Here is a 57,116-nt window from a genome sequence, read left to right on the forward strand (position 1 = left end):
CAGCAACGCCCCCGCCGACGCGGCGATCGCCCGGGTCGACGGGCTGCCCGGCGTGCTGGTCGCGCTCGATCCCGACCGCGACGTCGTGGAGGCGGCCATACATCGCAGCCAGCGCATCGGGCTCGGCATCGGCGTGGCGGGCGCGTTGCTGGCCGCCCTGCTCGGCTGGTTCCTGGCCGGGTTCGCCGCGCGCCCGTTGCGTCGTCTCGCCGACGCCACCCACCGCATCGACACGTTGGAGAAACTGCCGCCGCTGTCCGGCCGCGGCGCGCGGGAGGCCGAGGAACTCTCCGACGCGATCACCCGCATGCTCGCGCGGCTGGAAGCCGCCCACCGCGCGACCCAACGGGCGCTGACCGGCGCACGCGACTTCGCCGCGGTCTGCGCGCACGAGTTGCGCACGCCGCTCACCGCGCTGCGCACCGACCTGCAAGTACTTGCCACCAAAGAGATTCCCGAACAGCAGCGCGGCGTGATCCTGTCCGAGATCCTGTTCGCCGAGCGGCAGATCGAGAACACGCTGACCGATCTGGAACGCCTCGCGGTCGGCGAACTCACCGAACCGGACGTCTTCGAGCCGTTCGACCTCTGCGACACCCTCGACCGCGCGGTGCACGACGCGCGGCGCGGGCACCCCGGGGTGCGGGTCGAACTCGCCGAATGCCCACCGATCACGGTGACCGGTCTACCGGGCGGCGTCATGCTCATCGTCACGAATGCCGTCGCCAACGCCGTGCAACACGGCAAGGCCGGAACCGTCACCGTCAGCGCACGATCCGGCCCGGAGCACATCGTGGAGATCTGCGTGGACGACGACGGTCGCGGCGTCCCCGAGGCGTTGCGCGGCGACGCCTTCGACCGCTTCGTCAAGGGCCCCGGTTCCCCCGGCTCGGGCCTCGGCCTGGCCTTGGTCCGTCAGCAAGCCGAATTGCATTCCGGCACTGCCGAACTCGACGAGAGCCCGATGGGCGGCGCCCGCCTGCGCGTACGGCTGCGCGCGGCGGGCTAGCCGCCTACTTCTTGTCCTTCGGCTTGTCCGAAGCGGCGTCGGAGGACAGCGCGGCCACGAAGGCTTCCTGCGGGACGTCGACGCGGCCGATCGTCTTCATCCGCTTCTTGCCTTCCTTCTGCTTCTCCAGCAGCTTGCGCTTGCGGCTGATGTCACCGCCGTAGCACTTGGCCAGCACGTCCTTGCGGATGGCGCGGATGTTCTCGCGGGCGATGATCTTCGACCCGATCGCGGCCTGGATGGGCACCTCGAACTGCTGGCGGGGGATCAGCTCGCGCAGCTTGGTGGTCATCTTGTGGCCGTAGGCCTGGGCGGCGTCGCGGTGCACGATCGCGCTGAACGCGTCGACCGCCTCGCCCTGCAGCAGGATGTCCACCTTCACCAGCTGCGATTCCTGCTCGCCCGCCTCCTCGTAGTCGAGGCTCGCGTAACCGCGGGTGCGTGACTTCAGCGAGTCGAAGAAGTCGAAGATGATCTCCGCCATCGGCATGGTGTAGCGCAGCTCGACGCGGGTCTCGGACAGGTAGTCCATGCCGCCGAGCTCGCCGCGGCGGGACTGGCACAGCTCCATGATCGAGCCGATGAACTCGCTCGGCGCGATGATGGTGCACTTCACCACCGGCTCGTAGACATTGCGAACCTTGCCTTCGGGCCAGTACGAGGGATTGGTGACGACGTGCTCGGCGCCGTCCTCCATCTCCACCCGGTACACCACGTTCGGGGCCGTCGAGATGAGGTCGAGGTCGAACTCGCGCTGCAGGCGTTCGCGCGTGATCTCCATGTGCAGCAGGCCCAGGAAGCCGCAGCGGAAGCCGAACCCGAGCGCGACCGAGGTCTCCGGCGTGTAGGTCAGGGCGGCGTCGTTGAGCTGCAATTTCTCCAACGCGTCGCGCAGGTCGGGATAGTCGGAGCCGTCCACCGGATACAGGCCGGAGTACACCATCGGCCGCGGCTCGCGATAGCCGGTGAGCGGTTCGGTCGCGCCGCCGCGCGCGCCGGTCACCGTGTCGCCGACTTTGGATTGGCGCACGTCCTTCACGCCGGTGATCAGGTAGCCGACCTCGCCGACGCCGAGCCCCTGGGTCGGTTTCGGCTCGGGCGAGACGATGCCGATCTCCAGCAGCTCGTGGGTGGCGCCGGTGGACATCATCTTGATCTTCTCGCGCGGGGTCAGTTTGCCGTCCACCACACGGACGTAGGTGACCACGCCGCGGTAGGTGTCGTAGACCGAGTCGAAGATCATCGCGCGGGCGGGCGCGTCCGCCTCGCCGACCGGCGGCGGAACTTGGGCGATCACCTGATCGAGCAGATCGGCCACGCCCTCGCCCGTCTTGCCGGAGACGCGCAGCACGTCCGACGGATCGCAGCCGACGATGTGCGCCAGCTCGGCGGCGTAGCGCTCCGGGTCCGCGGCGGGCAGGTCGATCTTGTTCAGCACCGGGATGATTGTCAGATCCTTCTCCAGCGCCAGGTACAGGTTGGCCAGCGTCTGCGCCTCGATGCCCTGCGCGGCGTCGACCAGCAGGATCGCGCCCTCGCACGCCTCCAGGGCGCGCGACACCTCGTAGGTGAAGTCGACGTGGCCGGGTGTGTCGATGAGGTGCAGCACGAAATCGGTGCCCGCGTGCTCCCCCGTCCGGGGCGTCCAGGGCAGCCGCACGTTCTGGGCCTTGATGGTGATGCCGCGCTCGCGCTCGATATCCATCCGGTCCAGATACTGCGCACGCATCTGCCGCTCTTCGACCACACCGGTCAGTTGCAGCATCCGGTCGGCCAGCGTCGACTTGCCGTGGTCGATGTGCGCGATGATGCAGAAGTTCCGGATCCGGGCGGGATCGGTGAACGTCGTGTCGGCGAAGCTGGCGGGCACTCCACTCCTCATGGGTATCGGCAAACTGCCGTCTATCGTCCCATGGTGCTCTGCCAGTTTTTGCAGCGCCTTCGGCGCTGCGTGTTCGCGGCTCCCTCATGGCTCGCGCCCGAGCGGGCGAGACTCGCGACTACGTCGCATGCGCTTCGCCCACTCGGACACGAGCCGGGCCGCGAACGGTGCTCGTAAGACTCGCACCCTGGCGGGTCGAGAGTGTGGTTGAGGCGTACGCCGACTCCATAGCCTCCTCGGAGACGAATGGCCCCCGCGACACAACGGTTCCCACGCGGGTGAGAAGCGGCGGGTGCGCCGTTATTCTCCTGGGATGGCCCGAAGTTGGAACACCCTCGGCAAGCAGATCGGTCTCATCGCTAAGCAACAGGGGCCCAAGATCGTCAAGCAGCAGGGTCCCCGGCTGGTCGACCGGCTGGTGGGGTCGCTGGCCCAGCGGCGTACAGCCGCGGGCGTCACGGTGCGGCCCGCCGCGTCGACGCCGGTCCCGACCGCCGAGCGGGCGCGGCAGATCGTCTACTCGCCGCAACTGGACGGCCGTGCCGATCCCGGGGAGATCGTCTGGACCTGGGTGCCGTTCGAAGAGGATCCGAGCAACGGCAAGGACCGGCCGGTGCTGGTGGTGGGCCGGGACCGTCGCACGCTGCTGGGGCTGATGTTGTCGTCGAACCCGGAACGCGCCTACGACCGCAACTGGGTCGGCATCGGCAGCGGGTCCTGGGACCACGACAACCGCCCCAGCTGGGTGCGGCTCGATCGGGTGCTCGACGTGCCGGAGGCGGGCATCCGCCGCGAGGGCGCGATCCTGCCCCGCAAGACCTTCGATCTGGTCGCCCACCGGCTCTGCGCCGAATACGCCTGGCACTGAGGCGGGCCATGTCACGCGTGCTCGGGCCGACCAAGATCGCCATGCTGATCACCGACGTCGGTTTCCTGCTCTACTGGGCGATCGCGTTCGCCCAGGTGATTCCGCCCGAATGGGCGTACAAGGATTACACCGACCCGATCCTCAGCGACTGGAACTACTCGTTCGTCGTACTCGACCTTGCCGCGAGCGCCACCGGCTTGGCGAGCCTGTGCCGCGCGCCCGGTTGGCGCACCCTGATGACCGTCTCGCTGACCCTGACCAGCGTGGCGGGGCTGCAAGCCATCGCGTTCTGGACACTGCGCGGCGATTTCAGTCCGCTGTGGTGGGTGCCCAACCTCTTCCTGCTGCTTTTCCCGGTCCCGGCGCTGGCCGCCTTGGTGTGCACCGCACCGCAGGAGCGCAGCGCGAGCTGACCGCCCGGCCACAGTGATCGGCCCCCGCCGAGTGACCGGGGCCCAACGCCTTCGTCAGGAGATCATTTCGCGGGAACGGCCGAACAGCAGGCCGTACAGCAGCGCGCCGAGTGCGCCGCCGATCAGCGGGAACACGATGAACGCCCAGACCTGCCCCATCGCGCCGTCCTGGTAGGGCGCCACGGCGAGGCTGCGTGCCGGGTTCACCGAGGCGTAGTCCACCGGAATCGCCACCAGGTTGATCACCGCCAGCGTGGCGCCGATGGACAGACCGGCCAGCGGCACGTCGGAGAGCTGGTCGGTGGAGGACAGCACGACGAAGACCAGCAGCGCCGTGAGCATCACCTCGACGATGATCGTGGCGGCGATGCCGAACCCGTTCTGCACCACCACCTCGCCCAGCGGCCCCCGAATCGCCGAGGGACTGTGCTTGCCCCACCCGTTCGCGGCGAGGCCGTCGACCGACCGGTCGTACGACGGCAGGTTCTTGGCCAGCGCGAACAACACGAGACCGGCGAGGAGCCCGCCGATCAGCTGCGAGATCACATACCCCGCCGCGGACACGCCGCTGATCCGGCCGAGCAGCAGATGCCCCACGGTCACCGCCGGGTTCACGTGGCAGCCCGAAATCGGCCCGATCGAATAGACGAGAAACATCAGCGACAGGCCGAAGGCGAGCGCGATACCCAGCGGACCGACCTTCTCCCCCGCCAGCACCGCGGTGCCGACACCGCCGATCACCAGGACGAAGGTGCCGAGCGCCTCCGCGCCCCATTTCTTGCTCTCGGGAACCGGTTTGTTCTCGAGAGCCTCTTCGACTACTTCCTGGGCCGTTGGAGACATCTGTCCACCTTCCGCGTTCCAGACATGTACTCGGACGAGTCGTGGTACCGCTTCGGCAACGCCAGCCGCTCGAAAGCAACGGTTGCTAGGAGGACGCTACGCGAGTCGTGTGATCTCTACAACGACTTCGGGGCCGGTCGAGCCGCCGCCCGAGAAGAGGCTCTTCAGCGGCGGCATATCGCGTAGCGACGGCCCAGCCGCCGGACACGTGCTGGTCGGTGCCTGCGGTGTGCCGACCGGGCCGTGAGCCCGACCACGCGCCGGTCCACGCCTCGACGCGGGCGTACTCTCGCCCGGAGACCGTCGTGCCGATCCCCGCAGCCGGATCGCGGCGGAACTCGCCGGTCGCCAGGGAAGCCCAGCGCGGTCCGTGTCCGGCATCGACCGGGCCGGGTCCGGTGTCGGATTTCGCGTGCCGAACGGTGACTGGTAACCTCGATCTTCGGCGCTGCGTTACCCGTTCCATTCGGGTATGTCGCGCGCTCGACGAACTTTCCCAGGACAGACCTACCAGACAGGAACACGAGGAACCGGCGTGGCCAACATCAAGTCCCAGCTGAAGCGGATCCGCACCAACGAGGAAGCGCGCAAGCGCAACCAGTCGGTCAAGTCCGCGCTGCGCACCGCCATCCGCAGCTTCCGCGAGGCCGCTGCCGCCGGTGACAAGGAAGCCGCCGCCGCGCGCCTGCAGTTCGCCAGCCGGAAGCTGGACAAGGCTGCCTCGAAGGGCGTCATCCACGCCAACCAGGCCGCCAACAAGAAGTCGGCCCTGTCGCTGGCTTACAACAAGCTCTGATTCACCCGGTACCGCGTGCCGGTACCGCACTCGTGGTGTGACGCAGCCGTCGTGGCCTCGATGACCACGGCGGCTTTTGTCGTGCCCGGACAGCAACCTGGTTCCCACGCCGTTTCAGCTGCTGTTTCGAGATTCGGCCCGCGCCGTGTCGGAGGTTCCAGCTACCATTCCGCGCATGGTAACCGTGTATGCCAATCAGACGGTCGTTCGCGCCGAGGATCTGCCGGACGTGATCCGCGCGGCCGAGGTGCTCGGATTCGGACTGAGGATCGAGAATGTGCTGGTTCCCGACGACGACGGCGGTTACTCGTTGGAGTGGATCGTCACGCGGGACGAGGACGTGCCCGCCTACGAGGAGTGGGAAGGCCGCTACGAAGACGCGGACGACGACGGCGAGCTGGTTCTGACCTCCACGGAATAGTTCCCGTCACCGCGTATCCAGGTCGGCGGTGAGCCGGTCGAGCGCCGTCTGGGAGTCCGCGTCGGCGGCGCGGTAGATGACGATCCGCTGGTCGGGATCCTGCACGGGCATGAGCACCTCGTAGCTGACGACCAGCGGACCCACCACCGGATGCCGCAGCGGCTTGTTCCCCCGTCCCTGCACGCGGACGTCGTGGCGGGCCCATGCCTGCTCGAATTCCGCGCTGTAGGCGGTGAACTCGGCGATCAGGTCGGCCAGCGCCCGGTCCTCCGGATGCGCGGCCCATGCCGCGCGCAGATCCGCGATGCCCTCCCGGATGATGCGTTCCCGCTCGACATAGAAATCTCGCATGCCCGGGTCGAGCAGGCACAACCACATGGAGTTGCGCTGCCGCTCCGGCAGCGCGCCGAAGTCCGTGATCAACGCCGCCATCTCCCGATTCCAGGCCAGGATGTCGTAGCGGTGGTTGACCAGCATCGCGGGCAGCGGGGACAGATCGCGCACCAGCATGGCCAGTGCGGGCGCGGGCACCGTGCTCGGCTTGCCGCTGTCCGGCTGCCGCTGTCGCGCGAGATCGAACAGGTAGGCGCGCTCGTCGTCGTTCAAGCACAAGGCCCGCGCCAGCGCGTTCAGCACGTCCACCGACGGCCGCAGGCCCCGCCCCTGCTCCAGCCGCACGATGTAGTCGGTGCTCACGCCGGCCAGTTCGGCCACCTCTTCCCGGCGCAGCCCCGGCGTCCGGCGCGCCTGCTTGCGCAGCGGCAAGCCGAGATCCGCCGGGGTCAGCCGCTCCCGGCGAGCCCGCAAGAAGGCGGCCATCTCCTGCACTCGATCCGCGCCGCTGCCGGACCCCGCGTGCGTGCGCGGACTCCCACCGCTGGACCCGAGGTCGCGGCGCTGGGTCGAATCAGCACCGCTCCCGGGTCCGCCGTGGTTGCGCGGGCCGCCGCTGCCAGGCCTCGGATCGCGGCGCTGGGCCGACTCCGCGCCGCTCCCGGGTCCGGCGTGGTCACGCGGGCTGCCGCCACCGGAGGTGAGGTCGCGGCGCTGTGTGGGGTGCACGGTGCTCATCACCGTCGATCCTACGGCTGCCTAGGACTGGCTTTCCCAGGATGAAGCTTCCCTTACTGGTCCTCGCGCGGCGCTGAAGACTGGCTTCCGGCAACGAGACATCGCGAAAACACAAGGAGCTGGACATGTCCGGAGCTCGCACCCTCGACACCTACCGGCTGCTCGGCCGCTCGGGCCTTCGGGTGTCACCCCTGTCCCTGGGAACCATGACCTTCGGCGCCGATTGGGGCTGGGGCGCGGACCGGGACGAGGCCCGCAAGATCTTCGACACCTATGTCGAGCGCGGCGGCAACTTCATCGATACGGCCAACCAGTACACCAACGGCACCTCCGAGCAACTGCTCGGCGAATTCACCGCGGACAACCGCGAAAGCTTGGTGCTGGCCACCAAATACACCATGCTGCGCCGTCCGGGTGACCCGAATTCCGGTGGCAACCACCGCAAGAGCATGGTCGGCTCGGTGGAGGCCAGCCTGCGCAGGCTGAACACCGACTACATCGACCTGCTCTACCTGCACGCCTGGGATTTCCTGACCCCCGTCGAGGAGATCCTGCGCGGTATGGACGATCTGGTGCGCTCGGGCAAAGTGCTCTACGTCGGCATCTCCGACGCGCCTGCCTGGCAGATCGCACGGATGCAGACCATCGCGGACCTGCGCGGCTGGTCGCCGCTGATCGCGCTGCAGATCGAATACAGCCTGATCGAGCGGACCGTCGAGCGCGACCTCATCCCGATGGCGCGCGAACTGGGCCTCGGTGTGATTCCGTGGTCACCGCTGGCCAGCGGTGTGCTCACCGGCAAGTACAGCCGCGCCGACCTCGACCACCAGGCGGACGGTTCGCCCGAAGGCAGCCGCAAGAACGTGGCCGCCGCCAACGGCTCGCTCACCGAACGCGGCCTCGCCATCGCCGACGTCGTGAAGCAGGTCGCCGAGGAGATCGGCAGGACGCCCTCGCAGGTCGCGCTGGCCTGGACGCTGCGCGAGCCCGGAGTCACCTCGCCGATCATCGGCGCGCGCACGGCGGCGCAACTGGAGGACAACCTCGGCGCCCTCGACGTGGAGTTCGACGCCACCCAGCTCGCCAGGCTGGAACAGGCCAGTGCGGTGGATCTCGGGTTCCCGCACGAATTCCTCAACCGCTCGATGACCCAGAGCGTCACCTTCGGTGACCTGAAGATAGAAGGGCGCGTCTGAGCATCGATCCGATGCGGCGGTGCGAAGCGAGACCCGCACCGCCGCATCGGATCGCACGTGATCGGCGGCGCGGCCGGTCTCCGGCGAGCTGGCGTCCGCCGCGCACGGGGTACTTGCCGGGTTGGGTGGGGACCAGCCCCGCATGGCGTTGACCCAGCGGGAACCAGGGCCGAGGCTGAACGCGTCTGACCATCGAAGGATCTCAGCACTCGGGACCGACCCGGCAGGCAGAAGTGTGTGCCCCCAGCGAACGGATTGGAACGGGTCGAGCGGGCCCGGATCAGCTCGCGCCGTGCAGATCGAGGATTCGGGTAAGGGCAAGTTCCAGCGCGTAGCCCGCGTCGGCCGCGCCGCCTTTCACGTCGGCGTTGAGGGTCGCGACCACCTGGAGGGCGGAGCCGATGGTCGCGGGGGTCCAGTTGCGGGCCTGGGCTTGGGCTTTCTTCACCTTCCACGGCGGCATGCCGAGCTGCTGGGCCAGCTTGAACGGGTCGCCGCGCCCGGCCGAACCGACGCGCGCGATGGTGTGTACCGAGTCGGCGAGCGCGTCGGCGAGCAGGACATGCGGAACGCCGCGGTCGTTCGCCCAGCGCAGCGCCTCCATCGCACCGGGTCGATCCCCGGCCACCGCGAGCTCGGCCACGTCGAACCCGGAGACCTCGGCCTTGCCCGAGTAGTAGCGGCGCACGGCCGCGACATCGATCTTCCCTCCGGTGTCCGCGGCCAGCTGCCCGCACGCCGCGGCCAGCTCACGCAGGTCCGAGCCCACCGCTTCCAGCACCACTTGGACGACCTCGCCGGACACCCGCACTCCGGCGTCGCGGAACTCACCGCGCACGAACTCGACGCGCTCGGCGGCCTTGGTCAATTTGGCGCAGTCGTGGGTGACGGCACCGGCCTTCTGCAGCGCGGGCGCGAGCGCTTTGGCCCGCCCGCCACCGGAGTGCACAACGACCAGCAACACACCCTCGGGCGGGCTCTGCGATGCCTCGGTGATCACCGCGACCGCGTCCTTACCCGCCTCGGCCGCCGCCTCGAGGATGATCACCCGGTCCTCGGCGAACAACGAGGGGCTCAGCAGTTCGGCCAGCTCCGCGGTACTCGCGTCCCCCGCGCGCAGACGATCGACCGGCACCGCGGCGGGGTCCGGAGCCAACGCCCTCACCTGCGCGGTGAGCGCGCCCAGCGCCCGCTCGATCAGCAGTTCCTCTTCCCCGAGCACCAAATGCACGGGCGCAGGCCGCTCGCTCACGACGGCGCCTCCTCGTCGCCGGAGGGCGTCGTGCTCGATGGCTCTGCCGCCTTACTCCATTCGCCGCGCTCGTCCACAGCCCGATCCTACGGTCCATGACCGACACCTCACCCCGGCCAGGGGTAGTCGCGCCACGCGTGATCCCCAGTCATCGCGAACTCGTCATACGCAAGTGCCCGCCTCCGGCCGAGATCACGATGTCGCCTTCCTGATCCGTGCGTACCACCGTCGCGCCGAGGGCCGACAAATCCGCGAGGACCGCGGGAGCGGGATGCCCGAAGGTGTTGTCCGCGCCGACGCTCACCAGCACCAGACGCGGACGCACCGCGTCGAGGAATTCCTTTGTGGTGGTACGTGATCCGTGATGCGGAAGTTTGAGGATCTCCGCCTGGATGGGAATCCCGGCGTGCATCAGAGCCCGCTGCGCGGTGGCCTCGATGTCCCCGGTGAGCAGGATCCTGCCCGCGGGCGTGCGAGCGGTGACGACCACCGAACGGTCGTTGGCGCCGTCGGTTTCCGCGCCCCGGGCCGGTCGCGCACCATTCCTGGCCGGCGCGAGCACCTCCAGTTCGATCGACCCGAAACTCAGAACATGTCCGGCCGACAATTCCAGCAGCGGCACTCCCGCGCTCTTGGCGATGACCGCGACCTGCGTGAGCCCGGAGGCAGGGGCATGCGCGTCACCCGACGGACGCGCCTGGCTCCGCATCCCGTATCCGACCGGCCGACAATCGATTTGCGCGTGTCCCAGCACGGGAGCGGCGCGATCGTGGCTGCCCGGCAACCGGCTTCGCGCACCTCGTCGGCCGAACGAAACGATTCGGTCTTTCCGGGCATGACCTTTCGCGAACCCGCTGAGCCGGTGCACCTCCGTGTCCGGTGCGGTGGCGGTCACGGAAGCGCACCCGAGCCCCGCTTCGGGCGTCGACCGATCTTGTGCGGGTGGCGCGAGCACATCGAGCTCGTGGACGCCGACGGCGATCGCGTCGACCGTGCGGCCGTGCAGCGCGCCGGCGAGCCCGTCGATGTGATCCGCGTGCGGATGGGTGAGGATCAGCAGCGGGATGCGCGAGACGCGCAAACGATCCAGGCAGGTCCGGATCGGGCGCGGATCCGGCCCGACATCGATGACCACGGCGGCGCCGGGACCGACCGACAACGCGAGGCCATCACCTTGGCCGACGTCGCACGCCGCGAGTACCCAGCCGGGCGGCGGCCAGCCGGGGTGCCAGAGCCGCACCGGGACCAGGACCACCGCGACGCCGACCACGACCGCGGCGGCGATCCGCCGCACAGGGCGAACACGCAATGCCGCGATCAGGCCCACCACGACGGCACTCGCGATCAGGCCTCCCGCCGGGCCACCCGGGACCGCGACGGACGCGCCGGGCAGCGCGGCCGCGTGGCGGGCCACCCACAACAGCCACCACAGCGGCGGTGTCGCGCAGCGCAGCGCCAAGTCGGCCAGAGGCGACCACAGGCTCGACAGCGCGGCACCGGCTGCCCCCGCGACGGTGATCGGCGCGACGACCGGGGCGACCAGCACGTTCGCGAGGACGGCGACCAGGCTGAGCTGTCCGGTGAGCGCGATCATGATCGGCGTCGTGACCACGAACGCCCCGGCGGACACGGCCACTGTCTCGGCGGGCACCCGCCACCATCCCCTGGCGCGCAACCAGTCGGCCCAGCTCGGCGCCAACAGGATCAGGCCACCCGTCGCGACGACCGACAACGCGAACCCCGCGTCGACGGCGAGCCCTGGCCAAAGGGCTAGCAACGCGATGATCGCGGCGCACAACGCGGGCAGCGCCTGTTTACGACGGCCGGTGAGCACGGCGAGCAGGGTGATCGCGCCCATCGCACCGGCGCGCAGCACGCTCGGGTCCGGCCGAGCGACGACGATGAACATCAGCAGCGCCACGGCGGCGACGGCCGTAGCACCGCGCGGACCGAGCGTCAGCAGGCGTACGACGAGCAACACCACCGAGAGCAAGATGGTGAAATTCGCGCCGCTGACCACTGTCAGGTGTTGCAGCCCAGCGATCTTGAAATCCTCGCGCACCTGTTCGGGCAACGCCGCGGTATCGCCGACGACCAACGCCGGCAGCAGCCCTGCGGCGTCGGCAGGCAGGGCTCGCGTCGCTGCCGCCGCGAAGTCGGCGCGCACCGTATCGGCGGCGCGCTGCCACCACGGCAGGGGTCCGGCGGCAGTGGGCGCGCCCTGCGCGTGCAGCGTGACGACGGTGAGGTCGGATCGGCGCGGCATTTCCACCCTGGCCCGGAACTCGACCGGCGCGCCCGGCGACAAGTCACCCCACTCCGGACCGGAAGCCAGGACGACCACCGCGCCACCGGCGCGTACCGTCACCCCGCCGCGTCGGTACTCGCGCAGATCCGCCCGGACCACCCATTGACGATCCGCGCCGGAGACCTTGGCACGCAGCGGTTTCGGATCGTCTGTCGGAATGACCACCACACGCACCGACTGCCCGGTCGAAGCCCGCAGCGGATGGGTCGCCACGCGATGTTCCCGCCATGCCGCCGCGGCCGCGAATCCCGCGCCGAGCACCACAGCGGCTAGGGCAACCACTGCCACCGCTCGTCGGCGTTCGCCGCGGTGCGCGGTCACCCACAACACCAATACCCACAACCCGATGGCCGAGACCGTCAACGCGATCGCCAGCGCGAGCCCGGCCCGCCACCCTGCCGCCACCGCCACGATGGTCGCAACCCAGCAGCACAAAGCGGCGGGCAGCAGGCGAGCGTCGAGTGCCTGAACGACGCCGGGCTCCTCCGACGCGTCGCCCTCCCCCGAACCTCGAACGGCTCCGGCGCGCGTGCGGGCCATGGACGATTCCGGTTCGGCACCCAGCTTCCGGCGAACCAGTTCGAGCAACCCGGCGGCGTTCATACCCGCACCAGATCACGCAGCCGCGCCAAGCGGGCGGGGCCGATGCCGTCGACTTCACCGAGCTGCTCGACCGTGCTGAAGCGACCGTTGGTGGTACGCCAGCTGACGATCGCGCGTGCAGTGATTGGCCCGACACCGGGGAGAGCATCCAGTTCGGCTTCGGAGGCCGTGTTGAGGTCGATCCGGCCCGCCGGGCTCGACGGACGGCTCGGCGCGGCGGCGGACCCGGTGGATGGGCGTCCGCCTGCGCCGATCGTGCCGCTGCCCTGCTGCGCCGGGCCCGAGCTCGGCGCGGCCGGACCGACCTGCACTTGATCGCCATCCGACAGCCGCTGCGCCAGATTCAGGCCGGTGGTGTCCGCGCCTTCACTCGGGCCGCCCGCCGCGGCGAGCGCGTCGGCGACACGCGAACCTTCGGGGAGACGAACCAAACCGCTGCGGTGGACCAGGCCGACCACGCTGACGACCAATTCCGTCGTCGGCGGGCCGGGTTCGACTGCCCGCGGTGGCGCTCCGGCCGCGCTCGTGGTGGGAGCACTGGTTGTCGCCAAGGCGACGCTCTGTCCGATCGGCAATGGCGGCACCGTGTGAGCGATCGGGCGCTCGCGGAACACGACCACCCCGGCGAAGACCATCGCGGCAAGGCCGACAAGCGCGAGCGTACGGACCCCGTGACGCCCCGGATCGAGCCGCAGACCCCGGAACCGTTCGGGCACGAGGCGGTGCAGCCGATTCGCGCCGGGCGCCGGATCCTCCAGCCAGCCGGGCGACCGAACTCGGCCGACATCGTCTTCGGACTCCCGGTCGGGCGCGGGGTGGCCGGGCAGCCGCACGAGATCCCATTTCCCCGCGGCATCAGGGCGGCTCGCGGGCCGGGTCCCACCGGCTTGCGCGGCATCATCGGAGTGGTTTCTCACGGGTGCCGACCGGCGGTCGCTTTCGTCATCCTCGGATTCGGCGGGGCGGGCATCCACCACCTTCCCGACATCGGGTATGGGCTGCGTCTCCCCAGCTGTGGGACCGAGGCGGACGACAGGCGGCGTCCGGCCCGTCTGCCACCCGAGACCCACTGGGCGCGAGGCATTTTCGTCCGAAGTCGATGGGCGTGCGACCGTGCTCGATCGACCCCGGTATGGGGCGGCCGCCGCGGCCCTGGCGGTGCGGCTCGGACGATCCGGCTGCGCCGTTTCCCCCACGGGCACGCTGCGCGCAGACCGCGCCGTCTCCCATCCGGACGGTCCGTGCTCCGCATCGGGCCCGGCCTTCCCGGTGCCGACGCCGGCCGTCATGCTCGCGCCGACCCTGGCGGTCAGCTCGCCCAATCGCCGCCGTACCCGCTCGCGTTCGTCCTGTCGTGACATGGCCGCGACGGTAATGCGGGCAGGCGCCGGAAAGACCTGTCCGACCAGCGGATTCGACGAACCTGTTGACAACCGCGGCCCTGTGCACAACTCGCCGTGGAACAGGGGCGGCTATGCCGGAACGCGCTCGTGGCTCTGTGCCGCCTCAGCCCAGATCCTTGGCGAAGCAGTTCGACAGGGGCAGCACTTCGTACGGCGAGAAGATCGGAATTCGGTGGTAACCGCTGCGTTCGTAGAAGCGGACGGCCTCCGGTTGCAGGTGACCGGTTTGCAGGATCAGCCGGGGGCGTCCGGCCGCTCGGGCGGCATCCTCGGCGGCGGTGAGCAAGAGCGCCGCCGCGCCAGAGCCGCGATGCGCGGGGCGGACGAACATCCGCTTGACCTCGAGTTCCTCCCCGTTCCACCGCAGCGCGGCGTGACCGACCGGACCATCGGAGTACGCCACGAAAGTGCTGTGCACAGTGGCGGAATCCACGGCGTTCGGGTTCGTGGGCAGTCGCCTGGCCAAATGCGCGTAGCGCGGCCCGACCTCGGCCGCCATCTCCGCGCGCAACATCACCGCGTCCGGATGGTCCCAGTCGACGGCGGTCACGATGAGTGGAGGACGGACCGGCGGCTTCGCGGAACTCATGCTCCGACGCTAGCCGTACGCCGGGGGACGCGCTCGCATTCGGATCACCGAGATCGTTGTCCGCCCGAAGACCCGCACACGCTCAGCGACACCCGCCGGGGACGACGAGCACGCCGAGCGCCCCCAACCCGAGATGCACCGCCAGCGCGGGCCCGAACTCGGCGACGATGAGTTCTTCGAGGCCGGGAACGAGTTCCCGCAACTGGCCCGCGATGGTCTGTGCGGCGTCCTCGGCGCCCAGATGCTGCACGGCCATCGCGGCGCCGTCCTCGCCCGCCGCGTCGACTGCCGCGGCGACGAGTTTCGCGTACGCCTTGGAGCGCGTCCTGACCTTCTCCCGCAGCTCCAGCCGTCCCTCGACGATCTGCAGCAGCGGCTTGGTGACCAGCTCGCTGCCGAAGAACGTCGCCGCCGCCGACAGCCTGCCGCCGCGCCGCAATTGCTCGGTGCGATTGACCAGGATGAACGTGCGGGCGCGCGCGGCGGCCGCCACCGCCGCGTCGTACACCACGTCCAGCGGCGCCCCCGACTCGGCACGCCGGGCGGCGGCCAGCACGGGCAGACCGGTGGCCAACCCGGCTCCGAGCGAGTCGACCAGCCGGACGCGGTCGGCGGCGTCCATGTCGCGCACGGCCTGCCGACCGGCCTCCCATGTGCCCGACAGCCGCCGGGAAAGGTGCACCGCGACAACGCCGTCACCGCCGCTGCGCTCCAAGGCCCGCTCGTACACCTCCCGCAGCTCGCCGGGCGAGGCGGCCGAAGTGGTCACGGTGTCGGAGGCATAGTCGATCTCGACCGGGTCGACGCCTTCCCGCATCGCCCGGTCACCGACCAGGACGTGCAGCGGGACGACGGCGATATCCAGCTCGTCGAGATGTTCGGCAGGGAGGCTGGCGGACGAATCGGTGACGACCACGACTGCCACGGACTACCGAACCTCCTGCAGGGTCTTGACCATCGCGTTGGCCACCGCCGTGTGACCGTTCCAGCCCCAGTGGATACCGTCCGGATTCGCCTCGCCGGAGAAAATGTTGTCGCGCACGGCTTCCCCTAGGTCGACCAGCGGCACCGAAGTCCGGTTCGACCACGAGCGCAGCGCCTCGACCGCCCGTGGCCGACCGGAGTGCACGCGGCCGTAGGCCGCGCAGTTGTGCACCGAGGGCAGCACCGCGACGACCGGCAGGTCAGGGCGCAACTGCGCCAGCGCCGTGCGGCACTGTTCCAGATAGTCGACACTCACCTTCGGCGGAAGCGCCACGGGCCTGCCGAGTTTCGACAGCTTGGGCTGCAGCCAGTTGTAAGTGGCGCGGACGACCCGGCGCAGCGCGGGCGGGCGCACATAGCGGATCAGTTCGCGCAGCGCGGTGGGCAGCGGCGAGGGCAGCGTGTCCATGCCGCCGACGGCGAAGACCACCGCACCGGCGCGCGGCACCGCCGCCCACACCCGAGGATCGCCGATCAGGGCCCAATAGGCGTCGCGGCAGGTCCAGCCGATCCGGGCGACCAATTCGACGTCCCAATCCAGTTCGGCGGCAACGAGGTTCGGCCAGATACGCGGATGGTCGGCAGGCAGTCCGCCCTTGGGCCCGAAGTAGGACAGGGAGTCGGCGATCACCAGCAGCACCGGGCGCCCGGCTTCGCGCGTTTCGGCGGGTTCGTCGGCGCCCGCGGACTCCGGAGCGACAGCGGCGAACTCGGCCGCAGCGAGTTCGGCTTCCCCTGTCACAGCGGATCCGGTCGTCGCGGAGTCGATCACGGCGTCTGTCGGCGCGGGCGATGCGGAGATCGCGTCGGCCGCGGACCGGTCCGTCACCGCGACCGGTTCACTGAGTGCTCCGGCGAAACCATCCGCCCACGCGGCAACCGATTCCCCGACCGCGTCCGCCGCCGGGACAACCGGCTCCCCGAACGCTTCCGCGGACCCGTCCGCCGCCGGGACAACCGGCTCCCCGAACGCTTCCGCCGACTCGGCCATCCGTTCGGAAGCGTCGTCCGCGGTACCGACGGGCGACGCTTCGCCGCCGACGCGCACCTGCGGCTCGGCGCTGGTGACGATGTCACCGGATCCGTCGTCCTCCGAGTCGGATTCCTCTCCGGACTCGGGCCCGCCGCCGGAATCGCCTGTCGCGCCGGAAGCTCCGTCGGATGTAGCCGCGGGTTCGCGGGAAGCCGGGGGCGGACCGCCGAACAACGCGTCGGGCAACTGCCGTTCGGCCTTCGCCGAGATCTTACGGAACAGTTCGTCCGGGACCGATCTGATCGGCTCTTCAGAGGACATCCGGTGCTACCTTCGCCGCTGCGTTCCACACATCCAGACGCCAACCGGGCTGTTCGATGCTCGGGCCGTGACTGCTGAGCTGCACCCAGCTGGTATTGGCCAGTCCTCCGAGGATCGGCCAGTTCTGCGGCGGCAGGTCGAGCAGCGCAGCCGTGAGGGCGGCGATCAGCCCGCCGTGCGCCACCAGGATAATAGTCCGGCCCGGCCAGTCCTGTCGCTCGACCAGCAACTCCTGCACCACCGGCAGCGACCGCGCCCCGACCTCGAGTTTGCTCTCGCCGTTGGGCGGGGTGTAGCGCGCGTCCAACCGCCACGCCATGCGCGCGCCCGGATAGTCGGCGTCGACCTCCAGGTGGGTCAATCCCTCCCAGTCGCCGAGATTGGTCTCCCGCAACCTGACGTCGGGCACGACGGTGAGCCCGGTGTGTTCGGCCAGAGCCGTCGCGGTGTCGAAGGCACGGCGCAGATCCGAAGCGTGGATCGCGATGGCGTTGCGCGAAACCAATTCGCGTGCCGCCTCTTTGGCCTGTCTGCGACCGAGTTCGGTGAGATCGGTGTCGATCTGGCCTTGCATGCGGTCGGTGGCGTTCCATTCGGTCTGCCCGTGGCGCAACAGGATGAGGGTGCGCACGCCGGCATGTCTGCTCACGATCGCGCCTCGTCCTCCGTCGCCGCGGCGCGCGAATCCGGCGCGGCCCCGGTGAGACCGGCGACCGGCACCACGGGGCAGTCCTTCCACAGGCGTTCCAGCGCATAGAAGTTGCGCTCGTCGTTGTGCTGGATGTGCACGACGACGTCGACGTAGTCCAGCAGCGCCCAGCGGCCTTCGCGGGTGCCCTCGCGCCGGACCGGCTTGTGCCCGGCCGCGCGCAGCTTTTCCTCCACGTTGTCGACGATGGCGTTCACCTGACGCTCGTTGGGCGCGGACGCGATCACGAAGCAGTCGGTGATCACCAGCTGCTCCGACACATCGAGCACCACCACGTCGGACGCCAGCTTCTCGTCGGCGGCCAGCGCGGCGACCTGCGCGATCTCCACCGACTCGGTCGACGCGGTCATGCCTGCACCCCCCAGGCGCTCGGCGGGACGGCACTCGCGGCCGTGGGGATCGTTCGCTCGCTCATGCCCGCACCTTCGCTGCGCTCGCTCACGCTCAGCTACCTTCCGCTGCTCCGGGCACATACAGGTGCCGCTTCGATATGTACTGCACCACGCCGTCGGGGACGAGGTACCACACCGGCCGATTCTCGGCGGCGCGGCGACGGCATTCGCTCGACGAGATGGCCAGCGCGGGGACCTCGACCATGGTCACCGCATCCGGCGGGAGATCCCGCAGATGCTCCTCGAGATGATCGATGTTCAGCTCGTACCCCGGACGGCTCACCCCGACGAACTTCGCCAGTTCGAACAGTTCTGCCCAATCCTGCCATGTGAGGATGCTGGCCAGCGCGTCCGCACCGGTGATGAAGTACAGCTCGGCGCCGGGATGGGCCGATCGCATCTCCCGCAGGGTGTCGACGGTATAGGTGACCTTGCCGCGCTCGATGTCCGCACGGCTCACCGAGAACCGTGGGTTGGACGCGGTCGCGATGACGGTCATCAGGTACCGATCCTCGGCCGGGCTGACCTGCTTGTGCGATTTCTGCCAGGGCTGCCCGGTCGGGACGAAGATCACTTCGTCCAGGTCGAACCGGTGCGCGACCTCGCTGGCGGCGACCAGATGCCCGTGGTGGATGGGGTCGAACGTGCCGCCCATCACCCCGAGCTTGCGGCCGCGCCGACCTGTCTCGTGCATGACTGCCGAGCTTAACGGGTCGCTCGCGGCCCGCACGGGGCCGGTAAGCGGGAGCGGGCACCGAACTGGGGACACCCGCCCGCAGTTTGCCCCGCCGCACGGGCCCGGCGATGCCTCAGGCGGTGGCGCCGCCGATCTCGCGCATCCGGGCCAGCTGCTCGCGGGTGCGCGCGAGTTCATCCGCCGCCTCGGCCGACCGGTCCGCCAGCGTGGCCAGCTCGGCGATCAGCGTCCGCATCGAGGTGAGCCCGGATTCGGGATCGGCTTCGCCGCACACGCGCAGCCAAGCCGCCGCCCGCAGGCAACGCGCCCGCTCCGCCACCGCGCCCAGCCCGGCCCACAGCCGCGCGGCGCGCTGGTAGGCGGCCACCGCCTCGTCGTCCTGCCCGCAGTACTCGAGCGCGGTGGCGGCCGACCACGCCAGCTCAGCGTGCAGCTTGGTCCGCTCCGGGTCGCGTTCAACGAGCCGTGCCGCCTCGAGGAACTGCCGCGCCGCCTCGCGGTGGCGGTCCAGTGCGTTCAGCGATCGGCCGAACTGCGCGCGCACCACCGCCAGTTCGCCGGACGGATACGGAATCGTGCCGCTGAGCAGCGCCTGTTCGAACAGGGCGACGGCCTCGCCGTGGCGCTCCGCGCGATGGAACGCGCGTGCGGCGACCACGGTGTGATGCAGTACATCCGGTTCGGACAGTCCTTCCCAGCGGGCCGCGGCACGCACCGCGGCGTCGGCCAGATCGAGTTCGCGGTCCGGCTGGCTCGCGATGGCGATGACCAGCTGCGCGCCCAGCCGGGCGGCCTCCTCCCCGGCCAGCACCGGCGTACCGAGCGCCAGCGCTTCCCGCAGGTGCGCTTCCGCCTCCTCGGGCGTATCGGCGAGCCGGGCGGCGCCGAGTTCGGCCAGCCTGCGGACCTCCGTGGCCCGGTCGCCGGAGAAGTCGTCGGCCACCCGGACGGTGTCCGGCGCGCTCGCGGCGCGCGGCAGTGTGCTGCGCAAACCGAGCGGCAACCGGTCCAGGAACGGTTCGGCGGCGAGCCGGGCGGCCGTGCGCAGGCTGACCGCACTGTTGCCGTTGCGGGCGTCGTAGCGGGCACACAACGCGCCGATCTCGACTTCCAGCCGGGCGCGCACCGATTCCACCGTCCCCTCCGCCAGCGGAAGATCACCCAGCCGCAGCGCCACCAGCCTGCGCAGCAGCACGCACACGCCGGTGACGAAGGCCAGGCGCGCGCCCGCGTCGGCGCCGGAATCGGCCAGCCAGTTCGCGTGCTCGGTGAGAATTTCCAGTCCGCGTGCCTCGTTGCCGGTCAGGGCGCAGAATTCCATGTGCGAGGCCACCGAAGGACGCAGGTCCTCGGTGTGCCGGACCAGCGGATACCCGGTCAGGTGCGCGCCGCGTGCCGCCGCGACGCGGCCGGTGCGCACCAGCGGAAGCAGCGCCTGCGCCAGAACGCGGTGCGGCTCCTCGGTGCAGGTCCGTTCGCCGTCGAGCACGGGTTTCCAGTGCGCGAGTCCGCCCTCGTCGTCACCGAGAGAAACGCTCGTCAGGCCCCATTCGCCGCGCTCGCAGGCATCGCAGTCGGACATGCTGTCGCGCGGGGCGGCCATCGCCTGTTCCAGCCACACGGCGGCGGCCGCGGTGTCACCGATCTCGCGGGCGAGTTCGGAGCGCAGGGCCAGCACCGGGCGCGGACTGTAGCCGCGCTGCCGGTAGCGGCTGTCCAGTTCGTCGAACCAGCGATCGATCGTGGACAGCGGCAGCGCGGGGTTTCCGACCATCCCCCAGGTCACCCATTTCAGGTACCAGTGCACCGAGTGCGTCATCGAGCCCAGTTCGGCGGGGTGGTCGTCGTAGATCCGCAGCAACCTGCCGTAGGCGACGGGCACCAGATCGCGTTCGCCCGCGTAGGTGTACGACTGCGCGAGTTCCAGCAGCACCCTGCCTTCCAGCGCGCGATCCGATCCGGTTCGCGCGGCCGCGGCCAGGGTCTCCAGTCGCTCGGTGCGCGTCCGGCCGTGCGGCAGCGCGTAGACCTGCGCCAGTGCCGCGCCGATCTCGGCGGCGTCCATGTTCACTCCGTCTCTTCACCGCGGTCGGCGGCACGTTGGGTGGCCCAGCCGAGGAATTCGCCGAAGGCGCGATTGAGCAGCGCCGTGTCGGCCGCGCTCAGCGGACGGTGGGTCATCAACAGGGCCTGCCCGTAGAGCGATTCCACCGCCGTCTTCCGGAAGCCGGGATCGTCGATGCGCGACAGCCTGCGCACGATCGGGCTGTGGTGGTTGAGCACGAGCCGAGCGCGCGGTGTCGCGACCGCCAGTGCGCCCAGGATCTCGGTCCACAGGTCGTCGGCGTCCTCGGCCGTCTGTGCTCTGGCGCGTTCGTTGCGGACGGCGCGGCCGTCGAGATAGAGCGCGGGCACCGTGACCGGATGGAAGGCACGCACGATGACGTCGCACGACAGCGGGTCGAGCACGGTTCGCGCCAGCGCGAGTACCGGGGCCAGCGCCAGCTCGTCGCCGGCGTCGACCGGGTCGAGCGCCGCGGTGATCGCGTCGACGTCCAGGTCGACCACTTCGACGCCGGGCAGCAGCCGCGGCAGCCGCGCGATCAACTCCCGGTCGTAGGCGTAGCCGCCGTTGACGACGCCGATGCCCTGCGCGGCGGCGGTGGCCGCCACCTGACGGAACTCCTCGACCGTCGCCGTCACCCGGACGGTGCGGTGGTCGCGGGCGAACTCGGTGAGCGGCACGCGCCCGTCGGTGGTCTCGAAGTGCAGATGGGGCAGCATGATTCGCAGCAGTTCGACGGAATGGCTCGCCATCGCCTTCACGCCGAGTGCGTGCACGGACAGGAACGCGGCCAGCCGCTGCGGCTGTTCGGCGGCGATCTCGGTGAGCCAGTCCCGGATCCGGTCCCCGAGCACCTCGCGCACGACGGCGAGCCGCTCGTCCTCGTAGAGGCCCTCCCGCGACGCGGTGGGGCGCAGCGTGTCGGTGTCGAGCACGCAGCGCACGAAGAACGCCCAATCCGGCAGCACGCCGCGCACCGCGTCGCCCAGGAGCATGCCCTTCAGGTACACCCGATGCGCACTGCTGTCGGACGGGTTGCCCGGCTGGGACAGCACATAGGCCACGCCGCTGACGCCTGCCGCACCGGCATCGAGCTCGATGGCGTCGAGCGGAACGAAGCCCAGCGTCCGGTGACCGTAGTCGAGCAGGGCGGCCCTGCGCCGCTCCGCCGACGGATACGCGCGGCGCCAGACCGGAACGCCTTCGGTGACCGTCGTCACAGCACCGTCCGACTCCACCGTCACCTCGTAGGGCAGCAGCGACCCGAATTCGCGTGCCAGGTCGGTCACCCGCTGCGGCCGGAACCACTCCGCGGCTCCGCCGCGCGGGGTGAGCCACACCGTCGTGCCCGGTTCCGCGTACTCGCCTCGATCGAGTGCGCGCACCGAGTAGGTGCCGTCGGCGCGGGCCAGCCACTCGACCGGCGAGGCGGTCGGGTCGGCGGCCGATCGGGTGACCACCCGGATCGTCTCGGCGACCGTAAAACAGGCCAGCAGCCCGATCCCGAACTGTCCGAGGAACTCGCGTCGTGCGCCTTCGATGTCGTCGCGTTTAGACGAGCGGCCGATGGTGGCGAGAAACCGGTGCACGTCGGCCTCGGTCAGGCCGACACCGGGATCGCTGATCCGCACCCCGGATTCGTCCACGGAGAGCCGAATTGCGCTGGGAGCCAGCGGATCCAGCCGGGCACGTGCGGTGACCGCGTCGACGGCGTTCTGCAACAGCTCGCGCAGATAGACCCGCGGACTCGAATAGAGGTGATGAGAGAGCAGATCGACTATCCCGCGCAGATCGACCTGAAACGAATAGTTGTTGTGCACCGCCGCCGGATCATCCGGCGTTCTGTTCCCCATGGCCGCCGATCTTGTCGGCGCACGCCAAAGATCCCCTTAACGAACCCTTTCAGACGGTCGGGCGCTTGCTCTTCGGCAGCTTGCTCACGACGGCCTCGTAGGAGAGATCGACCAGCTCGTAGAGTTCGTTATCCGAGACCGCGCCGCCGAACTGGATGACGTTCCAGCCGTACCGCCCGATGTAGGCCGACGCCGCCACGTCCCCCGGGTACACCCGGACCAGTTCGTCGGCCTCCTCGCGGGTCCGCCCGCATTTGAGGCCGACCGATGTCGCGCCGAGAAAGGCGAAGATCTTGTCGCCGACCTTGGCGACGACGTCGCCCTCCCACGGTTCGTCCTGCCAGGCGCCCGGCTTGGCCAGGCAATAGCTCAGCAGCGCGGCGTCGTTCATGCCGTCTCCCTACACGGGTAGCAGCCGCGAAACCACCGCGGTGAGCTGTTTGGCCGAACGACATTCGTGCATCTCGATCACGTCGCGGTACTTGTCCGCCGCGGAATCGCCGGAACCCCATTGGTTGCGCGGTTCGGGATTGAGCCAGTGCGCGTGCTTGGCCACCTCGACCAGTGACCGCAGGGTGTCCAGCTCCGGGTCACGGTAGTTCGTGCGGGCGTCGCCGAGGATCAGCAGCGAGCTGCGGCTGGTGACGGCGTCCGGGAAGTCCCTGGCGAACCCGGCCAGCGCGTTGCCGTAGTCGGAGTGCCCGTCCAGGCCGACGACGTTCGCCTCACCGAAGATCCGGGTCATCGCCCGATCCAGCTGGGTGTGCGGATCGAAGAACCGGGTCACCTCATCGATCTGGTCGACGAACGCGAAGATGCGCACCCGGGAGAACTGTTCGCGCAGCGCGCTCACCAGCAGCAGCGTGAAGTTGCTGAAGCCGGCCACCGAGCCCGAGACATCGCACAGCAGAACCAGTTCGGGGCGGCCCGGTCGCGGCTTGCGGTGCACCAGGTCGATGGGCACGCCGCCCGTGGACATGGACGCGCGCAGGGTGCGGCGAAGGTCGATGGCTCCGCGGTGGGCGTGCCTGCGCCGCGCGGCCAGACGCGAAGCCAGGATCCGGGCCAACCGCTGGGTACCGCGCTTGAGTTCGGAGAGTTCGGCCTCGGAGGCGCGCAGGAAGTCGACCTCCTCGGCTTGCCGGGCGACGCCGTAGCTCGCTACGCGTTCGCGTCCGATCCGTTCGGCGACCCGCCGCCTGGTCTCGGCCTCGACGGTCGCGCGGAAGCCCGCGATGCGCTGCCGGGCGGCGCGGCGGGCGATCTCGGAGTCGAACTCGCTCGTGTCCGGCCCGAGGGCCATGCCCGCGAGGATCTTCGCCAGCAACGTCTGTGGCTGCACCTGTTTCAGCGCCTGGTACGACGAGAAGGACGGACCGCGGGCGGACTGGTACTGGCCGAGTTGCTCGACCAGCTGCGCGGCCAGCGCCTCCAGTTGCGGGGTCGCCGACTCCTGCGCCAGCAACTCCGCGAGCAGTTCGCGCAGCGCCGGGATGTCCACGTCTCCCGAGGGCGTGTGCGGGATCTCCAGCTGGTCCTGGCTCGCGGCGCGTTGCCCGACGGCGACGGGGAACCACAGGTCGAACAGCCCGTCGAAGGTCGCGCGGTGGGTGGTGCGCCGCAACAACGCGCACGCCAGCCCCTCCCGCAGGACCTCACGGTCCATCAGATCGAGCACGGTCACCACGCGGCCCGCGTCCACCGTCTCCGACGGTCCGACCGGTATCCCGCGCGCCCGTAGCGCCTCCACGAAGCCGACCAGATGTCCCGGAATACCGTGTGGCGCGCTCAGTGCGGCGACATCGGCGGGGACCGGCCCGGTCGCCATGGCTCAGGCCAGCTTCAGTTCGGCCAGCGCGCGCTGGTGGTCGCTCTGGTGCTTGAGCACCACACCGAGCGTGGCGCGGACGGTCGTGTCGTCCAGATCCCGCAAGCCGAGCGCCAGCAGCGTGCGGCCCCAGTCGATCGACTCGGCGACCGAGGGCAGCTTCTTCAACTGCATGCCGCGCAGCACGTGCACGATCCGCACCAACTGCGCGGCGACCGCCGCCGACAGCTCGGGTACCCGGCTGGCCAGGATGCGCCGCTCCAGCTCCTCGTCCGGGAAATCCAGATGCAGGTACAGGCAGCGACGCTTGAGCGCCTCGGACAGCTCGCGGGTGGCGTTCGAGGTGAGCACCACGAACGGTTTGCGGCTGGCGGTGATCGTGCCCAGCTCCGGCACCGTCACCGCGAAGTCGCTGAGCACCTCGAGCAGCAGGCCCTCGATCTCGACGTCGGCCTTGTCGGTCTCGTCGATCAGCAGCACCGTGGGATCGGTGCGCCGGATCGCGGTCAGCAGCGGGCGCGAGAGCAGGAACTCCTCGGTGAAGACGTCGGCCTTCGTCTCTTCCCAGTCGTTCTCGCTGGACGCCTGGATGCGCAGGATCTGCTTGGCGTGGTTCCACTCGTACAGCGCGCGGGCCTCGTCGACGCCCTCGTAGCACTGCAATCGCACCAGCTCGGCGCCCGAGGTCTGCGCGACCGCCCGCGCCAGCTCCGTCTTGCCGACACCAGCCGGTCCTTCGATCAGCAACGGCTTGCCCAACCGATCGGCGAGAAACACCGAGGTGGCGGTGGCCTTGTCCGCCAGGTAGCCCGTGCTGGCCAACCGTTCGATCACGTCGTCCACCGACGTGAAGATCGGCTCCTGTACTGCGCTCTCCGACACCACCCGGCACCTTCCTTCCGAACCATTCCCCACGCTACGGCAGCGCGGCGCCGGCGCCGACTCGGCATCGGCCGCCGCGCACGCCGGTCAGACGGGCCGGATCTGTCCTTCGCCCCAGACGATCCACTTCGTCGAGGTCAGCTCCGGCAGGGCCATCGGGCCGCGGGCGTGCAGCTTCTGGGTGGAGATGCCGATCTCGGCGCCGAAGCCGAACTGCTCGCCGTCGGTGAACGCGGTGGAGGCGTTCACCATCACGGCGGCGGCGTCGACCCTGCTGGTGAACTCGCGGGCCGCGGCGAGGTCGCCGGTGACGATGGCCTCGGTGTGGCCGGTGCCCCAAGTGTTGATGTGCTCCACCGCCGCGTCCAGGCCGTCGACCACTTTGAGCGCGATGTCCAGGGTGAGGTACTCCTCGCCCCAGTCGGCCTCGGTGGCCGGAACCTGTCCGGGCAGGTCGCCGTGGATGGTGACGCCGGAACGCTCCAGCGCTTCGGTGAGCCGGGGCAGCGCCGTGTCCGCGATGCCCGCGTCGATCAGCACGGTCTCGGCCGCGTTGCACACGCTGGGACGGCGGGTCTTGGCGTTGATCAGGATCCGCTCGGCCATCTCCAGGTCGGCGGCGGCGTGCACGTAGACGTGGCAGTTGCCGGTGCCGGTCTCGATGGTGGGCACCTGCGCGTCACGCACGACGGCGTTGATCAACCCGGCGCCGCCACGCGGAATGACCACGTCGACCAGGCCGCGGGCCTGGATCAGATGCGTGACGCTGGAACGGTCCTCGCTGGGCAGCAACTGCACGGCGTCGGCCGGAATGTCTTGCGCGGCAAGCGATTCGCGCAGCACCGCGACGAGCGCGGCATTGGAGCGGGCCGCCGAGGAGGAGCCGCGCAGCAGGGCGGCGTTACCGGACTTCAGCGCGAGCCCGAACGCGTCGACGGTGACGTTCGGCCTGGCCTCGTACACCATGCCGACCACGCCGAGCGGCACTCGCACCTGCCGGATCTCCAAGCCGTTCGGCAGGGTCGAGCCGCGCACCACCACACCCACCGGATCGGGCAGTCCCGCCACCTGACGCAACCCGGAGGCGATGCCGTCGATGCGGGGCTTGGTCAGCCGCAGCCGGTCCAGCAGTGACTCCTCGGTGCCCGCGGCCCGCGCCGCGGCGATGTCCTCGGCATTGGCGGCCAGCACGCGATCGGCGGCGGCGAGCAGCGCGTCGGCGGCGGCATGCAGGGCGTCGTTCTTCCGCGCCGTCGTCAGCTGGGCGAGGGCTCGCGACGCGACCCTGGCCTTGCGCGCGGCCTCGTGCACCACCTCGCGAACATCAGGCTGGGTGGTCGTTCCTACCGTCATGGGTACAGCCTACGCACCGGGTACACCGCCGATTCCACCCGCTGCGACGCGCGCGCGGTCACGTGCGCGACCCGGGCCGGGCGACTACCGTCCGGCGCTATGACGGTCGAATCGGACGCTCCCGCCATCGTGGTGCTCGGCAGCGTCAACATGGACCTGATCACTACGACCGCACGCAGACCGGCCCCCGGTGAGACGGTCCTCGGCAGCGGATTCGCCATGGTGCCCGGCGGGAAAGGCGCGAATCAGGCGATCGCGGCGCGGCGGGCGGGCGGCGAGGTCCGCTTCCTCGGGGCGGTCGGCGACGACGTCTTCGCCGGTGAACTGCGCGCCGCCCTCATGGACGCCGCGGTGTTCACCGACCGGCTGCGCACGGTCGCCGGGCCGAGCGGCATCGCCACGATCGTGGTGGACGACGACGGCGAGAACAGCATCATCGTCGTCGGAGGCGCCAACACGCGGATGACCGAGCTGACCGAGGACGACCTGGCGGCGATCGCGGCCGCCGATATCTTGCTGTGCCAGCTGGAGATTCCGGTCGAAACGGTCGCCGCCGCGGCCCGCCACGCCGGCGCGCACGGCACCACCGTGCTGCTGAACCCCTCGCCGGCCCGTCCGCTGCCCGCCGATCTTTGGACGAATATCGATGTCGCCGTAGTGAATTCCGGCGAAGCCGAGCAGCTGGGCGCGGACCTGGACACCGTCGCGCACGTGGTCGTCACCCGCGGGGCGGCGGGCGCGGACTATCGCGGACCGGACGGCGCTCGCCTGTCCCGGCCCAGCCCGCGGGTCGATGTCGTCGACACCACCGGCGCGGGCGACGCCTTCACCGGTGCGCTGGCCGCAGCCTGGCATCGGGGGCCGGAATGGGCGCTGACCTGGGCTTGCGCGGCCGGGGCTCTGGCGACGGCCCGGTTGGGCGCGAGCAGTTCGATCCCGGCCCGTGAGGAGATCACCGCCGCCCTCGCCGCGGAGTGACGACACGCGCCGCGACGGCTCCCGCTGCGCCCGAGCCGATATCGTGATGGGCATGGCCACCACGCCGGATCGCATCCCCGCCGAGGGCGACACCGCGCCGATCGAGCGGCTGGACGCGGCCATGGTCGCGCTGAGCTTCGTGGACAACGCGGGCATCACGCGCGTGAAAACCGTCCCCAGCCAGCGGCTGGATCGGGCATCCCGGTACGGCGTCGGGGTGTCGCCGTGCTTCGAGACCTTCGCCTTCGACGACCTGATGGCGATCGGGCGCTATCTCGGCGGGCCCGACGGCGATCTGCGACTCGTCCCCGATCTGAGCATGCTCACCGAACTGGCCTGCCAGCCCGGCTGGGCGTGGGCGCCCACGGACAAATACACCCAGGACGGCACCCGCTTCGCCCCTTGCCAGCGCCACTTCGCGGCACGCCAGACGGCTGCGGCGCAGGCCGCCGGACTGCGGTTGTCCATGGCGTTCGAGACCGAATGGGCGGTGGGCCGCGCCGATGACACCGACGACTTCACACCCGCGATCCACGGCCCCGCCTACGGACTGGTGCGGCTCGGGCAGGTGGCCGACTACGCCGCCGACCTGGTCGCCGCACTCGAGCGCCAAGGCGTCACCGTCGCCCAGTTCCATCCCGAATACGCGCTCGCGCAACTGGAGTTGTCGGTCGAACCGTCCGAGCCGGTCACCGCCGCCGACGAGGCCGTGCTGGTCCGGCACACGATCCGGCAGGTGAGCGCGCGGCATGGCTGGCGGGCGCTGCTCGCCCCGTGCATCGAACCGGGCGGCGCCGGTTCCGGAGCGCACCTGCACCTCTCGGTGACCGACGAGGACGGACCGCTGTTCGCGGGCGGCGACGGCCCGCACGGAATGCGGCGGACCGGCGAGGCGTTCCTGGCGGGAGTGCTGCGCGAACTGCCCGCGCTGGTCGCGGTCGGCGCGGGCAATCCGGCCAGCTTCCTGCGGTCGGAGCCGTCGCGCTGGGCGGGGGTCTGGCAGTGCTGGGGCCATGAGACCAGAGAGGCCGCGCTGCGGTTCGTCACCGGGGTGCGCGGCACCGAGGCGTGGGCGGCCAACGCCGAGATCAAATGTTTCGACGCGACCGGCAACCCGTACCTGATCGTCGGGTCGGTGATCGCCGCCGGGCTCGCCGGTGTCGCCGAACAGCTACGTCTTCCGGTCGAAATCACCGGTGATCCGGCGACTTTCGACGCCGAGGCACGCATGGTATCGAATGTGCGCCGCCTGCCGACCACCCCGTCCGAAGCCGCCGACCACCTCGCCGCGTCCACGGTGCTCGCCGACGCCATGGGCGTCGAACTACACGACGCCCTGCTCACCGTGCGCCGCGCGGAGGCCGAGCGGTACGCCGCCGCGAGCGCCGAAGAGCTGGTCGCCCTGACCCGCTGGCGGTTCTGACATGCTCACCGACGGTGTCCGGCTCACCGACCACCACTGCCACGGGGTGCACACCGAGAACCTGGATCGGCCCGGCTTCGAGCGCTTGCTCGGGGAAGGCGCGCACGGCAGTTTCGATTCCGCGATCGGGCTCGCCGTGCGCCGCTGGTGTGCCCCGGCGCTCGATCTGCCCGCCCACGTCGGCCCGGACGTCTACCTCCGTCATCGCGCCCGGCTCGGCGCGCGCGAGGTGTCCGCCCGGCTGCTGCGCGCCACCGGGGTGAGCCGATGGTTTCTGGACACCGGAATCGGTGGTGGAGCAGCGGATTTCATCGAGCTGGCTGGCGGGGAGGTGCGCGAGGTGGTGCGGCTGGAGCAAGTGGCCGAGCAAGTCGTCGCGCAGGTCGGCGCGGTGTCCGGGGTGTACGAGCGGATCGAGGAGGAGCTGCGCGCCCGGGCGGTCGGCGCCGTCGGGTTGAAGACGATCGTGGCCTACCGGTGCGGTCTGGACTTCCCGCCGCGGGATCACCCGCCGACCAGTTTCGCGCCCGAGCACCGGCTCACCGATCCGGACGTCCTCGGCTGGCTGGTCGGCCTCGGCGCGCGCATCGGCGCCGAACTAGGTCTTCCGCTGCAATTCCACACCGGATTCGGTGACCCGGACCTGCACCTGCGGCACGGCGACCCGCTGCTGCTCACCGACTTCCTGCGCCGGACCGCGGGCACCGGGCTGTCGGTGATGTTGCTGCACTGCTGGCCCTTCCACCGCCATGCCGCCTACCTCGCGCACGTCTTCGAGCACGTCCATCTGGATCTGGGCCTGACCATCCCCTATGTGGGACAGCGGGCCGGGGCCGTGCTGGCCGAGACGCTGGAGCTCGCCCCATTTCGGGCGCTGTGTTACTCCTCCGACGGCTACGGGCTCCCAGAACTGCACTACCTGGGCGCCCTGCTCTGGCGGCGCGGTCTCGGCAAACTCGTCGACGAGTGGCTCGCCGACGACGCGATCACCACCGCCGACGCCGAAGCCCTGGTCAGCGCCATCGCCCACGGGAACGCCGAGCGCGTCTATCGCGCACGGTTCGAGCAGGCGGCCGGCTGACCGCTACCATTCCGGGCGGTCGGATATTCGGGTGCGCCGGGTGTCCTCGGTACCTACCGTTGATGGCATAACCAACGGAAGGATCGACACCATGTTTCCCGTCGAGCTGCGCGGCACCAAGGCGCAGACGCTGATGTGGGCCAACGAGCACGAGGTCGAGCAGGCCGCGCTCCAGCAGCTGCGCAACATCGCCGCGCTGAAATGGGTCCACGGCGTCCGCGTGATGCCGGACGTGCACCTCGGCAAGGGGGCCACGGTCGGCTCGGTGATCGCGATGAAGGACGCGGTGGCCCCCGCTGCGGTCGGCGTGGACATCGGGTGCGGCATGGAGAGCGTGCGCACCGATCTCACCGCGGCGGATCTGCCCGACAACCTGCGTTCGCTGCGGTCGCGCATCGAGGCGGCGGTGCCGGTCGGCTTCCAGGCGCATCACGACGCCGTCGACGTCACCCGGCTCGGCGGCCAGGTCGCGGGGCTCGGCGCGAGCACGGCGACGCTGCGCGCGGGCTGGGACCGGTTCTGGGGTTCGTTCGGCGCGCTGGACAGCCGGGTTCAGGCGCGAGAGTCGAAGGCGCACAAGCAGATGGGCACGCTCGGCGGTGGCAACCACTTCATCGAGGTCTGTCTGGACCAGGACGACCGGGTATGGATCCTGTTGCACTCCGGCAGCCGCAACATCGGCAAGGAACTCGCCGAGCGGCACATCTCGATCGCGCGCACGCTGCCGCACAACGTCGATCTGCCCGACCGCGACCTGGCGGTCTTCGTCTCCGGCACGCCGGAGATGCGGGCGTACCGGCGCGACCTCACCTGGGCGCAGGAGTACGCGGCGCGCAACCGCGCGGTGATGCTCGCCCTGGTCTGCCGTGCGGTCGCCGCCGAATTCGCCGAGCGCGGAGTGCGTTTCGAGCAGCCCATAAGTTGTCATCACAATTATGTGGCGGAGGAGATCGTCGACGGTGTGCCGATGCTGGTGACCCGGAAGGGCGCCGTGCGCGCGGGCGACGGCGATCTCGCGCTGATTCCGGGCTCGATGGGGACGCGCTCGTATGTGGTGCGCGGCAAGGGGAATCCGGCGTCGTTCCAGTCCGCCTCGCACGGCGCGGGACGGCGGATGAGCCGCAACGCGGCCAAGAGGCAGTTCACCGTGGCCGATCTCATTGCCCAGACCGAGGGTGTCGAGTCGCGCAAGGACGCGGGCGTGGTGGACGAGATCCCGGCCGCGTACAAGGACATCGACGAGGTCATCGATGCACAGCGGGACCTGGTCGACGTGGTCGCGACGCTGCACCAGGTGCTCTGCGTCAAGGGCTGAACGTCGGCTGCGCGCCGGGCGGACCGACTCGCCCGGTGCGCAGCCGCGGTCAGCGCCGCAGGGTGGCAGCGAACCCGGCTCCGATGAGCAACATGCCGAGTACCAGCCCCCATCCGTTGAGCACCCAGTTGTAGAGGGCCAGACTCCATTCCTCCGACAGCCCTGGCGCCTGCTCGATCAGACGCCAGAGGTCATGAGGGAAGAACAACTGCACCGCGCCCGGCAGCAGACCCCACACCAGGCCCGCGATCACAGTGCCCGCAGGCGAGTACGCGGCCAGCAGCGCCACCAGGAACAACAGCAACGCACCACCGATCATCTGGGCGTTCGAGCTCCAGCGGTCCCCCTCGTCCCCGAGGATCACCCACTGCCGGGTGCCGAGGCCGCCATGAGCGGCCGAGCCGATCCCGATCGGCGTCACCATCAAGCAGACGAGCGTGCCCGTCATAGTGCGCGAGACGTTGTTGCCGGTCCGGAACTCGGCGCCCGGCGGAGCCCACCCCGCGGGCGGCTGAATGTGGCTCGACACCGCTGCCTCCTCCCCGGTCCCCGCGCCGGGGATTCAGGCCTTCATTGTCCATCGCCGGGAGCTGTTTCGCTCTGGATGTCTCGGCGGCGTACTGGATACCATCGGATATGCCCTGGCGGCCTTCGTTCTTCTCACCCTTTCCCGGGTCCGACCCGGCGGCCGGTCCGCCGGAGATCCCCGGCGTGCGACGTTCCTATGCCACCGCTCGCGGGGTGCGTTTCCACGTCACCGAGGCGGGGCCGACGGATGGCCGCCCCGTGTTGGCCTTGCACGGCTGGCCCGAGCATCATTACGCCTATCGTCACCTGCTCGCCGACCCACCGGACGGACTGCGGATCATCGCGCCCGACCTACCCGGCTACGGCTGGTCCGGTCCCGCGCCGCACCGCTGGGCCAAGGACGACGTCGCCTCCGACCTGCTGGCATTGCTGGACGCGCTCGGCCTGAAGCGCGTGCTGCTGGTCGGCCACGACTGGGGCGGTTACATCGCCCACCTGCTCGTGCTGCGCGAGCCGGAGCGATTCGACGCGCTGCTGGCGCTCAACATCGCCCACCCGTGGCAGACGCCGCGCACTTTCCTCCCGCACGCGTGGCGGTTCCTGCTGTATCAACCCGCCGTCGCGGCGTTCGGCACCTACCTGCACCAGCACACCCGCTTCCTGGACCTCGTCTTCGCCGGCGCCGTACGCGATCGCGAGAAGTTCGGACCCGAGGCGATTCGCGTCTACGCGGACCGTTTCCGCGACCCCGTCTGCGCCCGCACCGCGACCGACACCTACCGCACTTTCCTGCTGCGCGAAGTTCCGCGCTCGGCCGGACACGGCGAACGACGTCGAGCGAAGATTCCGATCCGCACCCTGTTCGGAGTCGAGGACGCGGCGGTCCATCCTTCGCTCGCCGCCGAGGAGACCGCGCGGGCCGACGACTACCGCCTGGAACCGGTGCGGGGCTGCGGCCACTTCATTCTCGAGGAACGTCCGGATCTGGTCCGTGCCCGGCTGGCCGAGTTGGCGGCCGCTACCGCGCGATCCGCCTGATCACGGCCTCACGTCGAGGATGCGCACCCGCCCCCGCGAGTGCCGTGCCGGTGGAGATCGTGTGGCCGGAAGGCGCCGCGCGCGGCTGACCGATCGCCGCACCGGCGCCCCGGCGCCGCCTGTCGGTGGCGTCGGGCACGATGGACCGCATGACCACGGCCACCGACGCGTCTCCGATCGACCTCACGGCCCCCGACCTGCGCGAGCACGCCGAACAGCTGCTGCGCGAGCTGGCCGGGGCTGGAGCCGCGCTGCGGGAGGATCAGTGGACCGCGATCGAAGCGCTCGTCGTACGGCGGCGCAGGGCGCTGGTCGTGCAGCGCACCGGCTGGGGCAAGTCGGCGGTGTATTTCATCGCCGCCAAGCTGCTGCGCAGGGCCGGGCGCGGGCCAACGGTGATCGTGTCGCCGCTGCTCGCGCTGATGCGCAACCAGGTCGCGGCGGCGCAGCGCGCGGGAGTGGTAGCCGCGACCATCAACTCGGGCAATGTCACCGAGTGGGACGAGATCCACGCACAGGTCGCCGCCGGTGCGGTCGACGTGCTGCTGGTCAGCCCGGAGCGATTGAACAACCCGGATTTCCGGGATCAGGTGTTGCCCCGGCTCGCGGCCGACGCCGGGCTGGTGGTGATCGATGAAGCGCACTGCGTGTCGGACTGGGGCCACGACTTCCGGCCGGACTACCGGCGCATCCGGACGCTGATCGCCGACCTGGGCTCGGACGTCCCGGTGCTCGCCACCACCGCGACGGCCAACGACCGGGTGGTCACCGATGTCGCCACCCAGATCGGCACCGACACCCTGGTGCTGCGCGGCACGCTGGATCGCGAGTCGCTGCACCTGTCGGTGGTCCGCTTCGACGATGCCGTGGAGCGCACCGCCTGGCTCGGCGGGCACCTCGACCGGCTGCCCGGCTCCGGCATCGTCTACACGCTCACCGTCGCCGCCGCGCACGATCTGGCCGACGTGCTGAACTCACACGGCCACACCGTCGCCGCCTATACGGGCCAGACCGACCCGGCCGAACGCGAGGCGCTCGAAGCGGCACTGTTGAACAACGAGGTGAAGGCGCTCATCGCCACCTCCGCGCTCGGCATGGGCTTCGACAAACCCGATCTGGGATTCGTGGTGCACATCGGTGCGCCGTCCTCGCCCATCGCCTACTACCAGCAAGTGGGACGCGCGGGGCGCGGCACCGACCGGGCCGAGGTGATCCTGCTTCCCGGCCCCGAGGACGCGCGGATCTGGAGCTACTTTGCCTCCGTCGCCTTTCCCCGGGAGCACATTGTGCGTGCCGTCCTCGACGCGCTGGACTCCGACCGGGCGTTGTCCACCGCGGCGTTGGAACCGCTGGTGGAGTTGAACCGCTCCCGGCTGGAGATGGTGTTGAAGGTGCTCGACGTGGACGGCGCGGTGCGCCGCGTGCGCGGCGGCTGGATCGCCACCGGCCGGCCGTGGACCTATGACACCGAACGGTACGAGCGCCTGTCCATCGCCCGCGAGGCCGAGCAGCAGGCCATGATCGACTATCAATCGACCGCCGGTTGCCGCATGGAATTCCTGCGTCGCCAGCTCGACGACCCGGGTTTGTCCACGGATTCGCCCGGCTGCGGCCGCTGCGACAACTGCACCGGCCACCGCCCCGACCGCACTGTCGCCGCCGACGCGGTGGCCGCGACCAAGGCCCGGCTCGATCGTCCCGGCCTCGACCTCGCGCCGCGCAAGCAGTGGCCCACCGGTATGGCCAAGCTGGGAATCCCGTTGTCCGGCAAGATCTCCGGCGGAGCCGAGACCGGTCGTGTTCTCGGCAGGCTGACCGACCTCGGCTGGGGGCAGCGACTGCGCGCGCTGCTCGACGGCCCGGACGACCCGGTTCCCGACGCGGTCTTCGACGCCTGCGTCGCCGTTCTGCGCGAGTGGGATTGGGCCGCCCGCCCGACCTCGGTGCTCGCCCTGGAATCGCCACGCCACCCCGTGCTCACCGCCACCCTCGCCGCCCGCCTCGCCGACGTCGGCCGCCTGCACGACCTCGGCACGCTGCGCACCCGCCCGGACCGACCGCCCGTCTCGGCGGCGAACTCCGCGCATCGCGTCGCCGGACTCTTCGATTCCTGGGAGATCCCCGACCTGACCCGGGTACCGGGCCCGATCTTGCTGGTGGACGCCATCACCGACACCGGCTGGACCTTCACCGTCGCCGCCCACGCCCTCCGAGCGGCCGGCGCCGCCGCCATCCTCCCCTTCGCCTTGGCCACACCGACATAACGGCGACACCCAGCGAACGCGTGCTGCTAGTTGTTGCCGGGCAGATCGATCAGAAAATCTGTGATGCGGTTCCAGATCTCTTCGTGCGGCGCACCGTGTTCGGTCAAATCCCCCAGGTCACGGATCTCGTCGATGACGATTCGTATGCGAGTGACCGCGACCGGGTCCCGCCTCCAATGTTCCTGGCCGACTCGGAGCGCCGCGACCAGCAGGTCACCAGGAAAAAGGTCGCCTCCGGCCAGCGGATTCCACTGCAACTGGTGTAACACACGCGGCAGTAGGACATCGACGCCTTCGTTCTGTTGCAGAAGACAACGAACGTCCTCGTCGGTCAGACGCCCGATCGGCTTGCGCCGCAACTCGTACAGAGTCCACGTCAGACCGCTCGCATCCGCAGGCATCGTGGGCCACACGTCGTCCTCGAGCTGCTCCAACGACAGGTCCTCGTCAGCGTCCGCGCACACCGTCCATCTCCCGGTTTCGTACCGGAAAAAGAGAGTAGCGACGTTCTCCGGTGAATGGATGATTCGCGCGAAGGCGACATCTCCGAAGAGGCGGATGCCCGAAACCTCGAAAGTAGGCTCACCGATCGGCTCACCAGTAGGGTCGTCATAGTCGGGATCGGGCACATTGTCCAAGAACTGCTCGGCTTCCTCGGCGCACATCAACGCAGCCATCTCACGAGGGATCCCTCGCTCCACCGCCACCCAGAACTCGTTGATCAGCCCCAAGATCAGCGACTCGTCGTCACCCGAAGACCTCATCCCGGCATCCTGCCCGCACCGACGTCTCCGTGCCCACGAAAACGTCGCGACGAAGTCGCGGCCGAAGTCACAGACTCAACGTCGCCCGCAAGCGCGCGTCCAGGGATTCCGTTTCCTCCACGGAGAGCACGCCGAGGTGTTCGGTGAGCCAGGGCCGGTAGGCGCGGTGCAGTTTCAGGGTGTCGGCCCAGCCGTGCTCGGTGTGGGTGGCCAGCACGTGGCCGGGGTCGGCGTCGCGCAGTGGAACGACTTGCAACCAGCGATAGCGCGAAGTGATCACCGCAGAATCGGACACCAGCACCACTGTCATGCGCCGCGGGAAGGGGGTGCCGTCGCTGAGGGTCGGGGCGTAGCGCCAGACCTCACCGCGTCTCATGCGGCGCCGTCGGCGTCGTCGTCTGCGGCGGCCTGGGTGATCGCCACGTCGTCGTAGGCGGCGGCCAGTTCGGCTTCCTCGTCGATGGTCAGCGCGGTCAGGCTGTCGTGCACGAGCGTGGTGCGCAGCGCGGCGTTGATCACCGCCGACAGGCTGCGGTTCTGGCGATCGGCGGCCGCTCTGGCCCACTCGGCCACCTGTGGATCCAGCGTGACGGTCACGCGCGTCGCCTTGCTCATACTTGTATGCATACCAGAGCGGTGCGGCGCCGCGGACCGGTATGGGACATCCGTCGCGGCGGCGCGCGTTCGTGCGCGGATTTCCTTCGGCTCGGCCACTACAGTCGACCCGTGGCCAGCAAATCCACCGGGTCGGCGATCGAGCTAGAGGTCGGCGATCACACGCTCAAAGTCTCCAACCCCGACCGCGTCTACTTCCCGGAGTCCGGCGCGACCAAGCTCGACTTGGTGCGGTACTACCTGAGCGTCGGGGACGGCATCGTCAACGCGTTGCGCGGCAGGCCCTGCATGCTGCACCGGTTCCCCAAAGGACTCGCGGGCGAAAAGGTGCATCAGAAGCGGCTTCCCGCGGGCGCGCCGGACTGGATTCCGACTGTGCGGGTGTACTTCCCGCGCTACGGACGGCACGCCGACGAGTTGTGCGTCGAGAAGCTCGCCGACGTCATCTGGGCGGTGCAGATGTCGACCGTCGAGTTCCATCCGTGGAATTCCCGCGCCGCCGATACCGAGCGTCCGGACGAGTGGCGCATCGACCTCGACCCGATGCCGGACTGCCCGTGGTCGCGGGTGCGGCGGGTGGCGGCGGTGGTGCGAGAGATCCTCGACGAGATCGGCGCCGTCGGATGGCCGAAGACCTCCGGCGGCAAAGGCCTGCACGTGTACGTCCGGATCGCGCCGCACTGGGGTTTCCAGGAGGTGCGCCGGGCGGCGCTGGCGTTCGCCCGCGAGGTCGAGCGCCGCGCACCCGATGACGTGACCACCACGTGGTGGCGGCGCGATCGCGACCCGAAGCTGCTGTTCGTCGACTACAACCAGAACGCGCGCGATCACACCATCGCCGCCGCCTACTCGGTGCGCGGCGTCCCCGCCGCGACGGTCTCCACCCCGGTACGCTGGGACGAGATTCCCGACATCGATCCGCGCGACTTCACCATGTTCTCCGTCCCCGCTCGCTTCGCCGAACTCGGCGATCTGCACGCGGGCATGGATGACGCGGTGTTCCACCTGGATCCTCTCCTGGAGTGGGCCGAGCGGGACAAGGTGGACGTGGAGCTCGACGACGAGCAGAGCGGGGCCTAGCGCCGCGCCCGGCGGTGCTACGGTCGCAACGTCCACCCGCTCGCGACCACGTCCTACTGCTCCGAAGGAGGTCCAACCATGAACCGGCCTGCAGTGACGATCGCGATCGCCCCCGCCGATCCTCCCCCCACGCTGGTGGAGAAGGCTGTGGTGGAGGCGGGCGCCGCAGTCTCCGATCTCGACGAGGCGCAAGGGTTGATCTGGGTCGGCGGCCCGGGCGAGTTCCCGGAGCGACTGCCCGCAGGCGTGGAATGGGTGCAGCTCCCGGCCGCCGGTATCGAGGAATGGTTCGCCGCGGGCGTCATCGCCAGGCATCCCGGTGTGCGATTCACCTCAGCCGCAGGCGCTTTCGCGGCCAGCGTGGCCGAGCACGCTCTCATGCTGCTGCTCGCGGGGGTCCGCTACCTGCCCGAGCACCTGCGCGCGGCGGACTGGCGGCAGCAGGACTTCTTTCCCCACGTCGGCACGCTGCGCGGCAAGACCGTCACGATCGTCGGCGCGGGCGGCATCGGCCGCGCGCTGATCCCGATGCTGGTGCCGCTCGGCGCGCACATCATCGCCGTGAACCGCAGCGGACGGCCGGTCACCGGCCCCGGCATCCCCCCGTCGGTCGAGACGATCTCCGCCGAGCATCTCGGCCGGGTCTGGCCGCACACCGATCACGTGGTGGTCGCCGCGCCCGCCACGCCCGCCACCAGGCATCTCATCGGCGCGGACGAACTCGCGCGGCTCAAGCCGTCCTCCTGGATCGTCAACGTCGCGCGCGGCAGCCTCGTCGACACCGACGCACTGGTCGACGCGCTGCGCTCCGGCGCGATCGGCGGTGCCGGACTCGACGTCACCGACCCCGAGCCGCTCCCGACGGGCCATCCGCTCTGGTCGCTGCCGAATGCCATTATCACCCCGCATGATTCGAATCCGCCCCAACTCCGCTTGGCGGCCTTCGCCGACCACGTCCAGGCGAACGTCGAGCGCTTCATCGAACGCCGGCCGCTCCTCGCACCGATCGATCCCGCGCTCGGGTACTGACGAAGGTACTTCGCGCGCAACAACATTAGAGTGCGTCAGCCGAACAACACTCGACCGAGGATTTCCTCGATGACTCCGCTCTCGGCATTGGCTAGTGCAGCACGAACTTTCATTCACGCTGCGCCAGTTCCCGCTTGGTCCGCGCGTAATACGCACGATCGTCCTCGGGCGTGCAACCAGTCGCGGAAGGCCAGAATCCGCTCGAACTCCGGCCCTCCGCGAGAGCGCATGCAGATTCACGTTCCACCGCGCGCCGCTCTCCACCCGACGAACGAAACAGCGATGCCGGTACCAGTCCGGTTGCCGGATACGCAGCCCATACCCGGCAGCCTCGAGGGCTGATAGATAGGCGACTTCGGCGGCGGCATCCGGAACAAGCAGCAGGATGTCGATGACCGCCTCAGCCGCGGGCACAAATCAGCCTTCTATAAATGTGCCATTGACAACTGGCACATTCATCACTGATTCTTAGCGCATGACAAGGTCGACGAGGACCTCGGTTCCCGGTGTTCCCACCGCGCCCTCGGCACGCGCCACTGTGGCCGCGGCAGCTACCAGGCTCACCCTGCGTCCACTGAACTGCGCGGTTCCGATGAATCCGCCGGGTGTCTGGTTCGCACGTAAGCTCATCGCCACCCTGATGGCCGTCGGCGGTCCAGTTCCGGCGGGCACTTCCGTCACTCAGGTCCGGTCGGGCGCGGTGCGCGGTGAATGGGTTCGGGCGGCGGGAGTGCCGTTCGGGACGCGGGCCGTCTACTACATCCACGGCAGCGGCTACGTGATCTGCTCGGCTCGCACCCATCGCGGGCTCGCGGCCCGGCTGTCGGCCGAGACGGGACTCCCGGTCTTCCTCTCCGACTATCGTCTGGCGCCCGAACACCGGTTCCCGGCCGCGGCCGACGACGTCGAGGCGGGCTACCGCTGGCTGCTCGGCCGTGGCATCGCCCCGGAAGACCTGGTGATCGCCTGCGACTCCGCGGGTGGGCATCTCGCACTGGACCTGCTGGTCGAGAACGGGCGGCACCGACGGCCGCAGCCCGCGGCCGTGGCGATGTTCTCCCCGCTGCTCGACCTCACCCTGAGCCTGGCGGCCGAGCGGGAACGCGTCCGGACCGATCCGCTGATCTCGGCCGCCGCCGCGAGCAAGCTGCCCGCGGCCTACACCAGCGGCCACGCCGCCGACGCGGCGCGCCTACGGCTTGCCATCCCGCACGGTCTCGCGTTGCCGCCGATCCTGGTGCAGGTCGGCGGCACCGAGATGCTCGGCGCCGACGCACAGGCGCTGTGCGAAATGGTCCGGCGCGCGGGTGGCAGCTGCGAACTCGAGATCTGGCCTGGACAGCTGCATGTCTTCCAGGCCCTTCCCATGGTGGTGCCCGAGGCCGACCAGGCTCTCGCCCGCGCCGCCGACTTCCTGCGCGCGGCGCTGGTCGCTACCTCCGGCACGGAAAAGGTGAGCTGAGATGTTCGGATTGGACAAGTTGGTGGCCCTGGGCCGCACCCGGCGCACGCACGGCGCGCGAGCCGTGGTCACCGGCGCGGGCAGCGGCATCGGCCGGGCGTTCGCGCTGGAGATCGCGGCCCGCGGCGGACGGGTGATCTGCGCCGACATCGATGAGGCGCGCGCCGACGAGACGGTCGCCCTGATCGAACGCGATCACCCGGGCGCCGCGCATGCCTTCCGCTGCGACGTGGCGCAACGGGAAGACGTGGAGTTGCTGGCCCGCTTCGCCGAAACAATTTTCGACCGCCCGGTCAGCCTGGTGATCAACAACGCCGGCGTCGGCATCGGCGGAAAAGCCGTGGGAAACATCGGTTTCGATGACTGGCAGTGGGCCCTGGGCATCAACCTCTGGGGCGTCGTGCACGGCTGTGAGGTGTTCGCTCCACGTCTGCGCACGGCCGGGCGCGGCGGCATCATCAACGTCGCCTCGGCCGCCGGATTCGCCGCCGCTCCCTCGATGGCCGCCTACAACGTGTCCAAGGCGGGCGTGCTGTCGCTGTCGGAGACCATGGCCGCCGAGCTGAGCGGCTCCGGAGTCGCGGTCACCGTCCTGTGCCCGACGTTCGTCCGCACGAACGTCGCGCGCGACGGCCGGATCACCAAGGAATCGGCGCAGCTGGCCGACTTCCTCATGCGCTGGACGGGATTCTCCCCCGAGCGCGTCGCGCGCACCGCCCTCGACGCGCACGACCGCGGGCAGCTCTACGTACTCCCCCAACTGGACGCGCACGTCGTCTGGCTGCTCAAGCGGTACTTCCCCGCGCAATACACCTTTGCCCTCGGGCTCCTGGAGCGGCTGCTGCCACAGGAGGACTCGACCACCACCGACCGCACGTCGGTCACCGACAAGACAGGAGTCTGACATGGCCGCCATCGCGATGGACTTCGACGATATGCTCCGCAAGATCAAGGACCGCCAGTGGGCACTGGCCGACATCGATTGGGACGCTCCGGGCGCCGAGACGATCACGCCGGAACTGCACGCCAAGCTCAAGCCGTTCATGGCCGATCTGATGTGGATCGAGAACGTCGGCGCGCGCGGCTTCGCGGCGATGGCCAAGAAGGCGCCGAGCGAGACGCTGCGCGAGATCTACCGCTATTTCCACGCCGAGGAGCAGAAGCACGCCAACGCCGAGCTGGCGCTGATGCGTCGGTGGGGCATGCTCGACGGCGACGAGATCCCGCAGCCGAACGTCAACGTCAAGCTGGTGATCGATTTCCTGGACAAGTACTCCGACGACATGTCGCTGTCGTTCCTCGGCACCGTCATCCCGATGCTCGAGGTCGCGCTCGACGGCGCACTGATCAAGTTCATCATGGACGAGATCGAGGACCCGGTCTGCCAGGAGGCGTTCAAGAAGATCAACTCCGACGAATCCCGCCATCTGGCGGTCGATTTCGCCGTGATGGACCTGCTGGGACACGCGGAGACGCGCAAGCTGCTCATCGACCTGGTCGGCGGCTGGGCCAAGCCCTCGCTGATCATCGGCGTGCTGAGCTACGTGCCGCTGCTGAACAAGATGCGCGACAACATCGTCGCGATGGGCGTGGACGAGGAGAAGCTCTACGGCGCGCTCAAGCGGTACGCGAACGTGGGCGAACGCAGTGACTTCGCCCGCAGGCTGCCGATGTACCAGATCGTGAAGACGCACGGCAGCTGGGTGATCGACCGCGGACACCCGTACCACCTCGTGGCCGACGCGCTGGTGAAGATCACCGGGTTGGTGCCGAAGGCGCTGCTGCGCAACAACCCGACCTGGTCGAAGGAACTGACCTACGAGCCCGCGGCATGACAGGGAATCCGATGAGTACGCATACCCTCGACGTCGCCGTCATCGGCGGCGGATTCGCCGGAATCGGCACGGCCATCCGGCTGAAGCAACGCGGAATCCGTGATTTCGCGATCCTCGAGCGCGGCACCGCGATCGGCGGAACCTGGCGCGACAACACCTATCCCGGCGCGGCGTGCGATATTCCGTCGCGGCTGTACTCCTACAGTTTCGCGCCGAACCCGAACTGGTCGCGCACCTACTCCGGGAGCAACGAGATCCTCGGCTACATCGAGGCGATGGCAGCGGAGTTCCAGCTCGGTCCGCACATCCGGTTCGGCCACAACGTTTCCGGCATGGTGTTCGACGAGCAGGCCGGAGTGTGGGAGATCTCGATCGACGGCCACGCGGACCCGGTCCTCGCCCGCACCGTCGTGCTGGCCTCCGGCCCGCTGGCCAATGCCAGTCTTCCGGACATCCGCGGCATCGAGACCTACCGAGGACACAAGATCCACAGCGCCCGTTGGGATCACGACTACGACTTCACCGGTAAACGGGTCGCGGTCGTCGGCACGGGCGCCAGCGCGGTCCAGATCATCCCGGAACTGGTCGACAAGGCCGCCTCGGTGAAGGTGTTCCAGCGCACGCCCGGCTGGGTGCTGCCGCGGATCAATCGGCAGACCAACGGCTTGACCAAGGAGCTCTACCGTCGGCTGCCCGCCGCCGAGCAACTGGCGCGGCGCGCCTGGTTCTACGGCCACGAGTCGGTAGCGCTGGGCGTGGTCTGGAACACGCCGCTGACCAGGGTGGTCGAGCTGGTCGGGAAGGCGCAGCTGCGCAGGCAGGTCAAGGATCCATGGCTGCGCCGCCAGCTCACCCCGGACTTCCGGGCCGGCTGCAAACGCCTGCTGATGACCGACGACTACTACCCCGCCCTGCAGCGGGACAACTGCAAGTTGATCACCTGGCCGATCGCCCGGATCGCCGAGCACGGCATCCGCACCGCGGAAGGCATCGAGCACCAGGCGGATTGCATCGTCTTCGCGACGGGATTCGACGTCTCCAAAACCGGGACGCCCGTTCCGGTGGTCGGACGCGGTGGCCGGGTTCTCGCGGACGAGTGGTCGCGCGGGGCCTACGCCTACAAGAGCGTCGCGGTTTCCGGATATCCCAACCTGTATCTCACGTTCGGGCCCAATTCCGGCCCGGGACACAACTCGGCGCTGGTCTACATGGAAGCTCAGATCGACTACCTCGTCGGCGCGATCGGCGTCATCCTGGATCGGGACCTGCGCATGCTGGACGTGCGGCGCGACCGGCAGGACCGCTACAACGCCGCCATTCAGCGGAGACTGTCGGCCACCACCTGGAACTCGGGATGCCACAGCTGGTATCTCACCGAGGACGGCTTCAACGCGACCATGTATCCGGGCTTCGCCACCCAGTACGTCCATCAATTGCGCAAGGTCGATCTCGACGACTACCTCGTGGTCGAATCGACCGCCGACCAGCGGCGACAACGAGTGGCACGGGTTTCCTGAGTGCCGGGGGCGCCGGCGGCGCGGACGATAGACTCGGTCCGCAGGGAGTTCTACAGCGCGCCGCCGGTCCTTCGGCGCCGTGGGCAGCGAGGGAGGTGAGGTCGACGCCGGAGTACCGGATCGATGACCTCGCGCGCGCCGCGGGCACCACCACCCGCAACGTGCGCGCCTACCAGGAACGCGGGCTGCTGCCGCCGCCGGTCGGCAAGGACGGCCGGGCCAGCATCTACGACGACGCGCACCTCGAGCGGCTGCGCTTGATCGACGCGCTGCTACAGCGCGGCTTCACCACCGCGCACATCGCCGACTTCATCACCAGCTGGGAGACCGGCAAGGACCTGACCGAGGTACTCGGTCTGCAACACGCCGTGACGGCGTCCTGGGCCAAGGACGAGACCTTCGAGGTGCCCCGCGAGCTGATCGGCACCATCCTCGGCGCCGACGCCGACGAGCTGGTCGACCGGCTGCGCGAGATGCGGCTGGTCCGGCTGGAGGGCGACACGGTGGTGTTCACCGAGACCCAGTTGCTCACCTCGTTCGCCGAACTGCACGAGTACGGCCTGGAACTGCGCACGCTCATCGAGATCTACGCCAAGGTGGCCGACCGGATCGATGACATCACGCACATCATGATCACCGCCGCCAAACAGCACATCATCGACGAGCACGGTCCCGGCTGGATGCCCGACACCAGCGGCGAAATCGCCGAGACCACAACGATGCTCAACAAGATGCGGGAGCTGGCGGTCGCCTCGGTGCACGCCACGCTCGCCCGCTCGCTGGACGTCACGCTGCGCCGCGAACTCGGCGACTATCTCGCCACCGCCGCCGAGCGAGAGAAACAGCGCAGCGAATCCGGGCGCGACGTACCCTCCTAGACAAGCGCAGAGTGCCGACCTTCGACGGATGGAGTCGCCGTGGCGTCCGACCGACCGAGAATTCCGCCGCTGCCGCTGGTACGGGCCGTCGAATCGGTGCGCGCCGCCCTGGCCTTCGCGTTCCGCAAGCTGGTGCCCGGGCACCTCGCGCTGATGGAACTGATCGCCGCCGGATGGATCACGCAGGCCATCCATGCCGCCGCGGCGCTCGGCGTGGCCGACGCACTCGCGGCGGGGCCGCGGTCGGGCGCGGACCTGGCAGCGGCGGTCGGCGCCGACGAGGACGCGCTGCGGCGGTTGCTGCGCCTGCTGATCAGCCACGGCATCTTCACCCAACGGCGCGACGGACGGTACGCGCTGACGCCGATGGCGCGAGCCCTGTGCCGCGACTCGGACGTGTCGTTGCGCGACGCGGTGTTGTTCTTCGGTTCGCCCGGGCACCGCAACCACTGGTCGCACTTGGTCGACGCCGTGCGCACCGGCGAACCGGTCGGCGTGAAGCTCGACGGGATGCCGTTCTTCGAATACGTCCAGCACGACCGGGAACTCGGCGTGCTGTTCGACCGCGCGATGACCAGCATCGGCACCCTGTCGATGGAGCCGCTGTTCGCCGCCTACGATTTCGGCCGCTACGCGACCGTGGTCGATGTCGGCGGCGGCGAAGGGACGATGCTCACCGAGATCCTGCGCCGCGCACCACGATCGCGTGGCATTCTGTTCGACGTGCCCGAAGTGGTGGCCGCGGCCCCCGCTCGGCTCGCTGCGCTCGGTCTCGCCGATCGCTGCGCGGTGGAGAGCGGATCCTTCTTCGACAGCGTCCCCAGGGGCGGCGACGCCTACATTCTCAAGCACATCCTGCACGACTGGGCCGAACCGGACGCCGGTCGCATCCTCCGCACGGTACGCGCGGCCATGGAACCCGACGCCCGGTTGCTGATCGTCGAACTGGTCGTCCCCGAACACACCGCACCGCACCCGAGCAAGTACATCGACTTGGAGATGCTGGTCAACGCGGGCGGACGGGAACGCACCGAGGCCGAGTACCGCGACTTCCTCGCCCGGAACGGATTCACGCTGATCCGGCGCGTACCGACGGCTTCCCCGGACAACGTGCTCGAGGCCAGGCCGAGCTGATGAAAAAAACCTCCTCGCCGAACGCGTTGCCGATCGGCGGCGCTACGACGTCGCCGGGACGACGAACGCCAGCGTGGCGATCCCCACGGCGCCGTCGGACACACAGGTGGCCCGCATCGGCTTGCCGACCGGCGTCTGCCGCGACTCGAAGCCGCTGTAGTAGCCGAACACCGGCCCGGACCGCTCCGACGGCAGGAAGAAACCGAGGCATTCGGCTTCCAGCACCGACGCTCCCTCACCGCTGTGGCACAAGGCAGCCGCGTCCGTGACGCCACGGTCGACATAGCAGCCCGCGGGCTCCGCTGCGGCGGAGCCGGCTCCGACCCAGGCGAGGCCACCCGCGAGGAACAACAGAACGGTTCCCGCGCCCACTCGCCGCATCATGGCGTGCACCGCAATACCTCCTCGGCAGATCTCAGCCCTACCCGGTCGTTGCCGTGCCTTTCCACTATTTCAGCAGAATCGAACGGAACGGTCGAGCACGACACCGCCGCACGACCACTGTTTTTCCAGGGTGGATATCGATCCCATCAGGCGAGGCCGTGGCGTCCCCGCGCGGGAGTTCCCCGGTCCGGCGTCGAGACCGCTAGGCTACGAACAGCATTGGCTGGTTCGGTGAGGATGTGATTCGGCCGTGGAATGGACCTTCACTCCGGACGAGTTCGCCCATATCTGGCGCGAGACCGACCTGGATCGCCACCCCTACCCGCTGCGCATCCTGGAGACGCCCAGAACCGAGGACGACGCCGAGAAGTTGCGCATCGCCCTCACCGAGCGGCTGCCGCTGGGCTCCGACCCCGACCTGTCGGCCTGTCTGCGCATTCTGGCCAGGCCGCATACCAGGATCGTTGCGATCGGCGGTACCCACCAGCCGGGCGGCGAACTGCGGTTGCTGGCCGCCGCCATCTACGATCGCGCCGTGCTCGCGGTGCAGGAACCCGGCGCGATTCCGGATTTCGGTGGCCGCGTGCGCATTTCGATCGGCCACAGCGCCAAACTGGGCCGGCGGATCGCGGCGCTGCTGCCGAAGACCCCCGCGGGCCGCGAACCCGCTCGCGTCGCGTCCGGGGCCGCCGTGCGCGACCGAGAGACCGTGACCGCGCGGCAGCAAGCAGCGCCGCGGATTCGCAAGTTGCTGCTGGAGCCGCATACCGCCGAGGGCCACATCAGGATCGAATCGCGGCTCGATCGACCGGCCCAGCCCCCGCCGATCCATTACACCTGGATCGATGTGCGCGACGACGGAAGATACCTGATCAAAGCGGGCGACGAGGTGCGCATCGCGCCCGCCTCCGCCGATCAGATCGCGACCCAATTGCAAAAGCGCATACCGATATAGCCCACTTTCGTGACGGCTGCCGCCGACTATTGCTGACCCGGCGCTGGGCTTCCGGTTAGTCTGGGGCGGACCGACCGATCTCAGGGGTGAGCGATGACGATCGATACCAGCCGAGCCGATATCGCCCGATTCAAGGAGGCCGCGCAGGCCGGGACCGTCCAGTTCGATCCGGCGGCGGCTCGGCAGTGCGCCGAAATGTACGAACGGCAGGCCGATCGGCTGATCCACCTACAGCAGAGTCTCGAATCCGCCGCGGATCTAGGCGGTTTCGGTGGATTCGTCTCCGCCCAGCAGTTGCAGGCGGGATTCAGCCACAAAGCGCGTGACGCGGCGGCGCTGCTCGACCACTACATCGAAGCGGCCTACCGCATGAAGGAAGCGTTCTTGATCAGCGGAGGACTGTTCGAAGAGGCCGACGCCGCGAGCGCCGCCGCCCTGCGCGCGGTCCGGACGAGGTTGCCCCGATGACCGGTTCCGATCCCACCTACATCAACTCGATGGAGCATTTCGAGTCGATGCGGCACGACGAGATCTACGCGAAGACACAGCAGATCGATCCCGCGCAGGTGCTGCACGCGTCGACCATCTGGCTCGACGCCGCGGGCGCGCTCACCACATCGTTCCCACTCACCCACAGCGGCGTGGATCGCGTGATGGACGCGGCGGACTGGAAAGGCGCCGCCGCCGACGCCGCTCAGGCTTGCGCACGCAGCATCGCGGCGTCGGCCGACGAGCTGGCCGCGGTGCTCGGTCAAGTGGGCGCCCGCCTCGGCGGGGTCGCCGCGGCCGCCGAGGCGGTGAAACTCGCGGTGGCGCCGCCCGGCGCTGCGGGACCGGTCGGCGCGATCGCGCAGTTGCTGGAGGCGGCGCACGTCATCGACGCGCAAATGGCACAGGAGGCGCTGCGCCAAGAGGCCGTACTCGCGATGAACATGGTCTACAAACCCGCCTATTCCACGGCGGGATCCGCGGTGCCCGCGCTGCCCGCACCACCCGCCGCCACGGCGCCGTCCGCGCCGCAGGCGGTCTCCCCCGGCACGCCGCGACACTCGGCGCCCGAGCAGACATCGCCGAACAACCAATGGTCGCCGGGGACAACGCAACCCGCGCCCGCCACACCGGAATCGCCAGCGCCGTCGCATAATTCGACACCGCCCACGCCGAAGCCGGATCCGCAGCAGACGCCTTCGGCGCCGCCCACCCAGCAGGCTCCGCCGCCGCAGCAAGCGCCGTCCACGCAGACGCCGCAGCCCACGCCGACACCCGAGCCGACACAGCAGGCGCCGTCCACGACCGCGCCGCCGAGTCCCGCTCCGTCGCCACAGACTCCGACGCCCACGCAACCGCCCAGTTCGTCGGCCCCTCCCCCGCCGACTACCGAACCGACGCAACCGCCGAGTTCGTCCGCGCCACCTCTGCCACCGAGCCCACCGAGCCCGCCACCCCCACCTCCGGCCCCGGAACCGACGCAGCCGCCGAGTTCGTCCGCGCCGCCGCCCGCAACCCCGGCCCCAGCCCCTGCGCAGCCGCCGAGCCCGCCGCAGGCACCGCCACCGGCACCGGCTCCCGTTCCAGCCGTACCGATGCCCGATCCGAACGGCCAGCCAGGCGTCACCGGGCCGGTGGACGGCAGCCAGCAGCAGATTCCGACGACCAACCAACCTGGCGTCGTCCCGTCCTGAGGGCCCGTCACCGGACTCTCCGCAACACGAGCCACTCCCCGGCACATCGGCAACCGTCGACAGCGCTCCTTGTGGCGGTCAGGTACCTCGACCGCCACAAGGCACCACGGTCACTCGTCCGGATCTGCCCGAGCCGCAGAGCGGCACCCGACTCGGCTCACAGCGGCTCCCACGACGAGATCACGGTCCCAGCCGACGCCGGATATCGTTCGCCCGGACCATCAGAGGTGCGCGCGGCGGATGCCCGGTGCATCGCTAGGTCACGCGCATCGGTTCGAGCACCGCGAACCGAGACCAAGTCGCGCCCAGGGATCGGGTGCCGTTCTGATCGGCACCGCTGCCCGCGACCGTCGGCCCTCGACATGGCACGGCTCGTGGGGCCGCTCCTGGCCTCTCGGTCGTACCGGTGGCCTATCGAACGACCCTTGATCAGACCTTCACGAGGTCGTCGGCGTGGATGACGGGGCGCTGCATCGTGTCGGGGAGTTCGGCGGTGGAGCGGCCGAGCATGCCCGCCAGTTCGGTGCTGTCGTATTCGACGACGCCCCGGGCGACAACGCGAGTGTCCGGAGCCACCAGATCGACCACGTCGCCGCCGTAGAAGCGGCCACGGACGCCCACGATCCCGGCCGCAAGCAGCGACCTGCGGCGGTGCGCCACCGCTTGGACCGCGCCGTCATCGATGAGCAGCGTGCCGCGGCTGTCCGCGGCGTGCCGGACCCAGAACTTGCGGGCGGACAACCGCACCGGCCGCGCGGCGAACGCGGTGCCGACGGTGCCGGTGGACAACGCGGTGGCCGCCGATGAAGCGGCGGCGAGCAGAACCGGCACGCCCGCGTCCGCGGCCAGTCGCGCCGCCGACAACTTGGACGCCATGCCGCCGGTGCCGAGCGCGCCGCCGCTGCCCGCGATGACGCCGTCCAGGTCGGCACTGCTGCGCACCTCGGGAATCAGCGTGGCCGCACCCTTGCGCGGGTCACCGTCGTAGAGGCCCGCCACGTCCGACAGCAGCACGAGGGCGTCGGCGCCGACGAGGTGGGCGACCAGCGCGGCGAGCCGGTCGTTGTCGCCGAAACGGATCTCCTCCGTCGCGACCGTGTCGTTCTCGTTCACCACCGCCACCGCGCCCAGCGAGCGCAGGCGATCGAGGGTGCGCTGCGCGTTGCGGTGGTGCTCACGCCGGGAAAAGTCGTCGGCGCTCAGCAGCACCTGCCCGACCGTGCGGTCGTAGCGGGCGAACGACGTGCCCCAGGCGTGCGCCAGGGCCAGCTGCCCGACGCTCGCCGCGGCCTGCTTGGTCGCCAGGTCACGCGGACGGCTGGTCAAGCCCAGCGGCGCGATGCCGGCGCCGATGGCGCCCGAGGATACGACCACCACATCGGATCCGGCGCGCATCCGCGCCTCCACCGCGTCGGCCAGCCGATCCAGCCGCGCGGTATCCAGGCCGCCCTTCAAGCTGGTCAGCGCGGACGAACCGATCTTCACCACGACCCGGCGCGCCGCCGCGATCGCCAACCGCGCCTCGCTCAGGCCCGATGAATCCGCCTCGGCGCTGATAGACCTCACCTGCATCGCCACCGAACTCCCTGCACCACAATCGAATCCACGATAGTCGGGACCCAGCCGCGAACGATCGAGTCCGCCGGACACGGCGCCAACCGGGGGCGCACGGCGACTCGACCGTGGTCCACGTCCTACTCCTCGTCTTCCTGTACCAGACCGCGTCGCACCCGAGACGCGTGCTTGCGCTCGGCCGCGCTGACTCGGTCGGTTTGCTCCAGCCGGATGTCGGTGCCGCGCCCGGTGGGCACCATGTCGATGCCCGCCGAGATCTGCGGCTCCCAGTCGAACGTCACGTCGCCGATGGTCACCGGCGCTCCCGGCTCCGCGCCCAGCCGCACCAGCTCGTCTTCCACGCCCAGGCGCGCCAGACGGTCGGCCAGATAGCCGACGGCCTCGTCGTTGTCGAATTGGGTCTGCCGCACCCAGCGCTCCGGCCGGGTACCGCGCACGATGAAGCCGCCCGGCTCCTCGGGGTCGGCGAGCACGCTGAATCCGGTCTCGTCGACCGCGATCGGGCGGATGACCGGGCGCTTCGGCGCTGCCTGCGGATGCTCCTCGCGGTAGCGGCGCACCAGATCCGCGAGGGCGAAGGTCAACGGACGCAGGCCCACGTGGCTCACGGCGGAGATCTCGAACACCGGCCAGCCGCGTTCGGTGAACTCCGCGGTCACCATCTCGGCCAGTTCGGCCGCGTCGGGTACATCGATCTTGTTCAAGATCACCACGCGTGGGCGGTCGGCCAGATCGCCTAGCCCGGCGTCCGCGCTCAGCGCCGGCTGGTAGGCGGCGAGTTCGGCTTCGAGCGCGTCGACATCGGACACGGGGTCGCGGCCCGGCTCCAGCGTGGCACAGTCCACCACATGGGCGAGCACCGCGCAGCGCTCCAGGTGCCGCAGGAAGTCCAGCCCGAGTCCGCGGCCCTCGCTCGCGCCCGGGATCAGTCCGGGCACATCGGCGATCGTGAAGGTGGTCTCACCGCTGGCGACGACGCCGAGATTGGGTACCAGCGTGGTGAACGGATAGTCGGCGATCTTCGGCTTGGCCGCCGAGAGCACCGAGACCAGCGAGGACTTGCCCGCCGAAGGGAAGCCGACGAGCCCGACGTCGGCGACCGACTTCAGTTCGAGCACCAAGTCGAGTTCTTCGCCGTCCTCGCCGAGCAGCGCGAAACCCGGCGCTTTGCGGGCCTTCGACGCCAGCGAGGCGTTGCCGAGTCCGCCGCGGCCGCCGCGGGCGACGATGAAGCGGTTGCCGGTGCCGACCAGGTCGACGAGCACTTTGCCGTCGTCGTCGAGCACCACGGTGCCGTCGGGCACCTTCAGCACCAGGTCGACGCCCTGCTTGCCGTCGCGGTTGCCGCCTTCGCCCGGCTTGCCGTTGCCCGCCTTCGCGTGCGGGTGGAAGTGGAAGTCCAGCAGGGTGTGCACGTTGGAGTCGACCTCGAGGATGACGTCTCCGCCGTTGCCGCCGTTACCGCCGTCCGGCCCGCCGAGCGGCTTGAACTTCTCGCGGTGCACCGAGGCGCATCCGTGGCCGCCTTTACCCGCACGCACATGCAGTACGACACGGTCGATGAACTTGGACATACGCCGAATCATCCTCCTTCGGGACTGGTCGTACTGAGGGCTGCTCGTTCGCGAACACGAAAAACGGGCCAGGGTTCCGAGACCCTGACCCGCTCGCTGTATATCCGGAAGTGGTTCGGCGGTCAGGCCTGAACCGGCTCCGGGGTCACGATGTTGACGGTCTTGCGTCCACGCTTGGTGCCGAACTCCACCGCGCCCGCCGCCAGGGCGAACAGGGTGTCGTCACCGCCACGGCCGACGTTCACGCCGGGGTGGAAGTGGGTGCCGCGCTGACGCACCAGGATCTCGCCCGCCTTGACCGACTGGCCGCCGAAGCGCTTGACGCCGAGTCGCTGGGCGTTGGAATCGCGTCCGTTCCGGGAGCTGGACGCACCCTTCTTGTGTGCCATAGCTGGTTCTCCTCGGGATGTCTTACTTGATGCCGGTGACCTTCAGGACCGTCAGCGGCTGACGGTGTCCCTGGCGCTTGTGGTAGCCGGTCTTGTTCTTGAACTTGTGGATGCGGATCTTCGGGCCCTTGGTCTGCTCGACCACCTCGGCGGCCACGGACACCTTGGCCAGCTTGTCGGCGTCGGTGGTCAGCTCGGCGCCATCGACGACGAGAACCGGATCCAGCGCCACGGCGGTACCCGGCGCACCCTCGATCTTCTCGACCTTCACCAGGTCACCGACCGCGACCTTGTACTGCTTTCCGCCGGTCTTGACGATCGCGTACGTTGCCATCGGTCGGCTGCCCTTCTTCCTATAGTGCTCGGCACTCGTTCACGCGGCGACACCTCCGGTCTGAATCCACCGGAAACCGCCACACGACTGGTCTGGTAATCGCCACCGCCTCGGCACCTGGTGGCTCTCGGTATCGAACTGTCGAGAACCGGGCCACGAAGACAAAACATGTTGTCACCGGGCAGCGACTGTCCAAGATTACAGGACGGCTACCGCGACGACCAAACCGGCGTTCACCCGCGCACCGCGGCCCTGCCGCGCGTTCGCTGCCGGAACGCCCGTGGCCCCCGACCGGAAGGACCGGCGGGGGCCACGTGGCGTAGGCGAGAACTCAGTTCGCGGCGTCCGGCGCGCCCGCCGGGCGGCCGACCGACCGCCTGCGCGGCCGGTTGCGCTGCGGCACCTCGACCGGCTCCGGCTGGGAGTAGTCGACCGCGGGCGCGGGCGCCTGGTCTCCGGTGGGCAGCACGAACACCGCACCGGAGCTGTCCGCGGCGGGCGCGGCGGCCGAACGGGCAACCCTCCGGCGACGAGCCGGACGGCTCGGGCCCGGCTCGGCCACCCCGTTGGCGGCGGCACCGTTCTCGGTCGTCGCGACGGGCTCGGCGGCCGCGACGGTATCGGCGACCGGCTCCGGCTCGGCGACCGGAGCAGACGCCTCGACCGGCTCCGGCGCGGCATCCGAGACGGACGCACCGACGGGCTCGGAGGCGGGCTCTTTCGCCGGTACCGACTCGGCCTCTTCGACCTGCTCGACGACCTCGACCACTTCGGCGGGCTCGGTCTCCGGCTCCTCGGCGGGCACCGCCACCGCGGCCTCGACGGTCCCCGTGACGACGCGCTCTTCGGCGGCCTCGGCCGTGTCCGCGACCTGCGGCTCGGCGAACGTGTCCGCGGTCGCTTCCGGCGCATCCTCGGACTGGTGCGCGGCCATCGCAAGCGCCACCGGATGCGCCCGTTTGACGGCCGCGTCGTCCTCGGTGTGCTCGGCCGCGGGACCGGACCCGTTGGCAGGCTGAGGAGCCGCCGCGGCACCCTTGTCCCGGCCACGACGCCTGCGCGAACCGCTCTCGCGGGTGCGCGCGGCGGGCTCTTCACCGGAGCCGGGCTCCACCGGGTAGCTGTGCACGAGGATGCCGCGTCCGTGGCAGTGCTCGCAGGTGGTGGAGAACGCCTCGACCAGGCCGGTGCCCAGCTTCTTGCGGGTCATCTGGACCAGGCCCAGCGAGGTGACCTCGGAGACCTGGTGGCGGGTGCGGTCCCGGCCCAGCGCCTCGGTCAGGCGGCGCAGCACCAGATCGCGGTTGGACTCCAGCACCATGTCGATGAAGTCGACGACGATCATGCCGCCGATGTCGCGCAGCCGCATCTGGCGCACGATCTCCTCGGCCGCCTCCAGGTTGTTCCTGGTGACCGTCTCCTCCAGGTTGCTGCCGCCCGCGCCGGTGAACTTGCCGGTGTTCACGTCGATCACCGTCATGGCCTCGGTGCGGTCGATCACCAGGGTGCCGCCCGACGGCAGCCACACCTTGCGATCGAGCGCCTTGGCCAGCTGTTCGTCGATCCGGTAGGTCTCGAACACGTCGACGCCGTTGTTCTCGTGCCGGGAGACCCTGGCGAGCAGGTCCGGCGCGACGGTGCCGATGTACTTCTCCACCGTGCTCCAGGCCCGGTCGCCCTCGATGACCAGCCTCGAGAAGTCCTCGTTGAACAGGTCGCGGATGACCTTGACCAACAGGTCGGGCTCTTCGTAGAGCGTCTTGGGCGCGTTGCCGTCCTTGCCGGTCTGCTGCTGGATGGTCCGCCAGGTCGCCTGGAGCCGCTCCACGTCGCGGGCCAGTTCGGTCTCACTGACGCCTTCGGAGGCAGTGCGGATGATGACACCGGCGTCGGCGGGCACGATGTCGCGCAGGATCTCCTTGAGGCGCTTGCGCTCGGTGTCCGGCAGCTTGCGGCTGATCCCGGTGGAGGTGCCGCCGGGCACGTACACCAGGAAGCGCCCGGCCAGGCTGATCTGCGTGGTCAGCCGGGCGCCCTTGTGGCCGACGGGGTCCTTGCTCACCTGGACCAGCACCTGGTCGCCCGGCTTGAGCGCCTGCTCGATCTTGCGCTCCTTGCCGCCGAGCCCGGCGGCCTCCCAGTTGACCTCACCGGCGTACAGCACGCCGTTGCGGCCGCGGCCGATGTCGACGAACGCGGCCTCCATGCTGGGCAGCACGTTCTGCACCCTGCCCAGGTAGACGTTGCCCACCATGGACGCGGAACCTGTGCTCGTCACGAAGTGCTCGACCAGGACGTTGTCCTCGAGCACGGCCACCTGCGTCGCGGTGGGGTGATCCGGGAACGACTTCTCGCGCACGACCATCACGCGGTCCACCGCTTCGCGCCGGGCCAGGAACTCCGACTCGGTCAGGATCGGCGGGCGGCGACGGCCCGCCTCGCGCCCGTCGCGACGGCGCTGCCGCTTGGCTTCCAGCCGGGTGGAGCCGGTGATGCCCTGAACCTCGTCGACCGTTACGCGGCCGCGGCTCTTGTTGCGCGGCTCGCGCTCGTGCACGACCGTGTTCGGCGGATCGTCGTCGGCGGGCTCGTTCTCGCCCGAGTCACCGGCCACCTTGCGCCGACGGCGGCGACGGCGACGGCGGCTCGAGCCTTCCGGCACGCCGTCCTCGTCCTCACCCTCGCCCTCGGCGGTCTCGGCGGACTCCGCCGCCTCGGTGGCTTCGGCGGACTCGGCGGCTGCGGGAGCCGACTCGTCGTCGGTCTCGGTGTCCTCGCCCTCGCCGTCGCCATCGGACTGCTGCTCGCCCCGGCCGCGACCGCGCCCCCGGCGGCCACGGCGACGGCGTCGCGGCTGGCCTTCGGCGTCGACGTGCTGATCGGACGACTCGCGCTCGTCCTCGGTGTCCTCGGTCTCGTCCTCGACGGGCTCGGGAGCCTGCTCGTCGGTGCGGCGGGCCGCACGCTCGGCGCGGCGCTGCTTGCGCGCCTCCTCGGCGGAGGCGGCGTCCGGCGACAGGAACAGCGGCGCCTGCACGACGGCGGCGGACTCGAACACCGCAGGAGCCACCGGCTCCGGTTCCGGCCGCACCGAGTGCGTGAACAGCTGCGTGTGGTTGGCTGGGGCGGTGAGCGGCGGCTGCGCGGTGGACACCGTGTCCGGCGCGGAGAAGATGACGCCCGCACCGGAGAACGGAACGTCACCGGCGGGTGCCGGCGGTTGCGTGGCAGGCGCGGGTCGTTCGGCCGCGGGCCTCGGCTGTTCCGGAGCCGGTTGCCCGGCCACGGACGGCCGAGTGGGCGCGCGTTCCTCCGGCTGCGCCGGTACGGGGGCTTCTCCCTGCCCGGCGGCGGGCTGCTCGGCCGCGGCGTCCGCCTCGACCGTCCCCAAGGCGTCGCGCACGGACTCCGCGACGGCTCGGTCGACGTTCGACTGGGCGCTGCGCGCGTCCGCCCCCATCTCGGTGAGCTTGGCCAGGATGCGCTTGCTCGTTACCCCCAGCAGCTTGGCGAGTGCGTGAACTCGGATTCGCTCCGGCAATTGTTCGGCATCCTGTGATGTTGTTTCCAGCGGCTCTTGATCGGCCACGAAGTCTCCTCGGGCCCCCGGGCGCGTCCCTCCCGGCGGGAGTGACGCGGCCGACGCGGGGGCGCTGTCCGTTCGACTCGCACCCGGTGGGCGCGAGATCAAGTGGTCTCGCCCCGCGTGCCCGGTTATCTCCTCGGTTGTGCGTCGGTCGGGCTAACTGGTCACGCGGCGCCTGGCTGTATGGCTGAACTCCGCGGCGCGAGCGCTCATCCAGCGTGCCTACACGAACAGCGGGCCTGGTGACCAGGCCGTTTGTCCATGGCAGCGATGATCGGCATCGAACCGTGGTGTCATCCGGCTGCCCTCGTCACGTTTCGTTCGAGCACCTGCACGAACAGTCGGCGTCGAAAGCAGCCGATGCCAGTATCCCATACCGCGCGCCGGGCGTTCGCCATCGGCGCTCGACTCGGTCCCGCCCGCGGCGCGAACGCGGGTCTCGCGGCGGCGCGGGCACGACGATCGAGACTCGGTCAGGCGGGCAGTTCGGGGAACCAGAGGGCGATCTCCCGCTTGGCCGATTCGGGTGAATCGGAGCCGTGGACCAGGTTCTCCTGGGTCTCCAGAGCGAAGTCCCCGCGAATGCTGCCGGGCACGGCCTTCTCGACCGGGTCGGTGCCGCCCGCGATCTGGCGGAACGCGGCGATGGCGCGCGGGCCCTCCAAGATGGCCGCGACGACCGGGCCCGAGGTGATGAACTCGATCAGGGACCCGAAGAACGGCTTCTCGGCGTGCTCGGCGTAGTGGCCCTTGGCCAGTTCCTCGGACACGTGCTTCAGCTCGAGGGCGGCGATCTTCAGGCCCTTGCGCTCGATCCGTGCCAGCACCTCGCCGACAAGGCCACGGGCCACACCGTCCGGCTTGATGAGTACCAACGTCTGCTCAGTCACGGCGCACAGCCTATCCGGCACACTTCCGGGCACCGCACCAGCGGTCGGGCTGATCGGCTTCCCGGGCGCTCGGCAGGGAGACTTCCGCCGGAAAA

At 69.9% G+C, this 57,116-nt stretch carries 52 protein-coding genes and 1 pseudogene; 23 read left to right on the top strand and 30 right to left on the bottom strand.

From position 1 onward, the window contains the following. Positions 1-1,009, top strand: a 1,009-nt coding sequence (locus ACWEH3_RS15220) for a sensor histidine kinase (protein WP_452358335.1), incomplete at its 5' end; no start/stop codon positions are given. A 4-nt stretch (positions 1,010-1,013) separates the two neighbouring features. On the opposite strand, the gene lepA is transcribed toward ACWEH3_RS15220, so the two are convergent. Then, positions 1,014-2,891 (bottom strand): translation elongation factor 4, encoded by a 1,878-nt coding sequence (gene lepA / locus ACWEH3_RS15225; protein WP_397073234.1) that lies wholly within the window; start codon positions 2,889-2,891, stop codon positions 1,014-1,016. A 313-nt stretch (positions 2,892-3,204) separates the two neighbouring features. Between lepA and ACWEH3_RS15230 the strand changes: the two genes are divergently transcribed. Then, the gene (locus ACWEH3_RS15230) at positions 3,205-3,759 is read left to right on the top strand and encodes a type II toxin-antitoxin system PemK/MazF family toxin (protein WP_450018675.1); all 555 of its coding nucleotides are present in this window, start codon (positions 3,205-3,207) and stop codon (positions 3,757-3,759) included. An 8-nt stretch (positions 3,760-3,767) separates the two neighbouring features. Then, on the top strand, positions 3,768-4,172 hold the full coding sequence (locus ACWEH3_RS15235) for a DUF5360 family protein (protein WP_450018677.1): 405 nt from the start codon (positions 3,768-3,770) through the stop codon (positions 4,170-4,172). A 54-nt stretch (positions 4,173-4,226) separates the two neighbouring features. Here ACWEH3_RS15235 and ACWEH3_RS15240 read toward each other — a convergent pair whose 3' ends face one another. Then, positions 4,227-5,015, bottom strand: a complete 789-nt coding sequence (locus ACWEH3_RS15240) for an aquaporin (RefSeq protein WP_450018679.1) — start codon at positions 5,013-5,015, stop codon at positions 4,227-4,229. Positions 5,016-5,550: 535 nt separating this feature from the next. Between ACWEH3_RS15240 and rpsT the strand changes: the two genes are divergently transcribed. Together rpsT and ACWEH3_RS15250 are read left to right on the top strand one after the other, a co-directional pair. Next, complete coding sequence (gene rpsT, locus ACWEH3_RS15245; protein WP_355072365.1) at positions 5,551-5,811, top strand: 30S ribosomal protein S20; 261 nt, start codon at positions 5,551-5,553, stop codon at positions 5,809-5,811. 175 nt (positions 5,812-5,986) lie between these two features. Then, entirely contained in the window at positions 5,987-6,232 is a 246-nt protein-coding gene (locus ACWEH3_RS15250; protein ID WP_450018681.1) for a hypothetical protein, read from the top strand. Positions 6,233-6,238: 6 nt separating this feature from the next. On the opposite strand, the gene ACWEH3_RS15255 is transcribed toward ACWEH3_RS15250, so the two are convergent. Continuing rightward, entirely contained in the window at positions 6,239-7,303 is a 1,065-nt protein-coding gene (locus ACWEH3_RS15255; RefSeq protein ID WP_450018683.1) for an MmyB family transcriptional regulator, read from the bottom strand. Between the two features lie 125 nt (positions 7,304-7,428). Here ACWEH3_RS15255 and ACWEH3_RS15260 point away from each other — a divergent pair, with 125 nt between their 5' ends. Next, positions 7,429-8,499 (top strand): aldo/keto reductase, encoded by a 1,071-nt coding sequence (locus tag ACWEH3_RS15260; protein ID WP_450018685.1) that lies wholly within the window; start codon positions 7,429-7,431, stop codon positions 8,497-8,499. A 280-nt stretch (positions 8,500-8,779) separates the two neighbouring features. Here the strand turns inward: ACWEH3_RS15260 and holA are convergent, their stop codons facing one another. From holA to ACWEH3_RS15335, 15 genes are all read right to left on the bottom strand, one after another. Next, positions 8,780-9,751 (bottom strand): DNA polymerase III subunit delta, encoded by a 972-nt coding sequence (holA, locus tag ACWEH3_RS15265; protein ID WP_450018687.1) that lies wholly within the window; start codon positions 9,749-9,751, stop codon positions 8,780-8,782. Positions 9,752-9,899: 148 nt separating this feature from the next. Then, positions 9,900-12,662 carry a ComEC/Rec2 family competence protein gene (locus ACWEH3_RS15270; protein WP_450018689.1) on the bottom strand — a complete coding sequence of 921 codons (2,763 nt, stop codon included), beginning with the start codon at positions 12,660-12,662 and terminating at the stop codon, positions 9,900-9,902. Continuing rightward, positions 12,659-13,579 carry a helix-hairpin-helix domain-containing protein gene (locus ACWEH3_RS15275; protein WP_450018691.1) on the bottom strand — a complete coding sequence of 307 codons (921 nt, stop codon included), beginning with the start codon at positions 13,577-13,579 and terminating at the stop codon, positions 12,659-12,661. The genes ACWEH3_RS15270 and ACWEH3_RS15275 overlap by 4 nt, the downstream gene beginning before the upstream one ends. 589 nt (positions 13,580-14,168) lie before the next feature. Continuing rightward, the gene (locus tag ACWEH3_RS15280) at positions 14,169-14,654 is read right to left on the bottom strand and encodes a GNAT family N-acetyltransferase (RefSeq protein ID WP_450018693.1); all 486 of its coding nucleotides are present in this window, start codon (positions 14,652-14,654) and stop codon (positions 14,169-14,171) included. A gap of 82 nt (positions 14,655-14,736) precedes the next feature. Further along, a complete protein-coding gene (locus tag ACWEH3_RS15285) occupies positions 14,737-15,579 on the bottom strand; it encodes a DegV family protein (RefSeq protein WP_450018695.1) in 843 nt (280 codons plus the stop codon). Positions 15,580-15,582: 3 nt separating this feature from the next. Continuing rightward, on the bottom strand, positions 15,583-16,278 hold the full coding sequence (octT, locus tag ACWEH3_RS15290) for a diglucosylglycerate octanoyltransferase (protein WP_450018721.1): 696 nt from the start codon (positions 16,276-16,278) through the stop codon (positions 15,583-15,585). Between the two features lie 643 nt (positions 16,279-16,921). Next, positions 16,922-17,506 carry a histidine phosphatase family protein gene (locus ACWEH3_RS15295; RefSeq protein WP_379254761.1) on the bottom strand — a complete coding sequence of 195 codons (585 nt, stop codon included), beginning with the start codon at positions 17,504-17,506 and terminating at the stop codon, positions 16,922-16,924. A 71-nt stretch (positions 17,507-17,577) separates the two neighbouring features. Next, the gene (gene rsfS / locus ACWEH3_RS15300) at positions 17,578-17,991 is read right to left on the bottom strand and encodes a ribosome silencing factor (protein WP_355072349.1); all 414 of its coding nucleotides are present in this window, start codon (positions 17,989-17,991) and stop codon (positions 17,578-17,580) included. Positions 17,992-18,085: 94 nt separating this feature from the next. Then, positions 18,086-18,727, bottom strand: a complete 642-nt coding sequence (nadD, locus tag ACWEH3_RS15305; protein WP_355072347.1) for a nicotinate-nucleotide adenylyltransferase — start codon at positions 18,725-18,727, stop codon at positions 18,086-18,088. 115 nt (positions 18,728-18,842) lie between these two features. Next, on the bottom strand, positions 18,843-20,795 hold the full coding sequence (locus ACWEH3_RS15310) for a hypothetical protein (protein ID WP_452358336.1): 1,953 nt from the start codon (positions 20,793-20,795) through the stop codon (positions 18,843-18,845). Between the two features lie 2 nt (positions 20,796-20,797). Then, positions 20,798-22,648, bottom strand: a complete 1,851-nt coding sequence (locus tag ACWEH3_RS15315; RefSeq protein ID WP_450018700.1) for an HSP90 family protein — start codon at positions 22,646-22,648, stop codon at positions 20,798-20,800. Positions 22,649-22,697: 49 nt separating this feature from the next. Further along, a complete protein-coding gene (locus ACWEH3_RS15320) occupies positions 22,698-23,039 on the bottom strand; it encodes an MmcQ/YjbR family DNA-binding protein (RefSeq protein ID WP_450018702.1) in 342 nt (113 codons plus the stop codon). 9 nt (positions 23,040-23,048) lie between these two features. Beyond that, positions 23,049-24,476, bottom strand: coding sequence for a vWA domain-containing protein (locus ACWEH3_RS15325; RefSeq protein WP_450018704.1), 1,428 nt, complete (start codon positions 24,474-24,476; stop codon positions 23,049-23,051). A 3-nt stretch (positions 24,477-24,479) separates the two neighbouring features. Then, on the bottom strand, positions 24,480-25,361 hold the full coding sequence (locus ACWEH3_RS15330; protein WP_355072339.1) for an AAA family ATPase: 882 nt from the start codon (positions 25,359-25,361) through the stop codon (positions 24,480-24,482). Between the two features lie 84 nt (positions 25,362-25,445). Beyond that, entirely contained in the window at positions 25,446-26,711 is a 1,266-nt protein-coding gene (locus ACWEH3_RS15335) for a glutamate-5-semialdehyde dehydrogenase (RefSeq protein WP_450018707.1), read from the bottom strand. A 99-nt stretch (positions 26,712-26,810) separates the two neighbouring features. Between ACWEH3_RS15335 and ACWEH3_RS15340 the strand changes: the two genes are divergently transcribed. From ACWEH3_RS15340 to ACWEH3_RS15355, 4 genes are all read left to right on the top strand, one after another. Beyond that, positions 26,811-27,689, top strand: coding sequence for a ribokinase (locus tag ACWEH3_RS15340; RefSeq protein WP_450018709.1), 879 nt, complete (start codon positions 26,811-26,813; stop codon positions 27,687-27,689). 52 nt (positions 27,690-27,741) lie between these two features. Next, positions 27,742-29,112: a glutamine synthetase gene (locus tag ACWEH3_RS15345; protein ID WP_450018711.1), complete on the top strand. Its 1,371-nt coding sequence runs from the start codon at positions 27,742-27,744 to the stop codon at positions 29,110-29,112. Position 29,113: 1 nt separating this feature from the next. After that, positions 29,114-30,193 (top strand): amidohydrolase family protein, encoded by a 1,080-nt coding sequence (locus tag ACWEH3_RS15350; RefSeq protein WP_450018713.1) that lies wholly within the window; start codon positions 29,114-29,116, stop codon positions 30,191-30,193. 91 nt (positions 30,194-30,284) lie between these two features. Further along, positions 30,285-31,508, top strand: coding sequence for an RtcB family protein (locus ACWEH3_RS15355; RefSeq protein WP_450018715.1), 1,224 nt, complete (start codon positions 30,285-30,287; stop codon positions 31,506-31,508). A gap of 49 nt (positions 31,509-31,557) precedes the next feature. Here ACWEH3_RS15355 and ACWEH3_RS15360 read toward each other — a convergent pair whose 3' ends face one another. After that, complete coding sequence (locus ACWEH3_RS15360; protein ID WP_450025350.1) at positions 31,558-32,037, bottom strand: hypothetical protein; 480 nt, start codon at positions 32,035-32,037, stop codon at positions 31,558-31,560. 107 nt (positions 32,038-32,144) lie between these two features. On the opposite strand from ACWEH3_RS15360, the gene ACWEH3_RS15365 reads away from it, so the two are divergent. Both ACWEH3_RS15365 and ACWEH3_RS15370 read left to right on the top strand, forming a co-directional pair. Then, positions 32,145-33,074, top strand: coding sequence for an alpha/beta fold hydrolase (locus ACWEH3_RS15365; protein WP_450025352.1), 930 nt, complete (start codon positions 32,145-32,147; stop codon positions 33,072-33,074). Between the two features lie 149 nt (positions 33,075-33,223). Then, entirely contained in the window at positions 33,224-35,338 is a 2,115-nt protein-coding gene (locus ACWEH3_RS15370; protein WP_450025354.1) for a RecQ family ATP-dependent DNA helicase, read from the top strand. A 26-nt stretch (positions 35,339-35,364) separates the two neighbouring features. Here the strand turns inward: ACWEH3_RS15370 and ACWEH3_RS15375 are convergent, their stop codons facing one another. From ACWEH3_RS15375 to ACWEH3_RS15385, 3 genes are all read right to left on the bottom strand, one after another. Next, positions 35,365-36,069 (bottom strand): contact-dependent growth inhibition system immunity protein, encoded by a 705-nt coding sequence (locus ACWEH3_RS15375; protein WP_450025356.1) that lies wholly within the window; start codon positions 36,067-36,069, stop codon positions 35,365-35,367. A gap of 100 nt (positions 36,070-36,169) precedes the next feature. Beyond that, positions 36,170-36,478 carry a hypothetical protein gene (locus tag ACWEH3_RS15380; protein ID WP_450025358.1) on the bottom strand — a complete coding sequence of 103 codons (309 nt, stop codon included), beginning with the start codon at positions 36,476-36,478 and terminating at the stop codon, positions 36,170-36,172. Then, positions 36,475-36,717 (bottom strand): hypothetical protein, encoded by a 243-nt coding sequence (locus ACWEH3_RS15385; protein WP_356966471.1) that lies wholly within the window; start codon positions 36,715-36,717, stop codon positions 36,475-36,477. Before ACWEH3_RS15385 ends, ACWEH3_RS15380 begins: the two co-directional genes overlap by 4 nt. Before the next feature lie 111 nt (positions 36,718-36,828). Here ACWEH3_RS15385 and ligD point away from each other — a divergent pair, with 111 nt between their 5' ends. Together ligD and ACWEH3_RS15395 are read left to right on the top strand one after the other, a co-directional pair. Continuing rightward, positions 36,829-37,797, top strand: coding sequence for a non-homologous end-joining DNA ligase (ligD, locus tag ACWEH3_RS15390; RefSeq protein ID WP_450025361.1), 969 nt, complete (start codon positions 36,829-36,831; stop codon positions 37,795-37,797). A gap of 78 nt (positions 37,798-37,875) precedes the next feature. Next, a complete protein-coding gene (locus ACWEH3_RS15395) occupies positions 37,876-38,826 on the top strand; it encodes a D-isomer specific 2-hydroxyacid dehydrogenase family protein (RefSeq protein ID WP_450025363.1) in 951 nt (316 codons plus the stop codon). A 231-nt stretch (positions 38,827-39,057) separates the two neighbouring features. On the opposite strand, the pseudogene ACWEH3_RS15400 reads toward ACWEH3_RS15395, so the two are convergent. After that, positions 39,058-39,240, bottom strand: a pseudogene (locus ACWEH3_RS15400) (GrpB family protein); the annotation flags it as partial. 61 nt (positions 39,241-39,301) lie between these two features. Here ACWEH3_RS15400 and ACWEH3_RS15405 point away from each other — a divergent pair. From ACWEH3_RS15405 to ACWEH3_RS15430, 6 genes are all read left to right on the top strand, one after another. Next, a complete protein-coding gene (locus ACWEH3_RS15405; protein WP_397073281.1) occupies positions 39,302-40,288 on the top strand; it encodes an alpha/beta hydrolase in 987 nt (328 codons plus the stop codon). 1 nt (position 40,289) lies between these two features. Continuing rightward, positions 40,290-41,192: an SDR family NAD(P)-dependent oxidoreductase gene (locus ACWEH3_RS15410; RefSeq protein ID WP_356966479.1), complete on the top strand. Its 903-nt coding sequence runs from the start codon at positions 40,290-40,292 to the stop codon at positions 41,190-41,192. Between the two features lie 10 nt (positions 41,193-41,202). After that, positions 41,203-42,123 (top strand): ferritin-like domain-containing protein, encoded by a 921-nt coding sequence (locus ACWEH3_RS15415; protein WP_450025380.1) that lies wholly within the window; start codon positions 41,203-41,205, stop codon positions 42,121-42,123. Positions 42,124-42,134: 11 nt separating this feature from the next. Beyond that, positions 42,135-43,640, top strand: coding sequence for a flavin-containing monooxygenase (locus ACWEH3_RS15420; protein ID WP_450025366.1), 1,506 nt, complete (start codon positions 42,135-42,137; stop codon positions 43,638-43,640). Between the two features lie 95 nt (positions 43,641-43,735). Continuing rightward, complete coding sequence (locus ACWEH3_RS15425) at positions 43,736-44,518, top strand: MerR family transcriptional regulator (RefSeq protein ID WP_355072306.1); 783 nt, start codon at positions 43,736-43,738, stop codon at positions 44,516-44,518. A gap of 39 nt (positions 44,519-44,557) precedes the next feature. After that, entirely contained in the window at positions 44,558-45,652 is a 1,095-nt protein-coding gene (locus tag ACWEH3_RS15430; RefSeq protein ID WP_450025369.1) for a methyltransferase, read from the top strand. 42 nt (positions 45,653-45,694) lie between these two features. Here ACWEH3_RS15430 and ACWEH3_RS15435 read toward each other — a convergent pair whose 3' ends face one another. Then, positions 45,695-46,045: a hypothetical protein gene (locus ACWEH3_RS15435; RefSeq protein WP_450025371.1), complete on the bottom strand. Its 351-nt coding sequence runs from the start codon at positions 46,043-46,045 to the stop codon at positions 45,695-45,697. A gap of 241 nt (positions 46,046-46,286) precedes the next feature. Between ACWEH3_RS15435 and ACWEH3_RS15440 the strand changes: the two genes are divergently transcribed. From ACWEH3_RS15440 to ACWEH3_RS15450, 3 genes are all read left to right on the top strand, one after another. Then, the gene (locus ACWEH3_RS15440) at positions 46,287-46,991 is read left to right on the top strand and encodes an ESX secretion-associated protein EspG (RefSeq protein WP_450025373.1); all 705 of its coding nucleotides are present in this window, start codon (positions 46,287-46,289) and stop codon (positions 46,989-46,991) included. Positions 46,992-47,084: 93 nt separating this feature from the next. Further along, positions 47,085-47,459, top strand: coding sequence for a hypothetical protein (locus ACWEH3_RS15445; RefSeq protein WP_355072299.1), 375 nt, complete (start codon positions 47,085-47,087; stop codon positions 47,457-47,459). Continuing rightward, on the top strand, positions 47,456-48,673 hold the full coding sequence (locus tag ACWEH3_RS15450; RefSeq protein WP_450025375.1) for a hypothetical protein: 1,218 nt from the start codon (positions 47,456-47,458) through the stop codon (positions 48,671-48,673). Before ACWEH3_RS15445 ends, ACWEH3_RS15450 begins: the two co-directional genes overlap by 4 nt. A gap of 429 nt (positions 48,674-49,102) precedes the next feature. Here ACWEH3_RS15450 and proB read toward each other — a convergent pair whose 3' ends face one another. The 6 genes from proB to ndk form a co-directional block, all read right to left on the bottom strand. Then, positions 49,103-50,245 (bottom strand): glutamate 5-kinase, encoded by a 1,143-nt coding sequence (gene proB, locus ACWEH3_RS15455; RefSeq protein WP_450025377.1) that lies wholly within the window; start codon positions 50,243-50,245, stop codon positions 49,103-49,105. A 122-nt stretch (positions 50,246-50,367) separates the two neighbouring features. Next, positions 50,368-51,822, bottom strand: a complete 1,455-nt coding sequence (gene obgE / locus ACWEH3_RS15460) for a GTPase ObgE (RefSeq protein WP_355072291.1) — start codon at positions 51,820-51,822, stop codon at positions 50,368-50,370. A gap of 122 nt (positions 51,823-51,944) precedes the next feature. Continuing rightward, a complete protein-coding gene (rpmA, locus tag ACWEH3_RS15465) occupies positions 51,945-52,211 on the bottom strand; it encodes a 50S ribosomal protein L27 (protein ID WP_355072289.1) in 267 nt (88 codons plus the stop codon). A gap of 22 nt (positions 52,212-52,233) precedes the next feature. Next, entirely contained in the window at positions 52,234-52,545 is a 312-nt protein-coding gene (gene rplU / locus ACWEH3_RS15470; protein ID WP_039796660.1) for a 50S ribosomal protein L21, read from the bottom strand. Between the two features lie 331 nt (positions 52,546-52,876). Continuing rightward, positions 52,877-56,134: a translation initiation factor IF-2 N-terminal domain-containing protein gene (locus ACWEH3_RS15475; protein WP_452358337.1), complete on the bottom strand. Its 3,258-nt coding sequence runs from the start codon at positions 56,132-56,134 to the stop codon at positions 52,877-52,879. A 470-nt stretch (positions 56,135-56,604) separates the two neighbouring features. Beyond that, positions 56,605-57,021, bottom strand: coding sequence for a nucleoside-diphosphate kinase (gene ndk / locus ACWEH3_RS15480; protein WP_039796656.1), 417 nt, complete (start codon positions 57,019-57,021; stop codon positions 56,605-56,607). Positions 57,022-57,116: the final 95 nt, after the last annotated feature.

This window comes from Nocardia sp. NPDC004718, assembly GCF_053601535.1.

Bases quoted from the DNA above. Each gene is read 5' to 3' on its own strand.
- ACWEH3_RS15345 (WP_450018711.1), top strand. From the start codon at position 27,742: ATGGCCACCACGCCGGATCGCATCCCCGCCGAGGGCGACACCGCGCCG.
- ACWEH3_RS15315 (WP_450018700.1), bottom strand. From the start codon at position 22,648: ATGGGGAACAGAACGCCGGATGATCCGGCGGCGGTGCACAACAACTAT.
- ACWEH3_RS15295 (WP_379254761.1), bottom strand. From the start codon at position 17,506: ATGCAAGGCCAGATCGACACCGATCTCACCGAACTCGGTCGCAGACAG.
- ACWEH3_RS15235 (WP_450018677.1), top strand. From the start codon at position 3,768: ATGTCACGCGTGCTCGGGCCGACCAAGATCGCCATGCTGATCACCGAC.
- lepA (WP_397073234.1), bottom strand. From the start codon at position 2,891: ATGAGGAGTGGAGTGCCCGCCAGCTTCGCCGACACGACGTTCACCGAT.
- obgE (WP_355072291.1), bottom strand. From the start codon at position 51,822: ATGTCCAAGTTCATCGACCGTGTCGTACTGCATGTGCGTGCGGGTAAA.
- ACWEH3_RS15270 (WP_450018689.1), bottom strand. From the start codon at position 12,662: ATGAACGCCGCCGGGTTGCTCGAACTGGTTCGCCGGAAGCTGGGTGCC.
- rsfS (WP_355072349.1), bottom strand. From the start codon at position 17,991: ATGACCGCGTCGACCGAGTCGGTGGAGATCGCGCAGGTCGCCGCGCTG.
- ACWEH3_RS15445 (WP_355072299.1), top strand. From the start codon at position 47,085: ATGACGATCGATACCAGCCGAGCCGATATCGCCCGATTCAAGGAGGCC.
- ACWEH3_RS15365 (WP_450025352.1), top strand. From the start codon at position 32,145: ATGCCCTGGCGGCCTTCGTTCTTCTCACCCTTTCCCGGGTCCGACCCG.
- ACWEH3_RS15350 (WP_450018713.1), top strand. From the start codon at position 29,114: ATGCTCACCGACGGTGTCCGGCTCACCGACCACCACTGCCACGGGGTG.
- ACWEH3_RS15230 (WP_450018675.1), top strand. From the start codon at position 3,205: ATGGCCCGAAGTTGGAACACCCTCGGCAAGCAGATCGGTCTCATCGCT.
- ACWEH3_RS15335 (WP_450018707.1), bottom strand. From the start codon at position 26,711: ATGACGGTAGGAACGACCACCCAGCCTGATGTTCGCGAGGTGGTGCAC.
- ACWEH3_RS15395 (WP_450025363.1), top strand. From the start codon at position 37,876: ATGAACCGGCCTGCAGTGACGATCGCGATCGCCCCCGCCGATCCTCCC.
- ACWEH3_RS15340 (WP_450018709.1), top strand. From the start codon at position 26,811: ATGACGGTCGAATCGGACGCTCCCGCCATCGTGGTGCTCGGCAGCGTC.
- ACWEH3_RS15420 (WP_450025366.1), top strand. From the start codon at position 42,135: ATGAGTACGCATACCCTCGACGTCGCCGTCATCGGCGGCGGATTCGCC.
- nadD (WP_355072347.1), bottom strand. From the start codon at position 18,727: ATGCACGAGACAGGTCGGCGCGGCCGCAAGCTCGGGGTGATGGGCGGC.
- ACWEH3_RS15255 (WP_450018683.1), bottom strand. From the start codon at position 7,303: ATGAGCACCGTGCACCCCACACAGCGCCGCGACCTCACCTCCGGTGGC.
- ACWEH3_RS15385 (WP_356966471.1), bottom strand. From the start codon at position 36,717: ATGAGCAAGGCGACGCGCGTGACCGTCACGCTGGATCCACAGGTGGCC.
- rplU (WP_039796660.1), bottom strand. From the start codon at position 52,545: ATGGCAACGTACGCGATCGTCAAGACCGGCGGAAAGCAGTACAAGGTC.
- rpmA (WP_355072289.1), bottom strand. From the start codon at position 52,211: ATGGCACACAAGAAGGGTGCGTCCAGCTCCCGGAACGGACGCGATTCC.
- ACWEH3_RS15355 (WP_450018715.1), top strand. From the start codon at position 30,285: ATGTTTCCCGTCGAGCTGCGCGGCACCAAGGCGCAGACGCTGATGTGG.
- ACWEH3_RS15260 (WP_450018685.1), top strand. From the start codon at position 7,429: ATGTCCGGAGCTCGCACCCTCGACACCTACCGGCTGCTCGGCCGCTCG.
- ACWEH3_RS15320 (WP_450018702.1), bottom strand. From the start codon at position 23,039: ATGAACGACGCCGCGCTGCTGAGCTATTGCCTGGCCAAGCCGGGCGCC.
- ACWEH3_RS15370 (WP_450025354.1), top strand. From the start codon at position 33,224: ATGACCACGGCCACCGACGCGTCTCCGATCGACCTCACGGCCCCCGAC.
- ACWEH3_RS15250 (WP_450018681.1), top strand. From the start codon at position 5,987: ATGGTAACCGTGTATGCCAATCAGACGGTCGTTCGCGCCGAGGATCTG.
- ACWEH3_RS15380 (WP_450025358.1), bottom strand. From the start codon at position 36,478: ATGAGACGCGGTGAGGTCTGGCGCTACGCCCCGACCCTCAGCGACGGC.
- ACWEH3_RS15240 (WP_450018679.1), bottom strand. From the start codon at position 5,015: ATGTCTCCAACGGCCCAGGAAGTAGTCGAAGAGGCTCTCGAGAACAAA.
- ACWEH3_RS15325 (WP_450018704.1), bottom strand. From the start codon at position 24,476: ATGGCGACCGGGCCGGTCCCCGCCGATGTCGCCGCACTGAGCGCGCCA.
- ACWEH3_RS15410 (WP_356966479.1), top strand. From the start codon at position 40,290: ATGTTCGGATTGGACAAGTTGGTGGCCCTGGGCCGCACCCGGCGCACG.
- ACWEH3_RS15280 (WP_450018693.1), bottom strand. From the start codon at position 14,654: ATGAGTTCCGCGAAGCCGCCGGTCCGTCCTCCACTCATCGTGACCGCC.
- ACWEH3_RS15405 (WP_397073281.1), top strand. From the start codon at position 39,302: ATGACAAGGTCGACGAGGACCTCGGTTCCCGGTGTTCCCACCGCGCCC.
- proB (WP_450025377.1), bottom strand. From the start codon at position 50,245: ATGCAGGTGAGGTCTATCAGCGCCGAGGCGGATTCATCGGGCCTGAGC.
- ACWEH3_RS15450 (WP_450025375.1), top strand. From the start codon at position 47,456: ATGACCGGTTCCGATCCCACCTACATCAACTCGATGGAGCATTTCGAG.
- ACWEH3_RS15310 (WP_452358336.1), bottom strand. From the start codon at position 20,795: ATGGACGCCGCCGAGATCGGCGCGGCACTGGCGCAGGTCTACGCGCTG.